Origin of the sequence: Acinetobacter sp. BD54, assembly GCF_044778325.1 — a bacterium.
GTDB classification, from domain to species: domain Bacteria; phylum Pseudomonadota; class Gammaproteobacteria; order Pseudomonadales; family Moraxellaceae; genus Acinetobacter; species Acinetobacter baumannii.
In genome coordinates this window covers 1-50,578 of record NZ_JANJEP010000016.1, presented here as the reverse complement: position 1 = coordinate 50,578, position 50,578 = coordinate 1, and the positions used below count along the sequence as shown (strand labels likewise).

Genomic DNA, 50,578 nt, shown 5'->3' with positions numbered 1-50,578 from the left:
ACCATCTCATCATCAAATTCATCACTTAAAGCAATCAACCTAATCACAAGTAACTGTTTTTCAACAAGTTTATATCTGCATCACCGCCGATGGATGTGCATTATAGACCATTAATAACCCTTTGCAAGGGGTATTTATCCCTTTTTCACTTGAGTGCCGTTTTTTTCTACTATTTTGCGAAAAAAGTGATATATATGGCTTTTTTTTAGGCATTTTTGCTATTTTTTATTGGTTTTTATCTTTAGCTATATAATCATTTTGGAGTTAGGGAGTCTTTTATATGGTTTTTATTCCTCTATAAGCTTTTTAATCCAAAGAATCCAAAGAATCCAAAGAATCCAAAGAATCCAAAGAATCCAAAGAATCCAAAGAATCCAAAGAATCCAAAGAATCCAAAGAAATATTAGAGCAAATACTCTACCCTACTTTATATTTCTTCTTATTTTTTAATTTATTTTATTCTTAATAATACTTAAATGGTTCCACGTGGAACGCTTAATTGGTTTTATAGTTCTGAAATAAAAAAAGCAGGATTACTCCTGCTTTTCTATCACTACATAACTTTTAGTCAGTGAAAGTTACACGTGCAATTGCTTTTTTCCCAGACTGAATAATAAAAGTCCCGTTTTCTTTTACAGAGAAACTTGCATCTACTACATTCCAGTCTACTTTTACTGCACCGCGTGCAACAGCATCTTTTGCAGCTGCTGCATTTGGATTTAATCCTGCTACGCGAAGAATCGTGGCAATAAAGATTTCACCACCAAACTCACCACGTGAAATAGTTACTTCAGGAGTATCTGCTGGCACCTCACCTTCTGTAATACGGTTACCAGCACTCTTATGAGCATTAGCAGCTGCTTCAGCATCATGGAAGCGTTCAACCAACTCGAGTGCAAGAATACGTTTTACTTCTTGTGGATTACGACCAGCCGCGATTTCATCTAATAAAGCTTTGATCTCATCTAGAGATTTAAAACTTAATAAATCGAAATAACGTTCGATTAAAGAGTCAGGCATTGATAATACTTTTTGGTACATTGCACCTGGCGCATCAAAAACACCAATATAGTTACCTAAAGATTTAGACATTTTATTTACGCCATCTAAACCTTCTAGAATTGGTACAGTGATACACACTTGTGATTCTTGGCCATAACGGCTTTGTAACGTACGGCCCATAAGTAAGTTAAAGGTTTGGTCTGTACCACCTAACTCAACGTCTGCTTCAAGTGCGATAGAGTCATAGCCTTGAACTAAAGGATATAAGAACTCATGAATCGCAATTGGCTGATGGTTGTTATAACGCTTAGTGAAGTCATCACGCTCTAACATACGTGATACTGTTTGCTGGCTTGCCAACTGAATAAGATCTGCAGCAGACTTTTGGTTAAACCACTCTGAGTTAAAACGTACTTTTGTTTTATTCGGATCTAAGATTTTGAAAACTTGTTCTTGATAAGTTTTAGCGTTAGCTTCAACTTGTTCGCGTGATAACGGCGGACGAGTTGCACTTTTACCCGTTGGGTCACCAATCATGGCGGTATAGTCGCCAATTAAGAAAGTAACTTCATGACCCAAATCTTGAAACGTTTTTAGTTTGTTAATAAGAACCGTATGTCCTAAATGTAAATCTGGAGCTGTAGGGTCAAAACCAGCTTTAATTTTAAGAGGACGATTCTCTTTAAGCTTTTTCAGTAAATCTTCTTCTGAAATAATTTCGTGCGTGCCTCGTTGGATGAGGGCAAGCTGTTCTTCGGCGGGCAAGAAATTTGACATCACAAAACCTAAACACATCAGTTATTCAATTTGTGCGATATACTAACATTTTTTCAGCGTCTTGCAGGGGAAGTTGCATATGAGCGCAATCTATATCGGCGTAATGACTGGCACTAGTATGGATGGTGTGGATATTGTTGCGGCTTCATTTGAGCCACTACAGCTTCATGCCACACTTACAGTTCCATTCGAACCCGAGTTACGTGATGAGCTTATGGCATTAACTTTACCCGATGACAATGAAATTGACCGCATGGGTAAAGCTGATGTTGCTCTAGCTAAAATGATTGGTCACGGGATTAATTCTCTCATTGAAAAGCACCAATTAGATCGTAGTCAAATTAAAGCGATTGGGTCACATGGACAAACCATTCGTCATCGTCCAGAGCATGGTTTTACGCTACAAATTGGCGATCCAAACATTATTACTGAGATCACTCAAATTCCGGTTGTTTCAGATTTCCGTCGTAGAGATATGGCAGCAGGTGGTCAAGGTGCTCCATTAGTGCCTGCATTTCATCAGGCATTATTCCAGCACCCAAGCATTCATCGGGTAATTTTGAATTTAGGCGGCATTGCCAATGTAAGTATGTTACCAGCTAATAATCCAGACGGCGTTTTTGGTTTTGATACTGGACCTGCCAATATTTTGATGGATGCATGGTGTCATCGCCATACAGGTCATCCATACGATGAAAATGGTGACTGGGCTGCTTATGGTCATCCTATTCGTTCGTTACTCGACCGTCTTTATGCTCATGAGTATTTTTCTAAAGAGCCACCTAAAAGTACGGGACGTGAAGATTTCAATATTGACTGGTTAGATGATCAGTTAATCGATTGGCGTAATGATTTAACTTACGATGAGTTAGAAGATACCCCTGAAAACATTCAAGCAACCCTATTAAAACTTACTGTGCGTGCCATTCAAAAAGCAATTTATCGTTCTGAGATGGAAACAGGTGAAGTATATGTTTGTGGTGGTGGAGCTTATAACTCTTATTTGTTAGAACAATTACGTTGGCGCTTACGTAAGCACAATTGGTCAGTTCAAACCACTGATGTTTTAGGACTCTCCCCTACTTGGGTTGAGGCTACAGCATTTGCATGGTTAGCAATGCGTTTTGTGGATGGTTTAAGTGGTAATTTACCTGCGGTAACAGGAGCTTCAGATTTTAGAATCTTAGGCACGATCACGGCGGTATAAAGCTACTTATTCGATTTAATTGGACCGATTCGACCTCATAACACATTTCCTGACCCGAAATGCTGTTATTAAATTGGTCATAAAAATTCATGATAAATGCCAACAAAAATAAGTAAGGCATGTTGTTATGGATTTGACCAACCGTATTCATCAATATACTCGTGGGGCTTGGACATTCGATGTCATTGATTCAGGCCCTATAGATGGCCCTCTCGTGGTTTTATTGCATGGCTTTCCAGAAACTGCTCATAGTTGGGAGCAGACTTCGGAATTATTACATCAACATCAATTTAGAACATTTGCGATCCATCAACGTGGTTATAGTCTAAATGCTAGACCACAAAGCCGCTTTCATTACGCTTTAAGTGAACTAACTGAAGATGTTGCAGTTTTTATTAAGGGACTTGGTCAACCAGTTTATTTAATTGGGCACGATTGGGGTTCTGTAATTGCGTCTAGTGTAGCTATGAAGTATCCGCAGTATATTCAACATCTCACTTTAGTTTCCGTACCCCATCAAGCTGCTTTTTTAAAAGCCTGCTTAATTAGCAATCAACTACTAAAATCTTATTATTTTGCAGTTTTTCAGCTTCCTATTCTGCCCGAACTTTTATTTAAAAAGATGCCTAAATTAGGCCGTAACTTTCTTAAGTCATCTGGCATGACCGAGCAGCAAATTGAAATATTCGAGACTGAGTTTATAAAAGAAAATAGGCTAACTACGGCGTTGAATTGGTATCGTGGATTTTTTTGGGAAAAGCCTGAAAATCCTTTTAAAGCAATAGACGTTCCCACTCTTTTTATTTGGGGTAAGCATGATATTGCAGTAACAGAAAAAAGTGCCATGTTAAATTCAGGTTATTTTAAAAATAATTATAAGGCTATTTTTATGGATGCCTCTCATTGGATTCCTTATCAAAATGCACCTGAACTCGTACAGTACTTTTTAGAATCTCTACATGAACAAGCATAATCTTATAAATAAAAAAACCTCTCATCATAGAGAGGTTTTTTTTATTTAAAATTCTTTTTAAATTGAGAATGAAGAACCACAACCACACGTTGTTGTCGCATTCGGGTTCTGCACAATAAAGCGTGAACCTTCAAGGCCTTCAACATAATCAACCACTGAGCCAACTAAGTATTGATAGCTGAGCGAGTCAACCAGCATCTTTACATCGCCATTTACAAATTCAGCATCATCTTCATTTACGCTTTCGGCGAAATTGAAGCCGTATGAAAACCCTGAACACCCGCCTCCGGTTACATATACACGTAACATGAGATCGTCATTCCCTTCACTATCACGGAGTTGGCGTACCTTATTGGCAGCATTATCTGTCAAAACTAGAGCTTGGGCATTCATGATGATTGTTCCTCGGATTTTGCTGTGCCTTTCAAAATAAAAAAGACCCTATATTGAGTATAGCATAATCAATATAGGGTCTGTCTTCGAAGTTTAAAGCGAATCTTGAGTATTTTTATCAAGATTATTTGTAATTCTCATCTTGTAAGCCACATTCAAAGTTTTTCGCGTCTTGCTTACAACGGAATTGCCATAATAGTTTCATCATCCGTTTATCATACACCCCGCGTTGTGTAAGGTTAATTCGTGATTCACGCATGAGCTTTTGATAACCCGGTTTATCGGCAGCTGGTACTTCCATCCAATATTTTTGCGGAATATCCGCTTTCATTTTACCCAAGATAGTAAAAGCACGCGGTAACTGACCAGCCACCCACTCTCTAGATTTCTGACCAAAACCAGCTGGGAATTTGTCTGGACGAATAATAATATTTCCGGTCACCTGTAAGATTGGATAGTTTACAATTGCCCCTTTGGTACCTAAGCCTTTTTGTAACTCTAAAGGTTTAAAAGCTGCTGCTGGCGCACCAATAATATCGACCTGATGATTGTTAAATTTGGCCCCGAAGTTAGTCACATCTGCACTCACTGCCTGAGCACCCACCTGCTGAACCATAATTTTTTGTGCTTCATCGTAGTCTAATACGGCGATTTTTTTACCGGCAGCTTTCGCTACGGTATTAATACTACGGTCGTTTACTAAAAGGTAAGCATCTCCTACCGGAATAACACCTACTACCTCATAGCGGCCATTGACCATATATTTACTAAAGGTTTGGCTCGCTAAACCTTGCATGACTTTAACAGCAAGTTTGAGATCTGGAATCGCGCCAATTGCATCTAATGATCCCGTAAATGAGTTGAATTGACGTCCGCGCATGCCTGATACACTAATACCATCACATTTGCCCGCTTTAAAATCTTCAGCAATCACTGCTTCATTCTGGTTTACTTTTAGTTCGATATCAGCTCCCCAGTTTTTCGCTGCAAGCTGATAGTCCTTCATGAGTGCATAGACATCGCCATTTTTACCAACAAAGTCAAAAACACATATGGTTTGTTTGGCCTCGGCTGCAAATGAAATTGTTGTGAGTCCCATCGCAAGTAAAAGCGTTTTGGAAAATCGCATATTCTTTTCCTTTCCTTGTAAATTTTTTGTTTTTGGCATCAAGAAATTTCACGCTGGTTGGCATGATTCTCATGAGATATGCTTCATCTAAGATTCACAATTTAGATATTTTTATGATCAATTCTGTTTATCCGAGCTCAATAAAAAATAACGAGTTAAATTCCCTTAGCTCTTTTAATGACTCACTTCCTTGTTCTATTTTCTAATATCTTCATATATCCAGATGAAGTTTTATCCTCAATTTAGATTAGCGTCTTTTTAATGAATCACAATGGCTGAATTGACAGCCTATAGAAAGCAAAAAAGCCTAGAATAAATCTAGGCTTTTAAGTTCAACATGAATTATTCACCAGGCATTGAACATTCAAAGTTAGCTTTGTCTACAGAACAACGTGCTTTTTTCAATACAGACATCATACCTGCATCGTAAATACCGCGTTTAGTTAAATCCATACGGCCATCACGTAACATTTTTTGATATTTCAGTTTGTCTTCAGCACTTAGGTTCATTTTATATTTACCTGGAATTTGTGCTTCTAAACGGTTAATCATTGCAAAGCTTTTTGGTAATTGTTTTACGAACCAATCACGAGACTTTTGACCAAAGCCTGCTGGGAATTTATCAGCACGCAATACTAAATCAGCCGTTACATGTAATACTGGGAAGTTCCACATTACACCGTTTGCACCCAAACCTTTGTTCAATTCTAATGGTTTGTAAGCATAAGCAGGCGCACCTACCATATCTACCTGACCATTATTAAATTTAGCAGCAAAGTTTGAAATATCAGAAAGAACTGCCTGAGCACCTACGCGCTGCACCATAATTTTTTGTGCATCGTCATAACCTAACACGGCGAATTTTTTACCAGCAGCTTTTTCAACTGAGTTGATGTTTTTATCACGTACAAAAATGAACGCTGAACCTAACGGAGAGATACCAGCAACTTCGTATTTTTTACCACCAAGGTTAGTTGTCATTTTTGCAGCATTACGTGCATCTAATACATAAGTAATAGCACGTTGTGCAATTTGGTTATTAGGAACGCCACCAAGCGAGTCGATTGATCCGGCAAATTTGTTATATTGGCGAGCACGCATAGCTGTCATTGCTACGGCATCACATTTACCAGCTTTGAAATCATTATCTGCAACAGCCTCGTCCTGACGAGGAACTAAGTTAATTTCAGTACCCCAGCCTTTTGCAGCTAGAGCCCATTCTTCCATCATTTTATATGAGTCGCCTGCTTTTCCTAAGAGGTCGAATACACACACGGTACTCGCTGCTTGCGCTGAAGCAGAAAAACCAACAACAGAAGCGGCAGCCATAGCAAGTACGATTTTTTTCATTTTCTTCATCCTTCCACGGAACAGATTTTTTGTTTGAAGTTTCCTTTCAAACACAGATATTAATCATGTTTTTTAGAAAAAAATAGAGCTTTTACTCAAATATTTTTATCTCATTGAACCATTGTTTGTTCGACTTAAATTATTTATTAAAATGAAAAATCGCTAACTTTCCGTAAGTTATTTTTTATATTCACAATTTTCATACCCATATTCAGCTTTGAAATATCTGTAGGGTTTTTGTGATTAAAAAACAAACTACTCTCCAGTAAGCGTACATTCAAAATTTGTCCGTTCAATGGTGCATCGTGCGCGCTTGAGTACACTCATCATTGTCGCGTCATATACACCTTGTTTTGTTAAGCCAAGGCGACCTTCACGTAATATTTTCTGATATTTCAACTTATCTTCGGCTGAAAAATTTAATTTAATTTTAGGAGGAATACCGGTTTCTAACCGTTTTACCATTGCGAAGTTCTGTGGCAACTGTTTAATAAACCATTCACGAGACTTCATTCCAAAATTGGCGGGAAACTTATCACTTCTTGCAATTAAATCCCCTGTGACGTTCACCACAGGAAAAGTAAACATGGCTCCATTTGTTCCAATTCCCTTACCAATTTCTAACGGTTTATAAGCATAAGCAGGTGCAGCAATTGCCTCGACTTGGCCACTATTAAACTTTTTCACAAAATCGGTAATCTCAGAAGGAATAGGCTGGGCACCTACACTTTCAACCATAATTTTCTGGGCTGCGTCATATTGCAAAATGGCAAACTTAGTCCCACGTACTTTCTCAATTGAGTTGAGGTTTCTATCTCTTACAAATAAGTATGCTAGTCCAATCTGGACAATTCCAACCACCTCATAGTTTGTTCCATTTTGTGTGGTTAGCATGCGATTTTTATTACGTTGATCCAAAACGTAACTAATCGCCTTTTGAGCAATAGCATTACTTGTCACCCCGCCAATCGCATCAATCGAGCCTGCAAATTTATTGTAGTTTCGTGCTCGCATTGAAGTCATATAAGCTGCATCGCATTTACCCTCACGCAGCCTACGATCTACTAGAGCTTCATCTTGAAATGGAATTAATGTAATGTCCGCTTGCCAACTTTTCGCCGCAAGTGCCCATTCTTCCATCATTTTGTAGGATTCACCTGATTTACCCAGTAAATCGAATACACATACGTTTTGCCCCGCGTGTGTTGTCCCCATAGCACAGCAAATGACTGCACTTACTATCCCCAATCTTTTTTTCATTTGACTTTCCTTAGTCTGGTTTTATTAGTTAGTAGCTCATTTATCAACCAAGTTTTAAATTGTTTTTATTTTAGCCATATTTTTCTAAATGTGGCCTATCTTGCTCAAAATTTAGATATTTTCAGACGAATAGCTTTAATCGGAATCAGTGAAACCATGCAATCTCAGTATTTATAAACTAAAACTCCGAAAGTTTTGTCTTCATGATCAGTTCTCTTTAAAATACAGCATCCCTAACTCACCTCGATAAGACAAGATGATTCAATTTGACCAAGTTTCTTTACGCCGCGGTGGACGTGTTCTATTTCAAAAAGCGTCTATGCAATTACACCCAGGTTGGAAGATTGGTCTGACTGGGGTCAATGGTGCAGGTAAATCAACACTATTTGCAGCATTACTCGGTAGCTTAGGAGCAGATGAAGGCTCGCTTACTCGTCCTTCTGTATGGACTGTGGCCCATATGGCGCAAGAAGTTAAAGCCCTAGACATGCCTGCTATCGACTTTGTCCTTTCTGGTGATGAAGAATATTGGGATATTCAAAATAAACTTGCTCAACCAGAACAATTAACAGACTCGGATTTGGCTAAATTACATGGCCGTTTTGATGAAATTCATGGTTATTCTGCGCCATCTAAAGCAGCTCAGCTGATGGCTGGCTTAGGGTTTCTAGAACATCAATTACGTTTAAACGTTGCTAGTTTTTCTGGTGGATGGCGTATGCGTCTGAATTTGGCGCGTACATTGATGAGTCGTTCTGACTTACTCTTATTGGATGAGCCAACTAACCACTTAGATTTGGATGCAATTTTATGGTTAGAAGATTGGCTCAAAGCTTATGAGGGCACCCTCATTTTAATCTCGCATGACCGAGATTTCTTAGATGCAATTACAGACCATATTCTTCATATTGAGAATCAGGAACTTACTCTTTACACGGGTAACTACTCCACATTTGAGACCACTCGAAGTGAACGTTTAGCACAACAACAACAAGCTTTTGAAAAACAGCAAGAAGCCCGTGCTCATTTACAAAAGTTCATTGATCGCTTTAAGGCTAAAGCCACTAAAGCTCGTCAGGCACAAAGTCGTATTAAGCAACTTGAACGCATGCAGCAACTTGCACCTGCTCATGTAGATACACCGTTTACTTTTAGTTTCCGTGAACCTACCAAAATGAGTTCACCGTTGCTGACCCTAGAAAATGCCAGCATAGGTTATGGCGATAAAAAAATTGCTGAAAAAATTAAACTTCAAATTACGCCAAACTCGCGTATTGGCCTGCTTGGTATGAATGGTGCGGGTAAATCAACATTGATTAAAAGCTTGGTGGGCGATTTACCATTACTGGCAGGTGAACGTAAAGCTTCCGAGCTACTTAACATTGGTTACTTTGCGCAGCACCAAATGGACGCTTTAGATGGTCAAGCCAGCCCAATGCTTCAACTCGCTCGGATAGCCGATAAACAAATTAGTGAAGCAACATTACGTTCTTTTTTAGGTAGTTTTGGCTTTAGTGGCGAACGCATGGATACTCCATGTGAAAGCTTCTCTGGGGGTGAGCGCGCTCGTTTGGCCTTAGCACTCATTGTATGGCAGCGCCCAAATGTTTTAATTCTGGATGAACCAACGAACCACTTAGACCTTGATATGCGTCATGCGCTTAGTATGGCCTTACAAGATTTTGAGGGTGCAGTTGTTCTGGTTTCTCACGAACGTCAACTTATTGCCAGCGTTTGTGATGAACTCCTTTTGGTACACGGTGGCAAATGTACCGAGTTTGAAGGTGATTTGCAGGATTATGCTAAATGGCTACGTGAAGCACGCCAGCAACAAATCAATGCTCAGACTGCTGTAGCACAAAATAATTCATCTTCTGCCGCTCCAGCTCCAGCTAAAGTCGATAAAGAAGCACAGCGTAAAGAAGCAGCTCGCCGTCGTGAACAAACTCGACCAATCCGTAAAAATATTGAAAAGGTTGAATCTCAAATTGAAAAGCTTCAGCCACGTCTTGCTGAAATCGAAGAAGCTTTAGCAGATACTTCATTATATGAAGCTAATCGTAAGGACGATTTGCTTAAACTGATGAATGAGCAAACCGAACTCAAAGCTAAGCTTGAACAATATGAAGAGCAACTCTTAGAACTCATGATGGAACTTGAGGAAATGGAAGCCTCATTTGAAAACTAAATATCTTGGCCAGTACTCGTATATTTAAGTATCTGTACTGGCTTTTATTTTTATTAGCTTATAAAAATATGAACGATCTCTAATAAAGTTTCATTCAGCTGTTAAATTTTTGAGATAGATTCAAATTTGATAACATATAAAACTTAAGCTACATCTTAAGGGTTGCCATACACAGATAATTTAACTAAATTCTGTAACTTCGTTTTTACCCTTCTTGAGTAGGTATTTAATTCGGGATCAGACAAACTGAATGAATTTTATTGATTTTATTACTAATTTTGAACAATTTTTACCTATTTTGATTCAGGAGTATGGTGCATGGGTTTATGCCATACTCTTTTTGATTATTTTTTCTGAAACCGCTTTTGTGTTTATGTTCTTTTTACCTGGAGATAGCTTACTTTTAACTGTAGGTGCACTGTGCTCGGTGGTTGAACTGATGCATCTTGGTTATATGATTACTCTGCTCACCGTTGCAGCAACATTAGGCTATATCGTCAATTATTCTATTGGCCGCCATTTTGGAAATCGTATTTTTGAAGCAAAATCACGTTTTATTAAAAAAGAATATTTGAATAAAACGAACCGCTATTTCTTGCAACATGGTGGTAAAACTATTCTTTTAGCACGTTTTATACCTTTCGCACGTTCTTTTGCACCCCTCGCTGCTGGCTCAAGCAATATGAGCTATGGAAAATTTTTGATTTACAATGTGGCAGGAGCTATTTTGTGGATCTGTATCCTCTTAACGGCTGGCTACCTATTTGGCCATGCACTCATTCAAGTTACAGATTTTGTAGAGAATTAATATATTTGGTTAAATAAATTTATATAGCCAAAAATAAAGGGAATGAATTAATCATTCCCTTTATTTGATTTAGATCAAAGTAACTTTATCTAAACTTTTTGTGGTTTTCATTACGAATATTTACCAGATTAATTGCTTCAGTTTTGGCTTGGTCCAATTGTCCCTTATCAACAAAAACCGTAACCCGATCAATTTCAGCAACTAACTGATCTAAACCCGCTTGGTACTCTTTTACCTGTACATTTTCAGGGGGTAAACCTTCCAACTTATGAGGTAAAGATAATTTTGAAGATAATGCTGCCTGACGCATAATCACAAGCTGCTGTTTAGCGTTATCGATATCTTTTGCTTCAGCAAAGGCTTTAGTGCTCTTCGCTAAAGTTTTCATGTCGGCTTCCAAGTCTGCTGCAAATGCAGAATGACTCACTAAAGCCGCACATGAAATCAGCATACTTGCTAGAATTTTTTGACTCATCATCTTCTCTCCCTAGACTGATTTAGAATCTTGCTATCAATTAAGCATCAATATCCGCATTTAATGCATTTTCTTCAATAAAGGCACGACGTGGTTCAACATCATCGCCCATTAAGCATGAGAACATGCGATCAGCTTCAATTGCATCATCAATAGTCACCTGTAACATATTACGGTTTTCAGGGTCCATTGTGGTTTCCCAAAGCTGCTCAGCATTCATCTCGCCCAGACCTTTATAGCGCTGGATCATCATTCCACGGCGTGAATCTTGCAGAATGTGCTGCCATACCTGATGGAAATTAGCGACTTGAATACGACGATCACCTTTTTGTAAGTATGCGCCATCTTCAATTAACTTGAACCAACTCTTCGAGTTCTTCAATAAACGAGCATATTCCGCAGAATTCAATAAACCTGCGTCAAGTAAGTAAGCGTGTGGCAAGTTATGAACATATACAGTTACACGTGGCCAGTAATGCGCAGATTTCTCGCCTTGGGCATTCTCGCGTTCAAATGTTTCAAGCGTAATTTCAGGGCGCAAACTTGGCTGTAGTCTTTGTACAGCTTCACGTACTTGATCCGCCCATTGTTGTACATAAGCTTGATCATGGTTTTGATCTGCTTTAAATGCATCTACTTCGAGTAATGCATCAAGTAAGCTTGCTGGATAACGTAACGTTAAGCGTTGTAAGCTCTTTTGTGAAACTTGATAGTCTTGAATTACTTTTGCCAGCGCTTCACCTGTAATTGCAGGCGCATCAGCACTAATATGTAAAGCAAGCTCATCAATCGCATTTGAAATCAAGTAAGTTTCTAATGCGTCGTTATCTTTAATATATTGCTCTTGCTTACCTTTTTTGAGCTTATACAAAGGTGGCTGTGCAATATAAATATGACCACGTTCCACCAACTCCGGCATTTGACGGAAGAAGAATGTTAATAACAATGTACGAATGTGCGAACCATCGACATCGGCATCGGTCATAATAATAATTTTATGATAACGGAGCTTGTCAGGGTTATATTCTTCACGGCCAATACCACAGCCAAGTGCTGTAATTAATGTACCTACTTCCTGACTAGAGATCATTTTGTCAAAGCGCGCACGCTCAACGTTCAGGATCTTACCTTTTAAAGGTAGAATAGCCTGCATTTTACGGTTACGGCCTTGTTTGGCACTACCACCCGCTGAGTCACCCTCGACAAGATACAATTCAGAAAGCGCTGGGTCTTTTTCCTGACAATCAGCCAATTTACCAGGCAAACCTGCAATATCTAATGCACTCTTACGGCGTGTCATTTCACGCGCTTTACGTGCAGCATCACGTGCGCGTGCAGCATCAATAATCTTGCCTGCAATTGATTTTGCAGCTTGTGGATTCTCAAGTAAGTAAGCAGAGAACTCTTTGTTCATTGCTTGCTCTACCGCTGGTTTTACCTCACTTGATACCAATTTTTCTTTTGTCTGAGACGAGAATTTCGGATCAGGAACCTTAACAGAAATAATGGCTGTTAAACCTTCACGCGCATCATCACCAGTCACATTCACTTTTTCTTTCTTGAGAATATTTTCATTTTCAAGATACTGGTTTAAGCCACGTGTTAAAGCTGCGCGGAAACCTGCTAAGTGTGTACCACCATCTTTTTGTGGAATGTTATTTGTGAAACAGCGAACATTCTCTTGGTAACTATCGTTCCATTGCAATGCAACTTCTACAGCAATGCCGTTGTCAGCATCGGCTGTGAAATGGAAGATTTCGTTGAGATGGTTTTTACCTTCGTTGATGTATTTTACAAACTCAGATAAGCCGCCTTCATAGTCATACACATGCTCAAGGTTAATACGTTCATCACGTAAAACGATACGTACACCAGCATTCAAGAAAGAAAGCTCACGTAAACGGCGTGCTAGAATTTCAACATTAAAAATGGTTTGACTGAATGTTTCTGCACTTGGCCAAAAACGTACAGTTGTTCCGGTATTATCCGTTTCACCGATCACACGCAATGGATATTGCGGATCGCCATGATGATATTCTTGCTCATGGATTTGACCAGCACGGTAAATCGTTAGATGCAATTTACTTGAAAGTGCGTTAACAACCGAAACACCTACGCCGTGTAAGCCACCTGAAACTTTATAGCTATTATCGTCAAACTTACCGCCTGCATGCAGAATCGTTAAAATTACTTCTGCAGCAGAAACCCCTTCTTCAGGGTGAATATCGGTTGGAATACCGCGGCCATTATCTGAAACACTGACCGATTCATCCTCGTGAATCGTGACAATAATTTCATCGCAGTGGCCAGCTAAAGCTTCGTCGATTGCATTATCGACAACCTCAAACACCATATGGTGTAAACCGGTACCGTCGTCTGTATCCCCAATATACATACCCGGACGTTTACGAACTGCATCTAATCCACGTAATACTTTAATACTAGAGGAATCATAAGCCTTTTCATTGGTTTGTTCTGTTTGAGAGGCTGATTGAGACTCTGAACTCATGGTTTCTCCCTAGCAAATATAGGTTTATTCAAAGATGGGTAACATCAAAAAATTATGGTGCAGCAAGACTAACTTGACCGGATTCAACACTGAATAATTGATATGAAATAGACAGATCATGTAAATGTTTTTTTACCGATGCATGATCTAAAGTTGTCATAAAAACCTGGCTACCAAGTTGGCTTAATCGTTCAATTAAACGTTGTTGTGCGGTTAAGTCTAATTCTGCTGTCAGATCATCTAATAATACCACAGTTTCCTTATTACTCGCATGCAACATTGCAATTTGTGACAGTTTTAAGGCAATAATCAAGAGTTTTTTCTGACCTCTTGATAAAACATCATCAGCATGTCCAAATGGCGTTTTTAAGCGCAAATCTGCCCGATGCGGACCATACTCGGTATAACGTCTCTCGATGTCTTTTTGATGCTGATTCAACAAGTCTTGCATAAGCCCCTGCTCTGTATGAAAACCTGGGCTATATTCCAGCTCAATCTCCAAATCAGGGAGTAATTGGCTTAAGTCATTTTGGAAATAAACATTCCATTGCTCGACAATACTTAAACGCTGTGAGTGCAAAATCTCGCCATAATCACTCAACATTTTGTTCCACGGTTCTAAATCAGCCAATGAAAGATTACGCCGTGTTTTGAGTAAGGTATTACGCTGCTTTAGCGCACGAGAGTAATATTGCCAAGCAAAATAAAATTCAGGTTCCACGTGGAACATAAGCCAATCTAAAAGTTGTCTTCTTGGCTTGGCACCATGATCAATAATATCCGTACTTTGTGGATCAATATGCTGTAAAGGAAGTAACTTTGCGAGCTGACCTTGAGTCGCAACGGTATCGCCATTCACTTTCATGAGTTGCTCACCAGAAGCGAGTTTTTGCATACCAATTTTTTCAGTTGCTGACTGAGCAAATACAATCGCGTCGTCAGCTTCATATTGAATATAATTTTTGGGTATATGTGTACGGAATGAGCGGCCTGTTGCAAGCAAATGGATCGCTTCTAAAATTGATGTTTTACCCGAACCGTTTGCGCCATAAAAGACATTAAACGGTTGCAACCCATGGAGTGCAACCGTTTTTAAATTACGCACACGTTCAATATTTAAGCGCGTAAGATGCATATAGTTAAACCAGATTAAACACGCATCGGCATAACCACATAGGTCTGGTCAGGATGAGCCGGATCTTGAACCAATACAGACTGATTCGCCTCAGTCATGCTCATATTTACATCATCACCATCTAATACACCCAACACATCGAGTAGGTATTGAGCATTAAATGACATTTCTAATGGGGCACTTTGATATTGAATCGCTAAATCTTCAATTGCTTCATCTTGTTCAGGGTTATTTGCACGAAGCTGTAAAGAATCCTGATTGAAGTTTAGGAAAACACCACGCAATTTTTCATTACTTAAAATTGCTACACGTTGTAATGATTGTTTAAATACGTCATGACCAATCAAAACATGTTTATCACCACCACGTGGAATAACACGGCGATAATCAGGGAATTTCCCATCAATCAATTTAGTTGTAAAACGAACTGTAATATCACCTTGTTCTTTATCACGGCTTGGCGTATTAATCGTTACATTTAATAATTCACGGCCAATAAGCAAAGTGAGCTGTTCATCTTCAATGCTGAGTAAACGTTGCAATTCGCCCACAGCTTTACGAGGCACAATCGCTTGTACCAACTGAGATGAAGTAGAGGAAGCCAAAATTTCACAAAGTGCTAAACGGTGACCATCAGTTGTTACTGCACGCAATTGATTTTCATCAATTTCTAATAAAGTACCAGTGAGGTAAAAACGTACGTCTTGTACAGCCATTGCAAAAGCAGTTTTTTCAAATAAACGCTTTAATTCACGTTGAGTCACCTGTACTTGCGTACCTTGGCTATTCTCAGTGGTTAACAATGGATAATCTTCAGCCGGTAGTGTACCTAGCACAAAACGGCTATTACCAGACTTTAAAATACATCTTTGATCTTCAGTAATTTGTAAATCAATCAATGCAGCTGTAGGCAAAGATTTACAAATTTCCATCAATTTACGAGCAGGAACAGTTGTCTCGCCTGCCTCAAGGCACGCCCCTTCTGATAAAGCGGTGCTCGCTACGAGTTCAACTTCTAAATCGGAACCCGTAATAGTGAGCGCTTGAGCATTAGTCTGAATTTTGACGTTTGAAAGAATATTCAAGGTATGACGACGTTCTACCGCACCGACCACATGCGATAAAACATTGAGTAAACTTTCTTTAGCGATTTTCAAACGCACGATTCATTCCTCTAGCAACTTGGAGCAAACATTTCATTTTTTAGCTGTGTACTATGCTGCACTTACGTAGACTTTGCAACAACGTCTTATTATTTCATTAACTTTGAAGCAAACGTAATAAGTTCTTATAATCTTCATCAAAGATTGGGTCTTCTTCCCGTAAACTGACGACTTTTTCACAAGCATGCATCACTGTACTGTGATCACGCCCACCAAAAGCCATTCCAATTTCAGGAAAACTATCTCCCGTTAATTCACGGGCAAGCCCCATCGCCAACTGACGTGGTCGAGCATAAATTCGGGTACGCTTTGGACCTACCAGCTCTTTTAATGGAATTCGGAAATATTCACTCACTACACGCTGGATATTTTCTACACTAATTGTACGAGCACGGATCGCTAAGACATCTTTTAAAGATTCCCGTACGACATCAAGGTCAATTGGAGCACCTTTAAAACGTGAAATTGCGACAACTTTATTCAGTGCGCCCTCAAGTTCACGTACGTTCGCTACGACTTGTTGGGCAATAAACAACGCACAGTTTCTAGGTAAATCAACGCCACTATTTTCAGCTTTTTTAAGCAGAATTTCGATTCGAGTTTCAATATCAGGTGGTTCAACACCTACTGACAGCCCCCAGGAAAAACGAGAAACCAATCGAGGATCAAGTTCTGTTAATTCCTTAGGGTATCGATCAGACGTTAAAATAATTTGTTTAGATTCATCAAGTAAGGCATTAAATGTATAGAAGAATTCAACAAGACTTGCTTCTTTTCCTGCCAAAAGATGAATATCATCTACTAATAACAAGTCTAAAGAACGGCAATTTTTCTTAAACTCTTCTACCTTTCCTTTTTGTAATGAGCTCACAAAATCTTGTACAAAACTTTCTGAAGTCATATACATGACTCTTGCATTCGGCTTCGCTTGCAGTAAGGCATTACCAACTGCTTGCATTAAGTGAGTCTTACCTAGACCTGTCGGACCATATAAAAATAAAGGGTTATGTTGAGAAGCACCTAACTGTGTTAATACTTTTCTACAGGTTTCTGCTGCCATTTGGTTAGAACGGCCTTCAACAAATAGTGAAAAAGTAAATTGTGGATTTAATAGTTTCTTTTTTGAACTCTTAGAACTAACTGCAGTATTAGCAACAGGTTCCGGTTCTCTTTTAACCTTAGCAGGTTGAGGTATAGGGGCAGTTTGTAAAGCTGCTGTAGTTGTTGCAGGCTGTTCACTAGAAGACAAAATACTACCAGGACGAGAATCTACCAAGATTTCAACCTGACGCACCCGCCCTTCTGACAATTGTTCAGCCAATATAGAAATTAACTCTAAATGATTCTCTTGAATATAACGCGTCCAATAAGGATTAGGAGCATAGAGACGTAGTATCCCCTCTACTTCTTCAGCTACTAAAGGGCGAATCCACATCGCAAAGACGTTATCAGAGAGCTCTTGTCGCAAGCGAGTTAAGCAGTCTGTCCAAAGCATGTGTATCCCCTATGTCTGCGTTTTAAATTCAAATCATTTAAAGATTAACCCTTCCTGATGAGAAGGGGTCGCCATTCTACCCAAGTTATCCACATCTGTCATGACGATTTCGTTTGATTTTGCCTAAAAAGAAATCTCTTGTGAATAAATTTAAATTCAAAATCAATTGTGAATAACTTTTTGCACATCCTGTGGATAAATTATCACATAAACTTATCCACAATCCATAAAGACAATAAAAACAGAGTTATCAACAGTTCAAATATATGTTTTTTAAATTTAAAACTGTGAAATCCACAAGAAAAGTCCACACTAATAAGAATAAATTTAAATTTTAAAATTTGAATTTATTTAATAGGGTTGATCCAAATTGTGGATAACTAAAAAATATGAATTTAAATTCAAATATACCAAATCAAAACCAACTTCACATCAAGGTTTGTTGATAAGTATGTAAATAAGAAGTGTATATCTTAAAAGTCTTAATAAAAATAAACAATTACTTTGTGCATAACTTTTAAATAAGAAAAATAGGCTAAATATAAAGAGAAGATAAAAAGTTAAAAATTTGACTTAAATACAAAACTTTCACGGTTTTTCATTGACAGCGTAAACATTGCACAATAAAATCGCGGACCTTTATAGAAAGATCATTTTTGGGAGTTTCGATATGAAACGTACTTTCCAACCATCTGAATTAAAGCGTAAACGCGTTCATGGTTTCCGTGCTCGTATGGCAACTAAAGCTGGTCGTCAAGTATTAGCTCGTCGTCGTGCAAAAGGTCGTCATAGCTTAACTGTTTAATACTGTTACGCTGACCAGACTTGGGTGTGATGGCACTTTACAGTTTTAGCACAGATCTTCGTATACGCTGTGCTGCAGATTATAAAAGTGTATTTGATGGTGCGCTTTTTAAAGTGCATCAACCCCATTTTTTATTTCTTGCAAAATTAACCGAACAGCCTAACAGCCGTTTGGGTATTGTTGTTGCTAAGAAAAAAGTGCGTCGTGCGCATGAAAGAAATCGAATAAAACGTCTTGCTCGTGAGAGCTTTCGTCTACATCAGCCGAAATTTGGGTCAGACATAGATGTTGTTGTGATGCCTAAAGTTGGTATAGAAACGATTACGAATGCTGAGCTATATCAACAATTAGATTTTGCTTGGCAAAAATTACAACGCTTAGCGAAAAAACATTCTAAAGTTGTCCCAACCTCGCAGAATTAAGAGATGACCAATGGTTCGTATTTTGCGTTGGTTCATTCGACTGTATCAAATTGCGATTAGTCCGCTTCTTGGACCCCGTTGTCGTTATATCCCAACTTGTTCCCAATATGCGCTAGAAGCATTACAAACTCATGGTGCAATCAAAGGCGTTTGGTTATCTTCTAAACGTATTTGTCGTTGTCATCCGTGGGGAGGCTCTGGATACGATCCGGTACCGCCTAAAGCAATTCGTTTTATTTCGTTTCATCAAATAGATTCTCAAACGCATCATGTTGCTGTACCCTTTCGTGATCGTTTAATGAAGCAAAATCTCTCTAACCATTTGGGGTAATAGATATGCAACAATGGGCCAGGTTTGCAATTCTCGGGGCCATGTTTGTCACCGCATATTTGCTCATTTTGGCTTGGCAAAAAGATTATGGAAATGCTGCAACTGCACCGCAACAACAAGCGGCGGCTGTAAGTTCACATGAAGTATCTGCTGATTTGCCAAATGCTAAAACTGCAACAGTGGCTTCCGATGTGCCACAAGCAAATATTGCGCAGTCACAAACCACAGATGCAACTGCACCTGTGAATCAACAGCTTATTTCAGTACAAACTGACCTTTATCATCTTTGGATCAATCCAAAAGGTGGTGATATTGTTCGTATTGAATTACTCTCTCACGACAAGAGCAAAGACAGTAATCAACCATTTGTTATGCTTGAAAATGATGCCAAGCGTACTTATGTTGCTCAGTCTGGCTTAATTGGTTTGAATGGACCAGATAGCAGTCGTGGTGGTCGCCCATTATATGCTGTTGAAAAAACATCATATACTTTAGCTGATGCTAAAGGGGTACAAGATCAAAGTGGACATTCTGAGAAAGTTTTAACAGTTCCTATGGTGTTTAAGACACCAGAAGGCGTTGAAATTATTAAAACTTTTACATTTACTCAAGGTCAATATCCAATTGTTGTCAAACATCAAGTTGTTAACCGCAGCCAACAAAACTGGCAAGGACAGATGTTTGGACAGTTGAAACGTGATAATTCGGAAGATCCAGGTAAGTCTTCTCAGGGTATTTTCACTTTAGGTACGTTCTTAGGTGGTGCATGGGGTACTCCGGATGCTCACTACAACAAACTTAAGTTTGCGAATTTCTCTGAAGAAAAACTCAATACCGAAGCTAAAGGCGGTTGGGTTGCAATGGTTCAGCACTACTTTGTAAGTGCTTGGATTCCAGGAAATCTTAAACTGACTCAAGCAAATGGTCAGCCTTATGTCGCTAAACTTGAATCTCGTCAGTCTGCGGATCATATGAATATTATTGGCTTCACTTCGCCAGTAATTAATGTTCCGGCGGGTACTTCAATGGAAGTCGATGCGAAGCTTTATTCAGGTCCAAAAGTACAATCTGAATTAAAAGATTTAGCGGTAGGTTTAAACCAGACTGTTGACTATGGTTGGTTATGGCCAATTGCGAAGTTATTGTTCCTAGGTCTTCAATTCTTCCATAGCATTGTAGGCAACTGGGGATGGTCAATTATCTTACTTACCATTATGGTGAAGATGATTTTATGGCCTTTATCTTCAAAAAGTTATCGTTCTATGGCGAAAATGCGTGTGATTGCACCAGAAATGCAACGCATGAAAGAAGAATTCGGTGAAGACCGTATGCGCTTCTCGCAAGAAATGATGGCGCTTTACAAACGTGAACAGGTTAACCCGCTTTCTGGTTGTTTACCGTTATTGCTACAAATGCCAATTTTCCTTGCTTTGTACTGGGTACTCATGGAAAGTGTGGAATTACGTCATGCACCGTGGTTAGGCTGGATTCAAGATCTGTCTGCGATGGACCCATGGTTCATCTTGCCATTAATTATGGGTGCGACAATGTTTGCTCAGCAAATGTTGAACCCGCAACCAGCTGATCCAATGCAGGCGAAAGTATTCCGCATTATGCCGATTATGTTTACGGTATTTATGTTGTTCTTCCCTGCGGGTCTTGTGTTGTACTGGATTGTGAACAACAGTATTACAATCTTACAGCAATGGTTTATTAACAAGAGTGTTGAGAAAAGTCGTATCAGTAAAGCTGAATCGGCATCTTAATCCTTGAACTTTTGCTGAATCAATCCGCTTAAGATGGTAATCTTAGGCGGATTTTTCTTTGGCTGTATTTTAGGTTTTTAGGTGAATAATATGCATAGTCAAACCACAATTGCCGCAATTGCAACGCCACCAGGGCGTGGTGGAGTGGGCGTGATTCGCTTATCGGGACCTAAGGCTTATGATATTGCTCAAAAACTGACGCAAAAAAACTTACCTGAAGCTCGGATGGCGGGTTTTCGTAAGTTTTATGATACTGATGGAAGTATTATGGATGAAGGCATTGTCTTGTGCTTTCCAAATCCACATTCTTTTACCGGTGAAGATGTTGTAGAACTTCAAGGCCACGGTGGCCCTGTCATTCAAAATGCCTTACTTGGCCGTTTATTTGAGCTTGGGGCAATTGCTGCAAAAGCTGGGGAATTCTCCATGCGAGCTTTTGAAAATGGCAAAATGGACTTGGTACAAGCTGAAGCAATTGCCGATTTGATTGATGCGACCTCTCAAGCTGCGGCTCGTTCGGCAGTCCGTTCTTTACAAGGCGCTTTTTCAACAAAAATTAATACAGTTTTAGAAAAACTGATTCATTTACGTCTGCACGTAGAAGCTGCGATTGATTTTCCAGAAGAAGAAATTGATTTTTTGGCTGATGGCAAAATTTTAGCTTTGTTGGAAGATGTTCAACAATCTGTACATGCCGTTCAAACCTCTGCACGACAAGGGCAATTACTCCGTGAAGGTCTACAGGTTGTTATTGCGGGTAAACCAAACGCGGGTAAGTCGAGCTTGTTAAATGCACTTGCTGGTGTTGAGCGTGCAATTGTGACTGATATTGCTGGTACAACTCGTGATGTTTTACATGAAAAAATTAGCTTAAATGGTTTACCAATCACCTTAACGGATACAGCAGGTCTTCGTGAAACGGGAGATGTAGTCGAGAAAGAAGGCATTCGTCGTGCAATCAAAGAAATTGAGCAGGCCGATTTGTTGTTATTGGTCTACGATTTAAATCAAGGCGATGACCCCTTAAAACTGGCTCAAGAATACTTTGCTGAACATATTGAACCGCGTCGTCTCATGTTAATTGGCAATAAATGTGATTTAACTGGTCAATCTGCCGAAATAAGCGATTATCAAGGGTTCCGTCATATCACAGTTTCAGCAAAACAAGAGATGGGCGTACAAGGCCTCGTAGATGCGATTACAGCGCATGCAGGCTTTCACCCTGAGGAAGATACATTTATTGCGAGAACACGTCATTTAGACGCAATGAAGCGCACTCAGCTCTATTTGGCAGAGGCACGTGAGCAACTTGTTGTATTTAACGCAGGTGAACTCGTTGCCGAATCACTACGTCTTGCTCAAAATGCTTTAGGTGAAATTACGGGTGATTTTAGTGCCGATGACCTATTAGGCAAAATCTTTGGTTCGTTCTGTATCGGAAAATAATAAAAAACTGGATGATGTAGAGTGCTATGTCATCCAGTAATTTTCTCAGCCGTATCTTTTTAAAACTTTTAAGAATTCATCTAGCTCATTTTGATCGACTTCTGCGCCTTTAAGTACGTGATGATGTAAGTGCTGTTCCATTAATTCACTCATCAAACCGTTTATTGCACCTTTTATGGCTGCAACTTGCTGCAAAATATCTATACATGAAGATTCTGGTTGTTCTATCGCATTTTCAATGCTGTTGATTTGCCCTTTTAGTCGTTTTACACGATTAACAATTTTTTTATCCTGACCAATGTGACTCATCTGTTTTCTCTTGTACAATTTAATATACTGGTAGGGAGTATATTGGGTTTAAATTTTATGCAGGATTATAGTGTATCACGTCATCATCAACATCAGTTTGATGAAGGAAATCCACTTGCACAAAAACGTATTTTGATTGCAACCATTTTAACGGCGTCCATGATGGTACTGGAAGTATTTGGTGGGTGGTTCTTCAATTCAATGGCCCTATTGGCCGACGGTTGGCATATGAGTTCACATATGTTGGCCCTTGGTTTAGCCTACTTTGCCTATCGTGCAGCCCGTCATTATTCCAATGATCATCGTTTTAGCTTTGGAACTTGGAAAATTGAGATTTTAGCCGGCTATAGCAGCGCAATTTTGCTGATGGTTGTGGCTATTTTTATGGCTTTTCAGTCAGTTCAACGTTTATTTAACCCGGTTGAAATTTTTTATAATGAAGCGATTCCAATTGCAATTTTAGGTTTAGTTATTAACTTGATTTGTGCTTGGTTACTTCATGATGATGGTCACCATCACCATCACCATCACCATCACCATCACCATCACCATCACCATCACCATCACGAGCATGGGCATCATCACCATGATTTAAACCAAAAAGCTGCGTTTTTACATGTGGTTGCAGATGCAGTGACTTCTGTTTTTGCAATTGTAGCGCTTTTCGCAGGTAAATATTTTGGATGGGATTTTTTAGATGCACTTTTAGGAATTTTAGGTGCTATTTTAGTTGCAAAGTGGTCTTTTGGCTTAATGAAAGAAACAGGTAAAACCCTTCTAGATGCTGAAATGGACCATCCTGTAGTTGATGAAATTCGGGAAGTAATAGCTGAATTTCCGAAACATGTGGAAATTACAGATATTCATGTCTGGAAAGTCGCAAAAGGTAAATTTTCTTGTATTTTGGCACTTGAAACTGACGATATCTCTTTAAATGCAGACCAGATTCGTGATGCTTTATCGATTCATGATGAAATTGTGCATATTTCAGTAGAAATTAATACCTTAAAACCTGTTTATGTTCCACGTGAAACATTGGCATAACTGAGTAGAAGTTTGGTTATAACTCGGTAATCAGTTCTGTTTTCACTAACGGAACTGATTAAAATGTTCTTCTCTCCTGCCTCCGAGTCGGTTTTATGATTAAAAAATTAGGAATATTGGCGTTATTTAGTTTAACTACAAGTTTGAGTTTCGCTAATGTAGATACTGTTCGGGAAAATATTAAAAAACAATATCCTAATTTGAAAATTAGTAATATTCAGAAAACCGAAATGCCTGGGCTATATAGTGCTAATCTGGATCAGCAAATTATTTATCTTGGTGAAGATGGGCAGCACATGTTTGTAGGCTCTATGATTCGGTTAAAAGACCAGAAGAACTTAACTAAAGATCTGGTTTTAGGGCAGAACTCAATTGATTGGAAACAGTTGCCTTTAAAAGATGCCATTAAAACAGTCAAAGGTAATGGTCAGCATGTTTTAGCAGTATTTTCTGATCCAAATTGCCCTTATTGTAAGCAGCTTGAACCTGAACTCGACAAGCTTAAAGATGTCACTATTTACACTTTTATTTATCCTTTAAAACCTCAGTCTATTGTGGTTTCTAGACAAGTTTGGTGTGCACCGAATCAATCATATTCATGGAAAAAATTAATTGAGCAAGGTGTTAAACCAATGGTTGCGAGCTGTACAAACCCGATTGACCGTAACTTGGAATTAGGGAAAAAATTAGGTTTTAATGGCACACCTACTCTCATTTTTGCTAACGGATTTAAACTCGTCGGAGCGCGCTCTGCTGAAGAAATTCAGGCAGTTTGGAAAGAGTTAGGTTTATAAAATGACTTAAAAAAAGCACCATTCGGTGCTTTTTTAAAATTAAATTTCCTACTTAGCTTTTTCGTGCAATTAGGTTATAGATAAAGAGAATAATGACGGCACCAATGACAGAAGCAATAAAGCCCGCCGCTGAATTTTCTCCATAAAGACCAAGTAAGCGACCGCCATAAGTGGCTAGAAGTGAACCTGCAATACCAATTAAAGTAGTAACAATAAAACCTGCTTTATCATCACCTGGGTGTAAAGCACGAGCGATTAAGCCAGCGAAGAAACCAACCACAATAGCAACAATAAGTGACCACATATTTGTTCTCCAGTTGTTTTTTTGATGAAGTTAATGATTTTGCTTCATATTCTATCGTGCGGTAGAGTGATCTGTTTTGTCTGTAGCAGATTGCGACTTTTTGTGTCTTTTTTGTTCAAAGCTCAGGCTTTATATAAAAAAATAGCACCTTGCGGTGCCATTTTTATAAAATTTACAGACCAATTTCACCAATAAATGGTAAGTGACGATATTTCTGGTCGTAGTCTAAGCCATAACCAACAATAAATTTATCTTCAACTTCAAAACCTAAAAATTTAACTTCTAAATCAATTTCACGGCGAGATGGTTTACTCACTAATGTGCATAATTGAATCGAATTTGGTTCGCGAGTCTGCAACATTTCCACGACTTTGCTTAAGGTGTTGCCTGAGTCAATAATATCTTCAACCACAAGCACGTCTTTACCACGAATTTCACCATCAAGATCTTTTAAGATTTTAACGTCTCGACTTGAAGTGGTACCGCCGCCATAGCTAGACACTGTCATAAAGTCGAGTTCATGTGGTTTGGTAATCGTACGGCATAAGTCTGCCATGAAAATAACAGAACCACGAAGTAGACCAATCAGAACCAATTCTTTGTCACTATTTGCATAGTGAGAATTGATTTGCTCGCCGAGCTCTTTGACTTTTGCTTGAATTTCTTCGGTTGAAATCATGATGCTCATTGCAACAGTCATGGCAGATTCCTACAAGATATAAAAGAAAAAATAAAAAAGGTGTTGACCAGCAACACCTCGAAAATCTGAGTTAATGGTAAAATTTTAAAGCAAAATGACGTTTCATGCACCCTTTGATGGCTGTGAAATTTTATCATTTTGCGGAATATGTCGATCACGCTTTAACGCAATAGCACATATTCCAAATAATAACAAAAACTTAACAATGCCTTTTTTATTTGGCTGTTTCTTTTTGATAAGCACGGTTTCCATAAATATAAGTCGCCTCAATATTACGTTCATCACCTAAAGTGAATAATGCAAACAGTGAATCTTCAACAGATTTAGATTTAGACTGGCGAAGTTCCTGTAATGCTGTTGGCTTTAAGTTTAGTACCACAAAGTCTGCTTCTTTACCGACGTTGAAGTTACCTAACTGATCCTGCAAATCGAGTGCTTTTGCTCCGCCTAGGGTTGCATGATAAAGCGCTTCATAAGCTGAGAGTTTATCACCTTGTAATTGCTGAACCTTATAAGCCTCGTTAACAGTTTGCAGTAAGCTAAACGATGTGCCAGCCCCAATATCTGTCCCTAAGCCTACTTTCACTTGTTTTTCCCAAGTTTTTTTCAATGGAAATAAACCACTGCCTAAGAACAGGTTTGAAGTTGGGCAAAATGCGATAGCCGATTGCGTATCATGCATACATTGCCATTCTTCATCTTCTAAGTGAACGCAATGCGCAAACACAGAACGCTTACCAGTCAGGCCATAATGTTGATAAACATCTAAATAGCCCGCTTGTTCCGGAAATAAAGATTTCACCCAAGCAATTTCATCTTTGTTTTCACTTAAATGCGTATGGACATACACATCCGGAAATTCTTGTTTTAACTGCCCTGCTCTTTCTAATTGCTCAGGTGTAGAAGTCGGCGCAAATCGTGGCGTAATCGCATACAGAGCACGGCCCTTACCATGCCATTTTTCAATGAGTGCTTTAGTGTCGCTGTAAGCCGTTTCTGGCGTGTCACACAGCGCTTCCGGAGCATTACGGTCCATAAGTACCTTGCCGGCAATTAAACGCATCTGAACGCGCTCTGCGGCTTCAAATAAGGCATCAACAGACTCGGGATGAACTGTACAGAAAACGAGGGCCGTGGTTGTACCGTGTTTTAAGAGTTCCTGAACAAAGAACTGGGCAATTTCGCTTGCATATGTTTTGTCTTGAAACTGGATTTCAGTTGGGAAAGTATAAGTATTAAGCCAGCTTAAAAGTTGTTCGCCGTAAGCTCCCACCATTTCGGTTTGCGGAAAGTGAATATGGGTATCAATAAAGCCGGGTACAATCAATTGTTCTGGATAATGTTGAACCTCAACTCCAGCAGGTAGATGCTGTTGAGCATCTTCCCATGCACCAAACCATTTGATCTTTCCATGTTCACTAATCAATACACCATCTTCCAAATAACGTACTTGATTTGGAATATCAGCTGGCTCAGAGACAGTTTGTTGAATATCTAAAAAACGACCACGCACAACGGTGGTATTTGCGATCAATGACATGGAAAGCCTATATATTTTCACTTTTTTCGATTGATTGTACCCCAGTTAGCCAAGATTTAAACGGTATAACGTTTACTTAGTCCCCATTCAGCCAAAATCCGTCGATAAGTCGTTGATGAACGGTCTGCTTCAAAATGTGCTTCCATCATTAGATCGAGCGGTAGTTCTTCTGGTTTTTGTGATTCGACCATGTCTTGGTCTTCGGCAAAAATTTGCGCATTAAATGCATATACTTTTTCTAAATCACCTGTTTGGTCAAAGTTACGTGTGAGTGGAACAAATAAACGGGTTTTATTACTTGAGATAGGACAACAGGCATTTAAAATTTTTAAGATCCCACTTTCTGGAAAATCGACAGTAAGCACGGCAGAAAATGGCGGATAAACCTCAAAAGTACGCTTCCACAAAAAGCCTTCTGGTTCGAGATATTTTAGTTCATGCGGATAATTACTGACATTGCTGATATAGACCGTTTTTAAACCATAGTCAGTACGTTCAGTGTGATATTTAGGGACGACAGGGTTATCACGATTCGCAAAGGCGTTGTGATGCACCCATGCAAAATGAGCGACATCAATAAACCCTTCAAGCTGACGACCACTAGAACCACCAATATCCACAAAAGGCGGTAAAATTGATTGATGCTCTGCACGGTCCCAAGTATCTAACACAGGAATATTGGCTTTAGCAATATCACGACCATGAATACTGGTCCAAATGAGGCCATATCTTTGCACAACCGGAAATTTGGTCAGAGAAAAACGATCAGAAATTTTAGTTAGTTCGGGCTGAGCTGGTATTTGAGTACATTTCCCTTCAGTGTTATAGCGTAGACCGTGATAAGGACAAACAATCTCTTCACCATCGACCCAACCTTTGGTTAAAGGCACGCCACGATGTGGGCAAATATCTCGGACCAGATGAATTTCGCCACTTTCTGTTTTATAGAGGGCCATATTGACGTCTAGTAGTGTGACTCTTTGAGGTGCATTAGAGACATCTTGAATACGTGCGACGGGATACCAGTGAGTAGATAAAATTTCCCAATCTTTTGCATCAAAACTGCTATTACATGGTTGAGAAAGTGGCGTTAAAGTTGGAATAGCATTCATTGCATTACTCCTTAAAAAAATTAGGGCTCTGACGAGCCCCTAAAATCTAGGCTTTTTTCTTTTTAGGAGATGCAAAGAGCTTGCCAATATTGAATTTTAAGAAAGTAAACCAGAATAAAAAATTTAAAATACATAGAGTTAAATCATTATATTTTTGAATTTTTGTTCTAATTTAGCTTTAAAGCGAACATTGATTCTTCGCTATATATTTAAAATGCACTGATTGACTGCGTCGGAGACACAATAAAAAAGCACCTAAACAGTGCTTTTTTAAATCTCTATTCACTTATTACTCGACAAAATAATGTGCTGCAAAGTGGGCATCATTACCAATGATGTCATAACAATCTTCACGAATAGACATGCCTGCACATTGATGTCCAACCATCCATAAACCAAGAGTAGGTAGTTGTCCTGAAAATAATGGGGTGTCTACCCATTTCTGTACGACATAACCATATTTGTCATAGTCATCAAAATAAAAGCTACCAGAAGCCGCGCCTTGGTCATGGCCGTCTTGTAAAACCCGAATATTGGCCCCTTCCCTTGCCAAAATCGGCTTTTTCACCCATTTGCCAGACAAACTTTGTTGCGGGTCATAGGTATGGGTTTCGACCAATAATGGATGATTGGGATAACACTTCCAAAGCTCAACCAGAATCGCCTTATTTGAAAGTAGCATTTTCCAGCAAGGTTCAATCCACTGTGTTTGTGGGTGGATATATTGAGAAAATGCTTCTTCCCAGATCCATTCCCATGGATAAAGTTTAAATATGTTCTGAATGGGCTGATTATGGAGATCAACAAAATCTTGCCCGTTCCAACCTATGTTCTCCATAGAAAGCTCGGAAACTTGTAGATGAGCTTGGTAAGCGGTATCCATCAAATACTCGAGATTGCCCCAGTCTTCCCTTCCAGCTTCCTGACAGGCAGCAAAATGCACATGGCTACCACGCGGTAAAATTGTCTTCCAGCGTTTAATCAGGTCTTCATGAATACTATTGAACTGGTCTCGGTTTGCAATGCCCGAGACTTGTTCTATCCACAGCCACTGTGCGACAGAAGCTTCAAGTAAGCCAGTCGGTGTGTCGGCGTTATATTCCAGCATTTTGATATTTCGCCCATCGTAAGCGAAATCAAAGCGGCCATACAGCATCGGAGCATTTTGTTTCCATGAATGTTCAATATGGTTTATGGCAACTTCAGGAATTTGAAAATAAGCTGGGTAGTCCCCGCGTTGAATGAGATCTCCTACTAGCGATAAACACATTTGATGTAGTTCATTTGCCGCATTTTCAAGTTGTTCAATCTGTTTAAGAGTAAACTCATACGCAACCCCTTCAGACCAGTAAATTGAGCCATCGAGAGAAGGTAAATTAAAATAATCAAAACCAATATTTTGATGCTCCACTTGCCAGTCTGGACGTGGAGTAAATATTTTTCTTTTCATATTAAGTGAATGCCTAAAGACTTAGCCGCCGAAAGAGAAACCGCTACGACCAAACCCCCCACGTATTGGGGATGAGGAAGACGCGCTTTTCGCCGTACTTGAAATAATGGGGCGACCTACACTCAAATTGCTGTAAGGATGTAAGGTATTTCCGTGATAAGAAACTTCCCGATTATTTTGATAATACGCAGGCCCTAAATAGCGGCTTCCAACATAGCTAGAACCATGTCCACTTGAGCTATTTTCTTGGTTACATGTTTCATTATTCCAGTCACGAGCACAGTCATATTGGTTGTTATATACGTCTTGTACCAAAGGACCATCATTATGGCTACATGCCGTGAGTAATAACGGGACAATGACAAGATTAATTTTTTTAGAACGCATGAGACTCCACACATTTTAATAAATATATTCGGCATAAAATACCGATTAGCTGTTATCTATTATGTTTCTGATTAGGAAAGATAAATTTTAGGTTGGCATATGATATTAACCTGTTTTTTTAAAGTACAGTCTCTTTTGAAGATTTAGATAACAAGGCATCTTACATGTAGATGCCTTGTTGTGATGAATTAGGACTGCAATTGCTTTTTGTTGTGTCGTAAAGAGAGGTAAGCAGTGATTGCTAACACTATGACGATAAAGCTTAATGAGATCCAGATTGGCATGTGGAATACATCAAGCAACAACATTTTTGCACCAATGAACAATAAGATAATGCCTAAGCCGTATGGCAAGTAATGCAATTTAGTCGCAGCGCCAGCAAGTAAAAAGAACATTGCGCGTAAACCTAAAATTGCCATTAAGTTCGCCGTTAAAACAATAAACGGGTCGCTAGTTACCGCGAAAATAGCAGGAATAGAATCTACGGCGAAAATCACGTCTGAAGCTTCAACCAAAATCAAAACTAGAAATAACGGCGTTGCCCACAATAAACCGTTTTGACGTACAAAGAATTTGTCACCTTCAAGCTGTGGTGTAATACGCATATGGTTACGTAACCATTTTAAAAGCTTGATATCTTCAATGTTGGTTTCTTCTTCTTGGCCTTTTAAGAACTTAAAGCCTGTATATACCAAGAACGCGCCGAAGATATAAAGTACCCAAGAAAACTCTTGAACGAACCATGCACCAATAAAAATAAACAGGGTACGCAGTACGATTGCGCCTAATACGCCGTAGAGCAAAATTTTACGTTGTAGCGCAGCCGGTATAGCAAACGCTGCGAAAATCATTAACCAGACGAAAACGTTGTCAATTGCGAGGGACTTTTCGAGTAAGTAACCTGCAAAGTATTCCATGGTTTTTTGGTTAGCTAAGGTCACCCCAACTGTTTGTTGTAAGTAAAGCCATAAACCACCACCAAATAAGGCTGCGACGCTTACCCACGCCACACTCCAGTAAGCAGCTTGCTTAATTGAGACATCTTGACCTTGTTTTTGCTTAAAGCCTAAAAAGTCAATCAGAAGCATGACAATGACTATGCCAAAGAATGCTACGTACAGCCATAAATTGCCGATTGTTTCCATAAATCCTCCATACATCCGGCAATTGGGCATAAAAAAACCTCGACCAGTTGCCAGATGAATTAAACATCTGTATCAACATGATCAAGGTCTTGCCTACACCATGAATTTCACGATGCTCAGATACCGACTTTTTAATAAAAGCGTATTGACGATATCTGACACATAACATTGCTGTTATGTTTGGAGGAGGCTACTCCCCTTGTCAAACTAAATTCTTTTTTGGATAAAACTTATCCAAGTCCACATAGAATGGCAGATTTTTTTGTATTACGCAACTGAACTTCATGTGGTGGTTTTACTACATAAAAGCTCTAGAGGTTATTTAATCAAACCACGGTCTAAAAGCGGTTTGCATATAATCTGGTAAAGGTGAATAAAGAATGCTGTTAAAGGTGTACCATAAATATTCCAGAAGTAATAACCGGCTGTGTTGACCAGTAACGCGACAATAAAAGCACCCAACATATCTAAAGGGAAATGCACACCTAAATAAATACGTGACCACGCCACCACAAATGACAAAAATAAAAGAATAATTCCAATCATTTTGCGCTGAGCAAACAAATAAGACAGGGCTATGGTGCTAAAAATCAGCATATGATTACTTGGAAAAGACGCTGTTGGTGCATGTTCAATAAAGGTGGTGCCCACACCCATCACAAACGGTCTTGGGTGATGGTAAAACAGAGAAATAACGTAACCGACTAAAAGCGATACACAGGTTAGAAAGACAGATTTAATGACCCTATTTTTTAAATCTTGATCGCCATAAAACCATAAAAATGTAAGTATGAATAAAAGAATATAGAGGAGATCATTAGCAAAAAAGATAGCAAGACGAATGATAAATTGACTCGCATCCTGAGCCCCATTAATGACATGGAATAAGCTAAGGTTGAGTGTTTCTAAAGACATTCATATTCCAAACAAGAACAAAAACGTGAGCTATGATAAAGAATTAAGCTTAAGGTCTTGATAAAGAATTGTCACAAAAATGAAATATAGTTTATTTGTGAGTAAATAATAGACAGTAAGGCTAGATAATTTTTAATGCGTGTTCGGGGCGTTAATATTAAAGTGTTAACGTGTTGGCACTTTATTCGAGAACGTTATTTTATGACTACTCAAGAAAAACAGAAAAAATTAAGTTTGAGGCCCCTATCTCCAAGAGATCCAGAACAGCCGCATAGAGCAGCAACTCCCCTCGAATTATTATTCGATTTAATTTTTGTGGTCGCGATTGCAACAGCGGGTCAGCAGCTACATCATGCAATTATTGAAAATCATCTATGGCATGCATTACCAAGTTATCTGATGGTATTTTTTGCACTGTGGTGGGCATGGATGAATTTTTCATGGTTTGCTTCGGCTTACGATAATGACGATGCATTGTATCGGTGTCTTACCTTTGTACAGATTGTAGGGTCATTGGTCATGGCCGCAGGTATTCCTGATGTGTTCCATAGTCAGGATTTTGACATCATTATTGTCGGCTATGTGATTATGCGTTTGGCTTTAGTCACCCAGTGGCTGAGAGCCGCAAAACATGACCCTGAACGGCGAATTACAGCGTATCGCTATGCCATAGGTATCGTATTGGTACAAATTGGCTGGCTTGTTGCTAACTTTGCTCATGCCCTTTCAATTCCTTTATTTTTACTTCTGGTTGCGGTCGAGTTATTTGTTCCTATCTATGCAGAAAAATATTCTCCTACGCCGTGGCATCCTCATCATATTGTAGAGCGCTATGCCCTTCTTACTATTATCGTTTTAGGGGAATCCATCGTAGGTAGCTTTAATGCCATTCGTGATGCGCTTGCGGCTCAATCTATTAATATTCCGGCTGTTTTTTTAATGATTGGCGGATTAATGCTGATGTTTGCAATGTGGTGGGCTTACTTTGACCGCAGTGAACAGCATCATCATATTAAAGGTGTACGTCCGTTTGTTTGGGGATATGGCCATTATTTTGTTTTTGTGAGTATTGCTGCGGTAGGTGCTGCGCTTGCCGCCGCCGTGGATGTCACCACGCACCATGCCCATATTTCTGATTTATACATGGGTGTAATTGTCGCGGTGAGTGTGGTGCTTTATACCAGTTGCATATGGATACTTTATGAGTTTCAGTGCTTATCTGGAATTACTAAATGGTTTTATCCTATTACTGCACTCATTATTTTATGTATTCCGTTTATTTGTAATAACGTGGGATATAGCGTGTTTGCGATGGGTATTGTCTATACGTTACGTTTATTCATCTCGAATAAATTTATGGAAAATATAGAGCCAAAACAGGTTTAAAAAATAATTAAACTAAAAAAACGGGTTTCAATTTGAAACCCGTTTTTTATTGAATCATCTGGAGCGCAAGTTAAGCAGCTTTAGCTTTTAATGCGCTCATAAGTTTTTGATGTAAGCCACCAAAACCACCATTAGACATAATTACAACGGCATCACCCTCACCTGCTTCATTGACAATACGTTCAATAATTTCATCAAGTGAACGGCTGACTTGGGCATGGTTAGTCGCAGCTTCAATCACAGGTTGTAAATCCCAATCTAGGCCTTCTGGCTGATACCAAATCACTTCGTCTGCTAAACGAGCAGAATGTGCTAAGCCATCTTTATGGCTACCCATGCGCATGGTATTTGAACGTGGCTCAATAATGGCCCATAAACGACGTTCGCCTAAACGTTTACGTGCGCCATCTAAAGTCGTGTCGATTGCTGTTGGATGGTGAGCGAAGTCATCATAAACCTCAATACCATTGATCGTGCCGAGTAACTCCATACGGCGTTTTACACCGCCAAAGTTAGACAAAGCTTCACATGCCTTTTCAAGCGAAACGCCCACATGCTGAGCGGCTGCAATCGTTGCCAATGCATTCGCTACGCTATGCTGCCCTGTCATGCTCCATTTCACTTCGCCAACAACATTGCCATTTTCGAGTACTTTAAAATGGCTGCCATCAATTGAAATTAATTCAGCAGACAAAGCCGCTTTTTCATTTGCTTCTAAACTTGTACGAATCACTGGTGTCCAGCAGCCCATTTCAAGTACTTCATCAATATGTGTTTCAGTAATTGGCGCAATAATACGGCCTTCACTTGGAATAGTACGAACCAGATGATGGAATTGCTTTTGAATCGCTGCTAGGTCATCAAAAATATCGGCATGGTCAAATTCAAGGTTATTTAAAATCGCCGTTTTTGGATGATAATGAACAAACTTAGAACGTTTATCGAAGAAAGCTGAGTCATATTCGTCGGCTTCAACCACAAAGTATTTGCCACCGCCTAAACGAGCGCTTTCACTAAAACCAAGTGGAACACCGCCAATTAAAAAGCCCGGGTTTAAACCCGCCTGATCAAGTACCCAAGCGAGCATGGTTGTCGTAGTTGTTTTCCCGTGAGTACCCGCCACACCAAGCACATGTTTACCTTGTAAAACATGATCAGCAAGGAACTGTGGACCAGAAATATATGGCAGACCTTCATTTAACATGTATTCGACAGCATCTATACCACGTTTCATGGCATTGCCGACAATAACCAAGTCCGGATGAGGCTGTAAATGGCTACGGTCATAGCCCTGCATGAGTTCAATACCTGCATTTTCTAACTGGGTAGACATTGGCGGGTAAACGTTTGAATCGGAACCTGTTACCTTATGTCCTAAATCACGAGCTAAAAGTGCTAAAGAGCCCATAAAAGTGCCACAAATACCCAAGATATGCAGATGCATTGCTCGCCTTCTCCACTGCTTTTGTACACAGTATTAATGTGAATTACTGTGTTTTCATTATTGATAAATTTGCCAGCAACGATAGCAAGGCTCAACTGGAAAAGATAGTCAAAATTCGTTGTTGTTCTATGTGTTTGAGGCGTTCATAAAAGTACAGCTTTATTTTTTAGATTTAAGCTGAATTACAGTTTTATCTTTTATAATATTTTCGATCCATATTAATACTTACATCATCGTGATGATGAAGGATGTGCCTTTGAGCCCAACGGTTTTAGCTTTCGTTCTGTTAATTATTTCTAACTGTTTTATGACACTTGCATGGTATGGGCATCTTAAGTTTTTGCACCACGCACCATTCTGGCAAGCGATTTTATTTGGTTGGACTATTGCCCTGCTTGAATATAGTTTTATGATTCCGGCAACTCGACTCTTGAGTGACCAAGGTTGGACTTTGGGTGAAATGAAAATTACCCAAGAAGTTGTCACGCTTATTGTATTTGTTCCATTTATGGTGTTGCTATTTAAGCAGCCGTTCAAGCTAGACTATGTTTGGGCTATGTTATGCTTGTTTGGTTGTGTCTATTTTGTATTTAGAAGCCAGTAAAATTATATGAAATTGGGTTTTCAGACAGATCGTTGTTAAATCCATCGGAATCATGCTTTTTCCACATAAACTTGGGCTTTGGGGTGAGTGAAAAAACAGCTATAATATTGGCCTCATCTTTTTCTCTCATGCTTGGCTTGGTACAAGTCGAGTTTTTACCATTTTTACGCTTTGGAAATGCCAATGAACGCGGTCGCAACAGATACCCAACCTTTAGTCGGAATTATCATGGGTTCCCAGTCCGATTGGGCAACGCTTGAACATACTGCCAATATGCTTAAACAACTTGGTGTCCCATTTGAAGCGGAAGTGGTATCTGCTCACCGTACTCCGGACCGTTTGTTTGAATATGCAGAAACTGCGCGTGATCGTGGTATTCAAGTGATTATTGCAGGCGCTGGTGGAGCTGCGCATTTACCAGGTATGTGTGCGGCAAAAACTGATTTACCTGTATTGGGTGTACCAGTTAAATCATCAATTTTAAATGGCGTAGATTCATTACTTTCAATTGTACAAATGCCAGCAGGTATCGCTGTAGGTACTTTGGCAATTGGTCCGGCTGGTGCGACCAATGCTGCGATTATGGCTGCTCAAATCTTAGGTTTAACTCGTCCTGAAATTGCAAAAAATGTTGCAGATTTCCGTGCTGCACAAACTGATAAAGTTGCAAGCAACAATATTCCGGGACAGGTTTAAGAGGCTGAAATGGATAAAACTATCGGTATTTTTGGTGGTGGGCAATTGGGCCGTATGATGGCGCAAGCAGCTTTACCATTAAATATTCAATGTACTTTTTTTGAAGCAAATACAGATTGTCCAGCAGGTGTTTTAGGCCAAGTTTTTTCTAGTCAAGATGAACAAGGTTTAAAGCAGTTTATTGAAAGTGCTGATGTTTTTAGTCTTGAGTTTGAAAATACACCTGTTGCAGATGTAGATGTGTTAACACAAACTAAAACACTGCACCCTCCCCGTATTGCTTTAGCAACTGCGCAAAATCGTTTGTCAGAAAAAGCATTGTTTGATGAACTTGAGATTCCTGTTGCGCCGTATCGTGCTGTAGATAGTCTAGAAAGCTTGAAAAAAGCTGTTGCTGAGCTTGGTTTGCCGATTGTACTTAAGACTGCAACTGGCGGATATGATGGCAAAGGTCAGTTTGTACTTCGTTCCGAAGACCAAATTGATACAGCTTGGGCAGAGCTTGGTCCTGCAAAAAGTTTAGTGGCTGAAAGCTTTGTGAAATTTTCTCGCGAAGTTTCGATTATTGCAGTACGTGGTCAAAATGGTGAAGTGAAGACTTGGCCATTGGCTGAAAACCACCATCACAACGGTATTTTGTCGCACTCAATCGTACCTGCACCGAATAGTGAAGCTCTACAACCTGTTGCTCAAGACTACATTACGCGTTTGTTAAATCATCTCAACTATGTAGGTGTGCTAACTCTCGAGCTATTTGTGACAGAACAAGGCTTGTGTGCAAATGAGATGGCACCACGTGTGCATAACTCAGGCCACTGGTCAATTGAAGGTTCTGTATGTTCACAGTTTGAAAACCATATACGAGCTGTTGCAGGGTTACCATTGGGGTCAACAGACGTTGTTCGACCAACGGTTATGATCAATATTATTGGTCAGCATCCTAAAACTGAAGATGTTTTGGCACTAAATGGCGCTCATCTGCACCTTTATAACAAATCGGAACGTGCTGGCCGTAAGTTAGGTCACATTACGTTAATGCCTGTGGATAGTAATGAATTGACGAATTTATGCCGTCAGTTAGCGAAAATTTTGCCAGAACCACTCGCTTTAACAGATGATATGATCATTTAAATAAGTTAAATTTTCTAAAAAGCGATCTTCGGATCGCTTTTTTTGTCTTTTAAATTTAAAAAATATTAAAATCCTGTTATTTGCTCATTGTGGATAACTTTTGTTGAGCTTTTGAATTTAAATATAGGCCCTAATTTTGAATTTAAAAATGAAATAAGTTGTTTTGAGGCTTTTTGAATTTAAAATAAGTTATCCCCAATACTTAAAGATTGAATTTAAATCTTGTGCTTTAGCTTGCGTTTATTTTGAATTTAAAAAGATGCATATTGTCTGAGTGATATTTTGAATTCAAAACTGCGCCTGACTTTTAAATTTAAAACGTATATTCATGAGTAGCCAAGGGTTTGTACTTCACAAGAGTTATGAAAAGCATAAAGAATATAGTGTGTAAGGCACTTTAGGTGTGTGGTTTTATGAGTTATCCACAAGTGGATGGGGTTTGGATTTTTAAATTTAAAATGAAGTTTTTGAATTTAAATTAGAGGGCAGATTTTGAATTTAAAAATTAATTCATCTTGTGAGGAAAGTTTTAAATTCAAAAATAGAGGGGAAATTTGAATTTAAAACTCTGGAAATGAATTTAAAGAAGTAATTATGAATTCAAATTTACGATTTCTCTCTGAAAAATTTGAGTCCATAATGGTATGGTACTTACAAATTTAAATTTAAAAATTGAACTAGGATAATATGCGACGTTTTTCTTGTATTGTTGGGTCTGTATTTTTGGCGATGACCCAGGCTCAAGCAGAGCTGGTAATTAATGGTTCTACAATATCTAGTAATGCGACTGTTCCAGTAACGAATAGTGATACTTATACGCCTAATAATAATTTCCAGAGCTGTTTGGCAAATTTACGTTCACAGGCTATTGCTGCTGGTGTTTCAGGTAGCACTTATGATCGCTATACGCAAAATTTAACACCAGATTACTCGGTGATTGATAAGTTAAATTACCAACCAGAGTTTTCGACACCGATTTGGGATTATTTGTCTGGTCTGGTAGATGAAGAACGTGTTGCACTTGGAAAACAAAAACTTGCACAACACCGAGATGTTTTAAATCGTGCTTCTCAAGTGTACGGTGTGCCTGCTGAAACCATTGTAGCGGTATGGGGTGTTGAAAGTAATTTTGGTGATATCTCTGGAAAATATCCTTTATTACAAGCGCTTGGAACTTTAAGTTGTGAAGGGCGTCGGCAAAGTTATTTCCGTACTGAGTTTTTTGCCACAATGCGTATTTTACAGCGTGGTGACTTAACTGAAGATCAACTTAAAGGTTCATGGGCAGGAGCATTTGGTCATACTCAATTTATGCCATCAACTTATGAACGCTTAGCGGTTGATTTTGATGGAGATGGCCGACGCGATTTAGTATCGAGTACTGCAGATGCATTGGCTTCAACGGCTAATTTCTTGAATAAAGCAGGTTGGCAGACGGGTATGCCTTGGGGCTTTGAAGTTCAAATTCCAGCAGGCATGTCAATTGATGGAGAAGGACGACGCTCGAAAAAACCATTAAGCAGTTGGAGTGCGCGAGGAGTAACACGGATTGATGGTTCGCCACTAATACAAGGTCCTTTGTCTGGTAGTACGCCAGCCGGTTTAATGGCTCCAGCAGGACCAAGTGGACCAGTATTTTTAGTATTTAAGAATTTTGATGCTATTTATAGTTACAACGCTGCGGAAAGTTACGGGCTGGCAATTGCACATTTGTCTGATCGCTTAAGAGGAGCAGGTCCATTTGTTAGCTCTTGGCCAACTGATGATCCTGGTACTTCACGTGCAGAGCGTCGCGAAATTCAGCAATTTTTGATTAATCGTGGTTATGATATTGGTGCTGTTGATGGATTGATTGGCGATAAAACCCGTGTTGCTATTCGTCAGGAGCAAACCCGTTTAGGTTTAAATCCAACAGGACGGGCAGGGCAACAAATTTTACGTGCATTCCGCCAAGAACAAGCACGAAAAATGATGCAATAAAATATTCAATAAAAAAGGTCTGCATATGCAGACCTTTTTTATTAAACAGCTAAACTATAGATTGATCTAGCTTAACTGCTTCCAATATATCAAAAATAACTGAGGTAACATCTTGGCTTAAATCACGGTCATTAAAGATTTCATAAGCAGTAATTGTGACATCTGTATCACTTGGTAGCTGCTTTTGTTCTTCTTCAATTAGGTGCTCGATAGGCAATAATGTCTGCTTAACTTCCAGATGTAAAATATCTTTATATTCAATATTTTCATCTTCAAGCTCAATTTCTTGCTCATTGAAGTAAGGTAATAAAATAGAATGAAGGTAAGGTTTAAGTTCAATAATATCAAATAGTTCGATATCTCGAGTTTGCTCAATCGTACTAATGTGATCATTTACTTCAATCAGGATATGATAATAACTCATCTTGATCTCCATTCTATTTTAGACGGCTCTTACAACCACAATAACATGACTTTGACATGAATTTCGATGTATCTATTTATAAAATAGATACATCGTATGAGTTCAGTATCTAATTATTGAGGTAAAGCGCTTAATAGATCACGATCAGCATCAGTTAAAATATTACTTTTTTTATCGCTATCTTTTCGAACTGAGTACATTAAAGCGCCCGGTTGATCACTATGTTTTAAGCCAAGTGCATGGCCTAATTCATGAGCAATTGTTAAACGTAGATCATCAATAGAACTATATTCATAGATCATGATTTGTTTACCGTTATAAATACCTTTCTTAAATACATCAGCTTGGGCATTTTGCTTAAACTGATTTAATGATTGATTGAATTCATCATTAATCTGGTTAAAGTGAGTAACCTTTTTATTTAAGTCTGCAGCTTGCTGATTATAAGCAGCGATATCTTTCTTTAAAGCAACTGTCTGTTTCTGTAAATCTTTCTGAGTTTTCGAAAGTGATTTTGCAGTGTATTCAGGTGCTAATTTTCCTTCCTTAAACTGCATCATCTGTTGATCAAAATTCTTCAATTTCTCATTTAAGATCTGTTTTTTATTTTCAAGATCCGATTGAGTTTGACTTAAATTTTGCTTCAACTGTTTAATTTGTTGTTGCTCATCAATTACACGTTGTTGGTCTTGTTTGAACTGAGAAGCGATTTTTTGACGCTCTGCTGAACGATTTTGGCTGTCATCGTATACAAGACGAATTTCTAACTTTGCATTTGGGTCATAAGTAAAGTAATTTTTACCTGTACCTTCTTTCCAAATATCAGCAGCTTGCTGTGTAATCTGGATCAATTGCTCTTGACTTAAACCAAAACGAGGGTCAACTTCAGCAATTTTATATGTCAAATGTTGAACATTTTTTTGCTGAACTTGGGTGTGTAGGGGAGTTGCAAGATTAGCATTAGCCTGAAAATTAGAAAAAGCAAAGGCCATGCCTAATAACAAAGAAGTTAAACGCATAATCAAAGGGGGGAGATTTGAAAAAAACGTATTATAAGAATATAAAATGAAAAATCAATCAAAAAATATACAATTTAGACAAAATAATGAGACTTGTGTCTCATTATTTTTTACCAAATGCCAAATTATTTTTTAGTAAAAATTGAATAGTTTTTATTTTATTTAGTTTATTTAATCAGTTAGTTTTAATGATTTTCGTCATTTGAACCATATAATGTAGCCAATAGATCTAAATCTGAATTTGTTAATTTGAAGTTATGAATATCTTGCTCTCTTAAAAGAGGGTACATCAAAGACTTAGGATCATCGGTGTGTTTTAAACCTAATGCATGTCCAAACTCATGAGCAAGTGTTAGGCGCAGATCATCGAATGAAGTAAAGCCATAAATCTGAATTTGGTTTTGACTAAACAAGCCTTTATGAAAAGTCTTTGAGCCAGAAGTCGTGCTCAAATTAAATTGCTCAATAGATTGATTAAGCAGGTTTTGTTGTTGATTTATTTGCTTAATTTGTCTATTAAGCATTTCTATTTTATTGCTATGTTGAGAAAACTTTGTTTGTAATTCTAACGAAAGCTGGCTTAACTCAGCTTGGCGTTTGTTTAAACTGCTTTGAGTAAATTGCCCATAGTTTCCTTGATTAAAAAGAGATACATCTTTTTGATATTGTTCGAATTTATACTTGAGATTCTCTTTTTCTTTATTCAAAAGAGAAGTTTCCTGATCAATTTGTTGTTTAAATAAAAGAATAGCTTTATTTTTCTCTCTCCATTCTTCCTGCTGCTTTAATAGCTCATTTATACTATTTTTTCTTTCATTTTGAGTAGCTTGTTGATTGTCCAATACTAAATTAATAGTAAGCTCTGCTTGAGAATCATAAATAAAATAGGTTTTCCCAGTTTCTTTTTGCCAAATTTCAGCTGCTTCTTTACCAATTTGAATAAATTGTTCTTTCGTTAATTCAAAACGTGGATCTATATAATCAATCCTATATTTTAAAGGCTGATTAAAAGAAATATTTGATAAATTGCTTTGAGCAAAAGCAGTTACCTGTAAGCTTATACTGAAGTATAAACTTATTCCCCACCATAGAAATTTTTTCATGGCAAAAATAAAAATATAAATAAATTCTTATTGTTAGGATGTAATCCTTATTCGTCAAAGTGATAAAAATGACCAGAGATAGCGATTGTTTTGTGAAATTGCTAAAGAAAGAGAATAAATAAATATATGTGTTTGGCATTAATGGAAAAATTAATGGATTACATAACAGTGATTTTAATTTTTTAAAATATCTATAAATAATAAATAGTTAATTTTTATAATTGACTATTTTGCCTATTAAGTTCATGGAAATATATAAAAAATATTATTGTTATTTTTTGTAAATAATAAAAAACCGCGCCTTCGCGCGGTCTTTTTTAAAGAGACAAATTATTTTTTGTCATCTTTTACTTCAGTGAACTCAGCATCTACAACGCCATCGTCTGCTTTTTGTTGACCAGCATCACCACCTTGGAATGCATTTGGGTCGAAACCTTCAGCACCGCCAGCTTGTTGCGCTTGTTCATAAGCACGTTGAGTGATCGGCATTAAGATGTTTTGTAAAGCTTCAGTTTTCGCTTTGATTGCTTCAACATCATTTTCTTTTGTTGCTGCTTCAAGTTCAGAAACTGCTGTATTTACCGCTGTTTTTTCATCTTCAGTCACTTTGTCACCAAGATCTTTAACAGCTTTGTTTGAGCTTGAAATTAATGCATCAGCTTCGTTACGAGCTTTTGCAAGTTCTTCAAACTTACGGTCTTCTTCAGCATTTGCTTCTGCATCTTTAATCATCGCTTCGATTTCAGCATCAGATAAACCTGAGTTTGCCTTAATCTGGATCGATTGCTCTTTACCAGTGCTCTTGTCTTTTGCAGACACTTTCAAGATACCGTCAGCGTTAATATCGAAAGATACTTCAATTTGTGGCACACCACGTGGAGCAGGTGGGATGTCACCTAACTGGAAGTTACCCAACAATTTGTTTTGTTGAGCCATCTTACGTTCACCTTGGTAAACTGAAATATCTACCGCTGGTTGGTTATCAGCAGCAGTAGAGAACACTTGTGATTTCTTCGCAGGAATCGTTGTGTTTTTCTCAATGATTGGTGTTAATACACCACCCATTGTTTCAATACCTAAAGTTAAAGGTGTTACGTCAAGAAGCAATACGTCGTTCTTGTCACCAGACAATACAGCACCTTGAATTGCAGCACCGATTGCAACTGCTTCGTCAGGGTTCACGTCTTTACGTGGCTCTCTACCGAAGAATTCTTGTACTTTTTGTTGTACAAGTGGCATACGAGACTGACCACCAACTAAGATGACGTCAGAGATGTCAGAAGTCGAAAGACCAGCATCTTTAAGTGCAATCTTACAAGGTTCAATAGTACGAGCAACTAAATCAGCAACTAAACCTTCAAGTTTTGCACGAGTTACGTTGATCACTAAGTGTTTAGGACCAGTCGCATCAGCAGTGATGTATGGAAGGTTGATTTCAGTTGCATTCGATGAAGAAAGCTCGATTTTTGCTTTTTCAGCAGCTTCTTTCAAACGTTGTAACGCAAGTGGATCGTTTTTCAAGTTTACGTTTTGTTCTTTCTTGAATTCTTCAACCAAGTATTCAATTAACGCGTTATCGAAGTCTTCACCACCAAGGAAAGTATCACCGTTAGTTGATAACACTTCAATTTGTTGGTCGCCATCAAGGTCCGCGATTTCAATGATAGATACGTCGAATGTACCACCACCTAAGTCGTAAACTGCAACTTTACGGTCGCCTTCTTTTTTGTCCATACCGAACGCAAGTGCAGCAGCAGTTGGTTCGTTAATGATACGTTTAACATCTAAACCAGCGATTTTACCCGCATCTTTAGTTGCTTGACGTTGAGCATCGTTAAAATAAGCAGGAACGGTAATTACCGCTTCAGTTACTGTTTCACCTAAATAATCTTCTGCAGTTTTTTTCATCTTTTTCAAGATTTCAGCAGAGATCTGTTGAGGTGCTAGTTTTTTATCGTTTACTTCAACCCAAGCATCACCGTTGTCTGCTTTGATGATTTTATAAGGTACAAGACCGATGTCTTTTTGTACTGCTTGATCTTCATAACGACGACCAATTAAACGCTTGATCGCGAATAATGTATTTTTAGGGTTTGTTACTGCCTGACGCTTAGCGCTTTGGCCCACTAAGATCTCGCCATCTTTATACGCAATGATCGATGGAGTTGTACGTGCGCCTTCTGCGTTTTCGATTACTTTTACTTTATCGCCTTCAAGTACAGCAACACATGAGTTGGTAGTACCTAAGTCAATACCAATAATTTTTGCCATTTGGTGTGTTCCTCTAAAATTCTGTTGCAATGTTTTTGCTTGTTATTCGATATGAGAGTCAATCAGTTTTTTTCAAGCATTTTTATGAAAAAAAATCAAAAAACTCTCAAATTCTTGGGCTTTAGCAAAGAGATGCTTTGCTTTTGCTCATTTTATTGACCAACCATAACCATAGCAGGGCGCAATAAGCGGCCATTTAAGGTATAGCCTTTTTGTAAAACGGTACCGATTTCATTTGCTTTTGCATTTGGATCAATGCCAACAGCTTGGTGTAAATCTGCGTTGAAACCATTTTGAGTATCAGCTTCTACAACGCCAAATTTCTCAAGAGTCGTTAAAAGTGACTTTAAGGTTAACTTAACACCTTCAAGTACAGGCGTTTCTTCATCGCCAGCTGCCTGAATTGCGCGTTCTAAATTGTCGACAGAGTCCAACAATTCTTTTGCAAATTTCTCAAGCACAGTCTCTTTATGCTTCTCAGACTCACGCTGAATACGCTCTACACTTTTTTGTGCTTCGTAAACTGCATTGGCAGTACGAGCTTTTTCAAGCTTAAGATTTTCTTCTAGTTTAGTGATTTGCGCTTGTAAAGATTCAACGGTAACGTCGTTTGCTTGCTCTACACCTTCAGCCTGAGTTTGCTCGTTAGATTGCTCAACTTGCTCATTTTGAATGTCTTGAGCTTGCTCGTTTTGCTCATTAGCCATTGATGATCTCCGTTTAAATGGGTTTTTAAACATGTACAGTCCTTTTTGGCATCAGTATTTACTGTGTAAAACCTGAACTGCCATGCATATGCTGTAATTCATTAATAGGGATGAAGTATGGGCATTGCCTAAAAATTCAAGCGTACACGGCAATTTAAAGCTTTTAATTTTGCGGTTTTAAGTAAAAATCTAAATTTTCGATCATAAAAGCTATAAATTCTTGAGTGATTCGGGGTAAATGTTGTCTAGAAGCATACACGACCGACAAACTTAACTCGGGGGCCGTAAAATTTTTAAATAAAGCTTTTAAGCGTTTTTCTTTTAAATCTTTCTCAACTAATAATGTAGGCAACATTGCGACTCCCTGTGCATGTAAGCACATATCGTAAAGTGCATTCACATCATTACTTTTAAAAGTGACATTTAGAGGATAGTTTTGAGGTTGTTGTTCATTATCAAAAAGTGTCCAGAATTGATGCTGGCTATGATGTGCAATACATTCGTGTTGAATGAGTTGACGAGGATGGAGTAGGGGACTGTGCTGTTTTAAATAATCAGGATGAGCACAGAAAACGGATTCAATTTGACAAACTGGCCGTGCAATTAAACCATCTGCGACTTTTTGAGTAATGCGTAGTGCCAAGTCCACTTGTGCATCTATAAGATCCATCGTGCTTTCAGTCAGGTACACATCAAACTGAATATGAGGATGCTGTCTCTTAAATTGCCGAATACATTCCGCAACCCCAAGTTCAAATAGAAATAATCCGCATGTAAAACGGATTGTACCGTTGTGTTGTTCAGGCGCTGCGAGTTCTTGCAAAAGTTGTTGCTGCTGTAAAATATTTTCGCAGTAGAGCAGAGCTTTTTCACCTGCGGGTGTAAGAGATATTTTTCGGGTATTTCTCTGAAATAGTCGAGTTGAGAACGTATGTTCAAGGTGCTCAAGATAACGCGAAACCATTGCACGAGAATAATTGAGATGCTCTGCGGCTTTAGTTAAATTGCCATGTTGTGCAATAGAAACAAAGACCTGAATGGCTTTTAAAGTATCCATATGCCTAGCTATTATTACAATATATGCAACAGTTTATCTTAAATTAGTGCGTTTATCTTACATAAATTGCAATTTAAAGTGTTCTTCATGAAACAGGAGAATACCTAATGAGATTATTTAAATTATCCGCTTCCGCACTTGCTACTGCTACGGCATTAACTATGGCTCAGTCAGCTTTTGCTCAAGATCTGAAAATTCAGAGTTTTCTGGCTAAACCAGAGCACTTTGGTGTCACCTCAACCTTAATAGAAGGCGACAAAGAAGTTTTACTGGTTAATGCACAATTCTCAAAATCTGAAGCATTACGTATTGCTGCAAATATTCTCGATAGCGGTAAAACATTAAAAACTATTTTCGTAAGCTATGGCGACCCGGACTATTATTTCGGCTTAGATGTATTTAAACAGTATTTCCCGAATGTACAGATCATTGCTACGCCGGAAACAGTAAAGCATATTCAGGATACTCAAGCGCTTAAAGTTAAATATTGGGGGCCACAAATGGGTGCAAATGCACCTAGCCAAATTATTGTGCCTCAAGCTTACACTGCTAAAACTTTAAAACTTGAGAATGAATCAATCGAGATTAAAGGTAAAAAAGAGCTTACTTATTTATGGGTTCCTTCTGCAAAAGCAGTTGTGGGTGGTATTCCGGTATCTTCAGGTATTCATTTATGGATGGCAGATACACCTAAAACCAAAGATCGTGTGGAAGTCATTCAATCTTTAGAAAGCATCAAAGCACTGCAACCTAAAATTGTTGTACCTGCTCATATGGTTGAGGGAGCTCCACAAGGTTTAGATGCTGTTAACTTTTCGATTAACTATTTAAATAGTTATGAAAAAGCAGCTAAAGCAACTAAAAATGCTACTGAGCTGAGCAAGCTCATGCAGAAGCAATACCCAACGCTTCAAAGTGTTGATAGCTTAGAGCTCGGCGCTAAAGTGGTAAAAGGTGAAATGCAGTGGCCATAATCTAATGTTTAAGCCATATTAACTTTCAAGAAAGCCGTGACAATTCACGGCTTTCTTAGAGAAAAATCGATTTTAAAAGTCAAAAAGCTCTGTAACAATCTACGCAACTTGTATTGCGTTTCTATAAAGGGAAATATTTTGAATATATCTGTCAAATAGAGAAAAAATAAAAAATTGATAAAATTAAACAAGTGCTTATCTATAGTTTCATTTATAAAATAATATAGTTGATTTAAGAAAGTAATTTTAATAAAAAATTGCAGAATTTGTACCGCTATTACTACAAAAGACAACCAATGATACGCACGTTGAGAAAAAAAATTGTGAATTATAGGCAGCGCGAAGATGAACTTTGCATTTAAATGTTTGTCGTAATGAAAGGAAAGCTATCATGAAAAAATTAGGTCTTATCTCTGTAGTACTTGCTGGTGTTGCATTTACAGCTGTTGGTTGTGCATCAGAAGCTGGTTTAAACGCTTCTGGTTCTGCTCAAACAAGTGCTAGCCCATCTGGCGTACAAGCTGGTGTTGGTGTAGATGCAGGTGTTTCTGGTCAAGCTCAACCAGGTCAAGTTGATGCTGGCGCTTCTGGTTGAGTTTCAGGCTCTGCAACTGCTCAGTAATTTGCTGCTAAAAATAAGAGATATGAGTTTATAGAACGTATATGTTCAAGATGCCGATACATATATGAAATGAGCTGCTACTCATTTTTCTATAAATTAGAGAGAATTTATATTCCTCAAAAAAGCCCCAAGAGACTTATTGCTTTGGGGCTTTTTATATAGAAGTAGTATGTTTAGTCATCATGACGATAATCTCTATGATCATGATCTCGGTCTTCTAAGCGTTTCTTCTCCCATTCACGGTGTCGTTTTTCCCATTCACGACGGTCCTTTTGCTGTTCACGAATATCTTTGCGTTGTTGTTCATATAATCTTTTACGCTCTTCCCAACGTTTGCGTTCCCACTCACTATATCGACGTCCATCGTTACGGTCATAACGATCGTCATCATGATCATGGTAACCATAACCACCGCGATAATAAGGATCATCTGTATAAGCAACACAGCCTACAGTTAAAAGACTGGTTGCTAACAAAGTAACAACTAGTTTTGCTGACATAGCAGTACCTCTTTTTGTCTGTTAACAATAATTGGCAAAAAAGTCCTGTTTTAAACGACAGATTTGTTAATGACATTTGCTATAAATCAGATTAGCGTAGATTGGTTTTTACCTTTGTATCTTGATTGCATGAGTTGTATGCGAATATAGTCAAACAACAAAGAATTCTGTAGAAAATATGAAGGATAAGAGGGATTCAAGGAGACAGGCATGACAGCATTTAATCAAAAAATTCAAACATTGCTAGATAAGGGGCAAGGTCCTGCTGCTCGAGCACTTGATAGGTTACCTCGACTAGCTCAAGAGTCTCTCGCTAAAATTTTAGGATACTCTTATCAATATCCAGATCTCGATTCATTTACGAAATGCATGATGGCTGTGCAAATTAAACAGGGGAGAGTGGGATTTATTGGTTCAGACCCAATTGAATCAAGAAGAGCATTCGATGCACAAATGCAGGCCATACGCCAAAAACCAACTGATATTGAGTTAGTAGAAGATATTCGCTTACCCCTACAAAGCGGGACTATCTTTGCTAGACATTATCATCCTGCCCCTAACAAAAAACTGCCCTTAATCGTGTTCTATCATGGAGGTGGTTTTGTTGTAGGTGGTTTGGATACTCATGATGAGGTTTGTCGCTTATTAGCAAAATATGCAAAAGTACAGGTGCTCAGTATCGACTATCCTTTAGCACCTGAAGTTTCACCACAACATTTAATTCAATCGTGTGAAGATGCATTAGCTTGGGTTTATCAAAATCGCAGACAATTAAAAATATTAAAAAGTAGAATTGCTGTCGCAGGGGATAGTGCTGGCGGAAATATTAGTACTGTTGTAGCGCAAAGATCAGTAAATAAAGCTTATGCTCCGCAGGCACAATTATTGATTTATCCTACAGTCGACTTCAAAAGTAGACATCCTTCATTTTATGCTTATAACGAAGGGTTAGTCTTAACAAATACTGATATTGACTATGTCACACAGTATTATGCAACTCATCATAATGTAGAACTTGATGATCCAATAATTTCACCTACCTATGGCAATCTAAAGAAAAACCCGCCCGCTTTTGTGATTACAGCGGGGCATGATGTTTTACATGATGAAGCTAAAATATATAGTCATAAGTTAAGACAAAATGGCGTGAAAATGTATTATGAAGAATTTCCGGATCAGACTCATGGCTTTATTAACCTGACTCCGATTTCTAGAAAAGCAAAACGTTATACGATCGAAATTAGTAAAAACTTTAGAAAGTTTTGGGATAAAAATAGTTAAGTAAGCTGATTAATCCATGTTTCACGTGGAACGTGGATTAATATAAAAGCTATATAAAGCTATTAATAAATACTCACTAGAATTGTTTGCCGTAGGCGATTAGATTTAACGGTTAATTATTTATAAAGTTGTTGTAGGGTAATATGAAAAAATTACTGATGTTGTTGTGTTTAGGAGTAAGTAGTCACTCAGTGTGGGCGAATACCTTAGTTGAGATGCAAACAAATTTAGGCAACATCGAAATAGAGTTATACGATGATAAAGCACCAATGAGTGTGAATAACTTTAAAGGCTATATAAAATCTGGTTTTTATAAAGAGACCATCTTTCACCGTGTCATTCCAGGATTTATGGCTCAAGGTGGCGGAATGACTGCGAACATGCAGGAAAAGACAACACGAGCACCTATTAAAAACGAAGCAGGAAATGGTATTGCAAATACACGGGGTACTTTGGCGATGGCCCGTACTTCAAATCCTGATTCAGCAACTAGCCAGTTTTTTATAAACGTTGCAGACAATAACTTTCTTAACCGTTCACCAGGAAATCCTGGATATGCCGTTTTTGGTAAAGTGGTCAAAGGAATGGATGTAGTTGACCGTATTGTTCAGGCTCCTACATCAAACTATGGCATGCATCAAAACGTACCAAAACAGCCTATAAAGATAGTAGATATAAAAATCAAAAATTTTCAAAAATAAATTAACTATATAAATCAGTTATTTAATTATTTTTAAAATTTTATTTGGCTGAAAAAGAACCGGTCGAGCGCGCATATTTATAAAAGTGCTTGCGTACCGGTTTTTTTTCCCTATAATGCACTCATCCCGACGCGATACACGAGAATATCTTAGCTTACAGGGTTAAGATGAAGGTTTTGTATTGCGTTGAATTCTGTCTCTGATGAGGAGCAGAAAAATCATTAAGAGAATTGAAGAACAACTTGTGTGGATTTTTACTGATTGATTAATCGAAATAATTTTCATTGATTGATTGGTTTAAATTACTCGAAGTTTATTTGAGCGAAATTTAAGTCAGTAATTGA

45 protein-coding genes and 2 pseudogenes are annotated in these 50,578 nt (G+C 38.4%); 20 read left to right on the top strand and 27 right to left on the bottom strand.

Annotation, left to right across the window (positions count from 1 at the left end):
- Nucleotides 1-564: 564 nt before the first annotated feature.
- The gene (gene tyrS, locus NQ782_RS18145) at nt 565-1,797 is read right to left on the bottom strand and encodes a tyrosine--tRNA ligase (RefSeq protein WP_000335558.1); all 1,233 of its coding nucleotides are present in this window, start codon (nt 1,795-1,797) and stop codon (nt 565-567) included.
- Nucleotides 1,798-1,858: 61 nt separating this feature from the next.
- On the opposite strand from tyrS, the gene NQ782_RS18140 reads away from it, so the two are divergent.
- On the top strand, nt 1,859-2,986 hold the full coding sequence (locus NQ782_RS18140; protein WP_057092926.1) for an anhydro-N-acetylmuramic acid kinase: 1,128 nt from the start codon (nt 1,859-1,861) through the stop codon (nt 2,984-2,986).
- Nucleotides 2,987-3,113: 127 nt separating this feature from the next.
- The gene (locus tag NQ782_RS18135; RefSeq protein WP_057092928.1) at nt 3,114-3,959 is read left to right on the top strand and encodes an alpha/beta fold hydrolase; all 846 of its coding nucleotides are present in this window, start codon (nt 3,114-3,116) and stop codon (nt 3,957-3,959) included.
- A gap of 57 nt (nt 3,960-4,016) precedes the next feature.
- On the opposite strand, the gene erpA is transcribed toward NQ782_RS18135, so the two are convergent.
- The 4 genes from erpA to NQ782_RS18115 form a co-directional block, all read right to left on the bottom strand.
- The gene (gene erpA / locus NQ782_RS18130) at nt 4,017-4,352 is read right to left on the bottom strand and encodes an iron-sulfur cluster insertion protein ErpA (RefSeq protein WP_000993572.1); all 336 of its coding nucleotides are present in this window, start codon (nt 4,350-4,352) and stop codon (nt 4,017-4,019) included.
- Nucleotides 4,353-4,476: 124 nt separating this feature from the next.
- Nucleotides 4,477-5,481 (bottom strand): putative solute-binding protein, encoded by a 1,005-nt coding sequence (locus tag NQ782_RS18125; protein ID WP_001212536.1) that lies wholly within the window; start codon nt 5,479-5,481, stop codon nt 4,477-4,479.
- A gap of 342 nt (nt 5,482-5,823) precedes the next feature.
- On the bottom strand, nt 5,824-6,831 hold the full coding sequence (locus NQ782_RS18120) for a putative solute-binding protein (protein WP_000724999.1): 1,008 nt from the start codon (nt 6,829-6,831) through the stop codon (nt 5,824-5,826).
- Nucleotides 6,832-7,086: 255 nt separating this feature from the next.
- On the bottom strand, nt 7,087-8,091 hold the full coding sequence (locus NQ782_RS18115) for a putative solute-binding protein (protein ID WP_057094329.1): 1,005 nt from the start codon (nt 8,089-8,091) through the stop codon (nt 7,087-7,089).
- Nucleotides 8,092-8,347: 256 nt separating this feature from the next.
- Here NQ782_RS18115 and abc-f point away from each other — a divergent pair, with 256 nt between their 5' ends.
- Entirely contained in the window at nt 8,348-10,279 is a 1,932-nt protein-coding gene (gene abc-f, locus NQ782_RS18110) for a ribosomal protection-like ABC-F family protein (protein ID WP_000613985.1), read from the top strand.
- A 250-nt stretch (nt 10,280-10,529) separates the two neighbouring features.
- The gene (locus NQ782_RS18105) at nt 10,530-11,087 is read left to right on the top strand and encodes a VTT domain-containing protein (protein ID WP_001009202.1); all 558 of its coding nucleotides are present in this window, start codon (nt 10,530-10,532) and stop codon (nt 11,085-11,087) included.
- A gap of 85 nt (nt 11,088-11,172) precedes the next feature.
- Here NQ782_RS18105 and cybC read toward each other — a convergent pair whose 3' ends face one another.
- The 5 genes from cybC to dnaA all read right to left on the bottom strand — a co-directional run bounded on the left by cybC (nt 11,173) and on the right by dnaA (nt 17,864).
- Nucleotides 11,173-11,565, bottom strand: coding sequence for a cytochrome b562 (cybC, locus tag NQ782_RS18100; protein WP_000987632.1), 393 nt, complete (start codon nt 11,563-11,565; stop codon nt 11,173-11,175).
- Nucleotides 11,566-11,602: 37 nt separating this feature from the next.
- Complete coding sequence (gyrB, locus tag NQ782_RS18095; RefSeq protein ID WP_000093729.1) at nt 11,603-14,071, bottom strand: DNA topoisomerase (ATP-hydrolyzing) subunit B; 2,469 nt, start codon at nt 14,069-14,071, stop codon at nt 11,603-11,605.
- A 52-nt stretch (nt 14,072-14,123) separates the two neighbouring features.
- Nucleotides 14,124-15,206, bottom strand: a complete 1,083-nt coding sequence (gene recF, locus NQ782_RS18090; RefSeq protein WP_000550807.1) for a DNA replication/repair protein RecF — start codon at nt 15,204-15,206, stop codon at nt 14,124-14,126.
- Between the two features lie 14 nt (nt 15,207-15,220).
- On the bottom strand, nt 15,221-16,369 hold the full coding sequence (dnaN, locus tag NQ782_RS18085) for a DNA polymerase III subunit beta (protein WP_001237350.1): 1,149 nt from the start codon (nt 16,367-16,369) through the stop codon (nt 15,221-15,223).
- Nucleotides 16,370-16,466: 97 nt separating this feature from the next.
- The gene (dnaA, locus tag NQ782_RS18080; RefSeq protein ID WP_000964768.1) at nt 16,467-17,864 is read right to left on the bottom strand and encodes a chromosomal replication initiator protein DnaA; all 1,398 of its coding nucleotides are present in this window, start codon (nt 17,862-17,864) and stop codon (nt 16,467-16,469) included.
- Between the two features lie 670 nt (nt 17,865-18,534).
- On the opposite strand from dnaA, the gene rpmH reads away from it, so the two are divergent.
- The 5 genes from rpmH to mnmE all read left to right on the top strand — a co-directional run bounded on the left by rpmH (nt 18,535) and on the right by mnmE (nt 22,634).
- Nucleotides 18,535-18,669 (top strand): 50S ribosomal protein L34, encoded by a 135-nt coding sequence (rpmH, locus tag NQ782_RS18075; RefSeq protein WP_000831329.1) that lies wholly within the window; start codon nt 18,535-18,537, stop codon nt 18,667-18,669.
- A gap of 29 nt (nt 18,670-18,698) precedes the next feature.
- Entirely contained in the window at nt 18,699-19,091 is a 393-nt protein-coding gene (gene rnpA, locus NQ782_RS18070) for a ribonuclease P protein component (protein WP_001240377.1), read from the top strand.
- 10 nt (nt 19,092-19,101) lie between these two features.
- Complete coding sequence (yidD, locus tag NQ782_RS18065; RefSeq protein WP_000251652.1) at nt 19,102-19,422, top strand: membrane protein insertion efficiency factor YidD; 321 nt, start codon at nt 19,102-19,104, stop codon at nt 19,420-19,422.
- Nucleotides 19,423-19,427: 5 nt separating this feature from the next.
- Complete coding sequence (gene yidC, locus NQ782_RS18060) at nt 19,428-21,188, top strand: membrane protein insertase YidC (protein WP_001188089.1); 1,761 nt, start codon at nt 19,428-19,430, stop codon at nt 21,186-21,188.
- 90 nt (nt 21,189-21,278) lie between these two features.
- Nucleotides 21,279-22,634: a tRNA uridine-5-carboxymethylaminomethyl(34) synthesis GTPase MnmE gene (gene mnmE / locus NQ782_RS18055; RefSeq protein ID WP_000556128.1), complete on the top strand. Its 1,356-nt coding sequence runs from the start codon at nt 21,279-21,281 to the stop codon at nt 22,632-22,634.
- A 45-nt stretch (nt 22,635-22,679) separates the two neighbouring features.
- Here the strand turns inward: mnmE and NQ782_RS18050 are convergent, their stop codons facing one another.
- Entirely contained in the window at nt 22,680-22,943 is a 264-nt protein-coding gene (locus NQ782_RS18050) for a metal/formaldehyde-sensitive transcriptional repressor (RefSeq protein ID WP_000018128.1), read from the bottom strand.
- 57 nt (nt 22,944-23,000) lie between these two features.
- Here NQ782_RS18050 and dmeF point away from each other — a divergent pair, with 57 nt between their 5' ends.
- Both dmeF and NQ782_RS18040 read left to right on the top strand, forming a co-directional pair.
- The gene (dmeF, locus tag NQ782_RS18045) at nt 23,001-23,987 is read left to right on the top strand and encodes a CDF family Co(II)/Ni(II) efflux transporter DmeF (protein WP_001154530.1); all 987 of its coding nucleotides are present in this window, start codon (nt 23,001-23,003) and stop codon (nt 23,985-23,987) included.
- 95 nt (nt 23,988-24,082) lie between these two features.
- On the top strand, nt 24,083-24,781 hold the full coding sequence (locus NQ782_RS18040) for a DsbC family protein (protein ID WP_000592160.1): 699 nt from the start codon (nt 24,083-24,085) through the stop codon (nt 24,779-24,781).
- 52 nt (nt 24,782-24,833) lie between these two features.
- Here the strand turns inward: NQ782_RS18040 and NQ782_RS18035 are convergent, their stop codons facing one another.
- The 8 genes from NQ782_RS18035 to NQ782_RS18000 form a co-directional block, all read right to left on the bottom strand.
- Nucleotides 24,834-25,085 carry a GlsB/YeaQ/YmgE family stress response membrane protein gene (locus tag NQ782_RS18035; protein WP_000269732.1) on the bottom strand — a complete coding sequence of 84 codons (252 nt, stop codon included), beginning with the start codon at nt 25,083-25,085 and terminating at the stop codon, nt 24,834-24,836.
- A gap of 172 nt (nt 25,086-25,257) precedes the next feature.
- Nucleotides 25,258-25,785: a hypoxanthine phosphoribosyltransferase gene (hpt, locus tag NQ782_RS18030; protein ID WP_000214980.1), complete on the bottom strand. Its 528-nt coding sequence runs from the start codon at nt 25,783-25,785 to the stop codon at nt 25,258-25,260.
- A gap of 214 nt (nt 25,786-25,999) precedes the next feature.
- Nucleotides 26,000-27,325 carry a guanine deaminase gene (gene guaD / locus NQ782_RS18025; protein WP_057094132.1) on the bottom strand — a complete coding sequence of 442 codons (1,326 nt, stop codon included), beginning with the start codon at nt 27,323-27,325 and terminating at the stop codon, nt 26,000-26,002.
- A gap of 56 nt (nt 27,326-27,381) precedes the next feature.
- Nucleotides 27,382-28,437 carry an aromatic ring-hydroxylating dioxygenase subunit alpha gene (locus NQ782_RS18020; protein WP_057094134.1) on the bottom strand — a complete coding sequence of 352 codons (1,056 nt, stop codon included), beginning with the start codon at nt 28,435-28,437 and terminating at the stop codon, nt 27,382-27,384.
- 289 nt (nt 28,438-28,726) lie between these two features.
- Nucleotides 28,727-29,887, bottom strand: a complete 1,161-nt coding sequence (locus NQ782_RS18015) for a glutathionylspermidine synthase family protein (protein ID WP_057094136.1) — start codon at nt 29,885-29,887, stop codon at nt 28,727-28,729.
- Nucleotides 29,888-29,908: 21 nt separating this feature from the next.
- Nucleotides 29,909-30,274: a hypothetical protein gene (locus NQ782_RS18010; RefSeq protein WP_001256717.1), complete on the bottom strand. Its 366-nt coding sequence runs from the start codon at nt 30,272-30,274 to the stop codon at nt 29,909-29,911.
- Between the two features lie 188 nt (nt 30,275-30,462).
- Nucleotides 30,463-31,419 (bottom strand): TerC family protein, encoded by a 957-nt coding sequence (locus tag NQ782_RS18005; RefSeq protein ID WP_000447698.1) that lies wholly within the window; start codon nt 31,417-31,419, stop codon nt 30,463-30,465.
- 318 nt (nt 31,420-31,737) lie between these two features.
- Entirely contained in the window at nt 31,738-32,334 is a 597-nt protein-coding gene (locus tag NQ782_RS18000) for an undecaprenyl-diphosphatase (protein WP_000051337.1), read from the bottom strand.
- Between the two features lie 135 nt (nt 32,335-32,469).
- Between NQ782_RS18000 and NQ782_RS17995 the strand changes: the two genes are divergently transcribed.
- On the top strand, nt 32,470-33,720 hold the full coding sequence (locus NQ782_RS17995) for a low temperature requirement protein A (RefSeq protein ID WP_057094138.1): 1,251 nt from the start codon (nt 32,470-32,472) through the stop codon (nt 33,718-33,720).
- A gap of 70 nt (nt 33,721-33,790) precedes the next feature.
- Here NQ782_RS17995 and mpl read toward each other — a convergent pair whose 3' ends face one another.
- Complete coding sequence (mpl, locus tag NQ782_RS17990) at nt 33,791-35,164, bottom strand: UDP-N-acetylmuramate:L-alanyl-gamma-D-glutamyl-meso-diaminopimelate ligase (protein ID WP_000550105.1); 1,374 nt, start codon at nt 35,162-35,164, stop codon at nt 33,791-33,793.
- A gap of 241 nt (nt 35,165-35,405) precedes the next feature.
- Here mpl and NQ782_RS17985 point away from each other — a divergent pair, with 241 nt between their 5' ends.
- The 4 genes from NQ782_RS17985 to NQ782_RS17970 all read left to right on the top strand — a co-directional run bounded on the left by NQ782_RS17985 (nt 35,406) and on the right by NQ782_RS17970 (nt 39,575).
- Complete coding sequence (locus tag NQ782_RS17985; RefSeq protein WP_002018080.1) at nt 35,406-35,768, top strand: DMT family protein; 363 nt, start codon at nt 35,406-35,408, stop codon at nt 35,766-35,768.
- A 183-nt stretch (nt 35,769-35,951) separates the two neighbouring features.
- On the top strand, nt 35,952-36,464 hold the full coding sequence (purE, locus tag NQ782_RS17980) for a 5-(carboxyamino)imidazole ribonucleotide mutase (RefSeq protein ID WP_000994663.1): 513 nt from the start codon (nt 35,952-35,954) through the stop codon (nt 36,462-36,464).
- 9 nt (nt 36,465-36,473) lie between these two features.
- A complete protein-coding gene (locus tag NQ782_RS17975; protein WP_057094140.1) occupies nt 36,474-37,595 on the top strand; it encodes a 5-(carboxyamino)imidazole ribonucleotide synthase in 1,122 nt (373 codons plus the stop codon).
- Nucleotides 37,596-38,282: 687 nt separating this feature from the next.
- On the top strand, nt 38,283-39,575 hold the full coding sequence (locus NQ782_RS17970; protein ID WP_001252439.1) for a lytic murein transglycosylase: 1,293 nt from the start codon (nt 38,283-38,285) through the stop codon (nt 39,573-39,575).
- A 49-nt stretch (nt 39,576-39,624) separates the two neighbouring features.
- On the opposite strand, the gene NQ782_RS17965 is transcribed toward NQ782_RS17970, so the two are convergent.
- The 6 genes and pseudogenes from NQ782_RS17965 to NQ782_RS17940 form a co-directional block, all read right to left on the bottom strand.
- Complete coding sequence (locus NQ782_RS17965; RefSeq protein ID WP_001985173.1) at nt 39,625-40,011, bottom strand: hypothetical protein; 387 nt, start codon at nt 40,009-40,011, stop codon at nt 39,625-39,627.
- Nucleotides 40,012-40,112: 101 nt separating this feature from the next.
- A pseudogene (locus NQ782_RS17960) lies at nt 40,113-41,092 on the bottom strand (M57 family metalloprotease).
- A 111-nt stretch (nt 41,093-41,203) separates the two neighbouring features.
- Complete coding sequence (locus tag NQ782_RS17955) at nt 41,204-42,121, bottom strand: matrixin family metalloprotease (protein WP_086231026.1); 918 nt, start codon at nt 42,119-42,121, stop codon at nt 41,204-41,206.
- Nucleotides 42,122-42,451: 330 nt separating this feature from the next.
- Nucleotides 42,452-44,392 carry a molecular chaperone DnaK gene (dnaK, locus tag NQ782_RS17950; RefSeq protein WP_001062605.1) on the bottom strand — a complete coding sequence of 647 codons (1,941 nt, stop codon included), beginning with the start codon at nt 44,390-44,392 and terminating at the stop codon, nt 42,452-42,454.
- Between the two features lie 152 nt (nt 44,393-44,544).
- Complete coding sequence (gene grpE / locus NQ782_RS17945) at nt 44,545-45,099, bottom strand: nucleotide exchange factor GrpE (protein WP_001262789.1); 555 nt, start codon at nt 45,097-45,099, stop codon at nt 44,545-44,547.
- A gap of 128 nt (nt 45,100-45,227) precedes the next feature.
- A pseudogene (locus NQ782_RS17940) lies at nt 45,228-46,156 on the bottom strand (LysR family transcriptional regulator).
- A 107-nt stretch (nt 46,157-46,263) separates the two neighbouring features.
- On the opposite strand from NQ782_RS17940, the gene NQ782_RS17935 reads away from it, so the two are divergent.
- Together NQ782_RS17935 and NQ782_RS17930 are read left to right on the top strand one after the other, a co-directional pair.
- The gene (locus tag NQ782_RS17935) at nt 46,264-47,130 is read left to right on the top strand and encodes an MBL fold metallo-hydrolase (protein WP_001235986.1); all 867 of its coding nucleotides are present in this window, start codon (nt 46,264-46,266) and stop codon (nt 47,128-47,130) included.
- A gap of 391 nt (nt 47,131-47,521) precedes the next feature.
- Nucleotides 47,522-47,725 carry a hypothetical protein gene (locus NQ782_RS17930; protein WP_030424428.1) on the top strand — a complete coding sequence of 68 codons (204 nt, stop codon included), beginning with the start codon at nt 47,522-47,524 and terminating at the stop codon, nt 47,723-47,725.
- A 200-nt stretch (nt 47,726-47,925) separates the two neighbouring features.
- Here NQ782_RS17930 and NQ782_RS17925 read toward each other — a convergent pair whose 3' ends face one another.
- Nucleotides 47,926-48,252: a hypothetical protein gene (locus NQ782_RS17925; protein WP_001274778.1), complete on the bottom strand. Its 327-nt coding sequence runs from the start codon at nt 48,250-48,252 to the stop codon at nt 47,926-47,928.
- 210 nt (nt 48,253-48,462) lie between these two features.
- Between NQ782_RS17925 and NQ782_RS17920 the strand changes: the two genes are divergently transcribed.
- Together NQ782_RS17920 and NQ782_RS17915 are read left to right on the top strand one after the other, a co-directional pair.
- The gene (locus NQ782_RS17920) at nt 48,463-49,533 is read left to right on the top strand and encodes an alpha/beta hydrolase (protein WP_000123590.1); all 1,071 of its coding nucleotides are present in this window, start codon (nt 48,463-48,465) and stop codon (nt 49,531-49,533) included.
- 143 nt (nt 49,534-49,676) lie between these two features.
- Nucleotides 49,677-50,234: a peptidylprolyl isomerase gene (locus NQ782_RS17915; RefSeq protein ID WP_002009385.1), complete on the top strand. Its 558-nt coding sequence runs from the start codon at nt 49,677-49,679 to the stop codon at nt 50,232-50,234.
- Nucleotides 50,235-50,578 lie beyond the last annotated feature (344 nt).

What these genes read in the sequence shown, in the direction of transcription:
- NQ782_RS18115 (WP_057094329.1), bottom strand. Translation starts at nt 8,091, where the DNA reads ATGAAAAAAAGATTGGGGATAGTAAGTGCAGTCATTTGCTGTGCTATG.
- NQ782_RS17970 (WP_001252439.1), top strand. Translation starts at nt 38,283, where the DNA reads ATGCGACGTTTTTCTTGTATTGTTGGGTCTGTATTTTTGGCGATGACC.
- NQ782_RS18010 (WP_001256717.1), bottom strand. Translation starts at nt 30,274, where the DNA reads ATGCGTTCTAAAAAAATTAATCTTGTCATTGTCCCGTTATTACTCACG.
- NQ782_RS17920 (WP_000123590.1), top strand. Translation starts at nt 48,463, where the DNA reads ATGACAGCATTTAATCAAAAAATTCAAACATTGCTAGATAAGGGGCAA.
- NQ782_RS17985 (WP_002018080.1), top strand. Translation starts at nt 35,406, where the DNA reads ATGAAGGATGTGCCTTTGAGCCCAACGGTTTTAGCTTTCGTTCTGTTA.
- gyrB (WP_000093729.1), bottom strand. Translation starts at nt 14,071, where the DNA reads ATGAGTTCAGAGTCTCAATCAGCCTCTCAAACAGAACAAACCAATGAA.
- dmeF (WP_001154530.1), top strand. Translation starts at nt 23,001, where the DNA reads ATGCAGGATTATAGTGTATCACGTCATCATCAACATCAGTTTGATGAA.
- NQ782_RS17935 (WP_001235986.1), top strand. Translation starts at nt 46,264, where the DNA reads ATGAGATTATTTAAATTATCCGCTTCCGCACTTGCTACTGCTACGGCA.
- NQ782_RS18105 (WP_001009202.1), top strand. Translation starts at nt 10,530, where the DNA reads ATGAATTTTATTGATTTTATTACTAATTTTGAACAATTTTTACCTATT.
- purE (WP_000994663.1), top strand. Translation starts at nt 35,952, where the DNA reads ATGAACGCGGTCGCAACAGATACCCAACCTTTAGTCGGAATTATCATG.
- rpmH (WP_000831329.1), top strand. Translation starts at nt 18,535, where the DNA reads ATGAAACGTACTTTCCAACCATCTGAATTAAAGCGTAAACGCGTTCAT.
- recF (WP_000550807.1), bottom strand. Translation starts at nt 15,206, where the DNA reads ATGCATCTTACGCGCTTAAATATTGAACGTGTGCGTAATTTAAAAACG.
- rnpA (WP_001240377.1), top strand. Translation starts at nt 18,699, where the DNA reads ATGGCACTTTACAGTTTTAGCACAGATCTTCGTATACGCTGTGCTGCA.
- NQ782_RS17965 (WP_001985173.1), bottom strand. Translation starts at nt 40,011, where the DNA reads ATGGAGATCAAGATGAGTTATTATCATATCCTGATTGAAGTAAATGAT.
- hpt (WP_000214980.1), bottom strand. Translation starts at nt 25,785, where the DNA reads ATGACTGTTGCAATGAGCATCATGATTTCAACCGAAGAAATTCAAGCA.
- cybC (WP_000987632.1), bottom strand. Translation starts at nt 11,565, where the DNA reads ATGATGAGTCAAAAAATTCTAGCAAGTATGCTGATTTCATGTGCGGCT.
- NQ782_RS17955 (WP_086231026.1), bottom strand. Translation starts at nt 42,121, where the DNA reads ATGAAAAAATTTCTATGGTGGGGAATAAGTTTATACTTCAGTATAAGC.
- erpA (WP_000993572.1), bottom strand. Translation starts at nt 4,352, where the DNA reads ATGAATGCCCAAGCTCTAGTTTTGACAGATAATGCTGCCAATAAGGTA.
- NQ782_RS18120 (WP_000724999.1), bottom strand. Translation starts at nt 6,831, where the DNA reads ATGAAAAAAATCGTACTTGCTATGGCTGCCGCTTCTGTTGTTGGTTTT.
- dnaK (WP_001062605.1), bottom strand. Translation starts at nt 44,392, where the DNA reads ATGGCAAAAATTATTGGTATTGACTTAGGTACTACCAACTCATGTGTT.
- yidC (WP_001188089.1), top strand. Translation starts at nt 19,428, where the DNA reads ATGCAACAATGGGCCAGGTTTGCAATTCTCGGGGCCATGTTTGTCACC.
- dnaA (WP_000964768.1), bottom strand. Translation starts at nt 17,864, where the DNA reads ATGCTTTGGACAGACTGCTTAACTCGCTTGCGACAAGAGCTCTCTGAT.
- NQ782_RS18040 (WP_000592160.1), top strand. Translation starts at nt 24,083, where the DNA reads ATGATTAAAAAATTAGGAATATTGGCGTTATTTAGTTTAACTACAAGT.
- NQ782_RS18050 (WP_000018128.1), bottom strand. Translation starts at nt 22,943, where the DNA reads ATGAGTCACATTGGTCAGGATAAAAAAATTGTTAATCGTGTAAAACGA.
- NQ782_RS17975 (WP_057094140.1), top strand. Translation starts at nt 36,474, where the DNA reads ATGGATAAAACTATCGGTATTTTTGGTGGTGGGCAATTGGGCCGTATG.
- NQ782_RS18020 (WP_057094134.1), bottom strand. Translation starts at nt 28,437, where the DNA reads ATGAATGCTATTCCAACTTTAACGCCACTTTCTCAACCATGTAATAGC.
- NQ782_RS18000 (WP_000051337.1), bottom strand. Translation starts at nt 32,334, where the DNA reads ATGTCTTTAGAAACACTCAACCTTAGCTTATTCCATGTCATTAATGGG.
- NQ782_RS17915 (WP_002009385.1), top strand. Translation starts at nt 49,677, where the DNA reads ATGAAAAAATTACTGATGTTGTTGTGTTTAGGAGTAAGTAGTCACTCA.
- mnmE (WP_000556128.1), top strand. Translation starts at nt 21,279, where the DNA reads ATGCATAGTCAAACCACAATTGCCGCAATTGCAACGCCACCAGGGCGT.
- tyrS (WP_000335558.1), bottom strand. Translation starts at nt 1,797, where the DNA reads ATGTGTTTAGGTTTTGTGATGTCAAATTTCTTGCCCGCCGAAGAACAG.
- NQ782_RS17930 (WP_030424428.1), top strand. Translation starts at nt 47,522, where the DNA reads ATGAAAAAATTAGGTCTTATCTCTGTAGTACTTGCTGGTGTTGCATTT.
- NQ782_RS18125 (WP_001212536.1), bottom strand. Translation starts at nt 5,481, where the DNA reads ATGCGATTTTCCAAAACGCTTTTACTTGCGATGGGACTCACAACAATT.
- yidD (WP_000251652.1), top strand. Translation starts at nt 19,102, where the DNA reads ATGGTTCGTATTTTGCGTTGGTTCATTCGACTGTATCAAATTGCGATT.
- NQ782_RS18035 (WP_000269732.1), bottom strand. Translation starts at nt 25,085, where the DNA reads ATGTGGTCACTTATTGTTGCTATTGTGGTTGGTTTCTTCGCTGGCTTA.
- NQ782_RS17925 (WP_001274778.1), bottom strand. Translation starts at nt 48,252, where the DNA reads ATGTCAGCAAAACTAGTTGTTACTTTGTTAGCAACCAGTCTTTTAACT.
- NQ782_RS17995 (WP_057094138.1), top strand. Translation starts at nt 32,470, where the DNA reads ATGCGTGTTCGGGGCGTTAATATTAAAGTGTTAACGTGTTGGCACTTT.
- guaD (WP_057094132.1), bottom strand. Translation starts at nt 27,325, where the DNA reads ATGTCATTGATCGCAAATACCACCGTTGTGCGTGGTCGTTTTTTAGAT.
- NQ782_RS18005 (WP_000447698.1), bottom strand. Translation starts at nt 31,419, where the DNA reads ATGGAAACAATCGGCAATTTATGGCTGTACGTAGCATTCTTTGGCATA.
- abc-f (WP_000613985.1), top strand. Translation starts at nt 8,348, where the DNA reads ATGATTCAATTTGACCAAGTTTCTTTACGCCGCGGTGGACGTGTTCTA.
- grpE (WP_001262789.1), bottom strand. Translation starts at nt 45,099, where the DNA reads ATGGCTAATGAGCAAAACGAGCAAGCTCAAGACATTCAAAATGAGCAA.
- NQ782_RS18140 (WP_057092926.1), top strand. Translation starts at nt 1,859, where the DNA reads ATGAGCGCAATCTATATCGGCGTAATGACTGGCACTAGTATGGATGGT.
- mpl (WP_000550105.1), bottom strand. Translation starts at nt 35,164, where the DNA reads ATGCATCTGCATATCTTGGGTATTTGTGGCACTTTTATGGGCTCTTTA.
- NQ782_RS18015 (WP_057094136.1), bottom strand. Translation starts at nt 29,887, where the DNA reads ATGAAAAGAAAAATATTTACTCCACGTCCAGACTGGCAAGTGGAGCAT.
- NQ782_RS18135 (WP_057092928.1), top strand. Translation starts at nt 3,114, where the DNA reads ATGGATTTGACCAACCGTATTCATCAATATACTCGTGGGGCTTGGACA.